The following is a 56343-nucleotide window of genomic DNA, read 5'->3' on the forward strand; positions in this document are numbered from 1 at the left end:
ACGCACCGTTTCCAAGAAGTGTATGACAGTTCATACAGTTTTTAGCTTGTGAACCTAACTTACCTAAATGAAGTAATGCTGCTGCTTCTTCTTCACTCCAGTCGTCTCTGCCGAAAAATTTCTCTTTCTCGCCGATTACCGGAATTTCATGTCCACGTTTTTTGTCCATTTCATAAGTAATCTTATAATTAATAACAGTAGGTCCCGGAACCCTTTTTGTTACGCCACTTTGTAAATCAGCATCATTTCCCATCGTTATTTGCGGTATCGTATCAAACGTTAACCAAATAAGAAGAATTGATGCGAATCCTGTAATCCACGCCGCTGAACGTTGCCAGAAGCGATTGTCACTCCATACGGATTTTTTTGCCACTGTACCCTCCTATAAATTATGGGTCAATATATATAAACTAGTGTTCATTCTCTTCATGAACACGATCTTGCATGTAATAAACTGCGTGCGGAAGCAAAAGCAATCCGATTGCAGCAACAACTAAGGCCTTTGCCGTAAAATTATTTACATGCATTAAACTTCCCATAAGGTACAGACAATAAGCCGCCAGCATCCAAAATAGATAACCAAAAGGCATAGCCCATCCTTTAAGTAGATTAACTTTTACAGCAGTATATATACCAACATAGAATCCTCCAAATACTAAAACAAGAGCAGAAGAGACAAAAATGGTCAAGAAATCACCAGCAAGAATATCTTGTGTTATTAAAACATCACCGGACATATTAATGTTCTCCTTCAATTACTAAATTTTTCAGAATCAAGAGAAGTTTAGTCCTATTTAGTTTAAAATTTGTTGACTTATATCAATTTTTTTAGTTAATTTAAAATTTAAGGTTTCTTTTATTATTAATGTAACAAATCGAAACATAAAACTATTTTATAGGGCAGTTTTTTTATTTTTTAAAGCGGATTTTTTTATAATTAAATATAGTGTAGTAAAGACGATAAAGTTATTGTAAACAGCACTGTGGTAGTAATTGCAACGATTCTCTTCTGTTTTTCTTGCATATTATATTTCTCTTCAAGAAAGTCGGCCAACTTCAAGCCTGGAAATACAGAGAACAACAGCATAGGAACACCCATAACACAAATAATTACGGCATCTTGAATCGTCATTTTTACTCTTTTTTTGAATTTAAATTTTATTTTATATCTATTATTATATCATTGATTAATTAATTTTTTTTAAATAGAATTAATTTTATGTAAAATTTAATAAAATCGAGGGGTAAAAATGAAAAAACTCTTGTCAATTGCTACTATTTCTGTAGTGACTATCATATTGGGAACAGGTTGTGGCTCATCTTTGGGTGTTCTTCCATCAAATGCGGAGGAAAATTCGTCAATTTATAAAAGTGAAGCTTCTCGCGGTGCATTACATGTAGAAAGTCATAATATTGAAAAAGTTATGCATGCTATAAGAACTGCAGGTGAAAATATCGGATGGAAAATGACACCGTTTAAAATAAATGAGTTTATAGCTGAAAAAACTTCTGACGGTAAAACGGTTTCTACTAATGTTAAGTTTCATAATGAGTATGTAACTTGTTCAAAAGATAGTGCAAGTGAATCTGATATTGAAGATCTTATGAGTGCTATTAAAAAAGAGTTGGCAAAAAAGTCTAGCTCAGGTCATTAATACTTTTTTTGGACATTTACATGTCCAAAAAAGTATTAGAGTTTATTTAGTAAATCTTTAGTTGTAAAAGAGCCAAAGAGCGGTGTTTGCAAAAATGACTCATCCTTTTTTGATACAAAAAAAAGTGCCGGAAATTGCTGTGTATAAAATAGCTCGACTGGGTAACTGTTTTGATTTTCAAAAAAGACAACTACTGCTAAATATTTTTGGTTTATTTTCTCTTGAATCTCTTCTTTATTAAAAATATCAACAAAAACCGATTTGCATTTTTCACACTCTTTTTTTATTATTAAAAGCAGTAACTCTTTGTTCTCTTTTTTTGCCTCTATTAACGTTTTATCATACTCGCTTTGCCATCTTACATGTTCGCCAAAAGCAAGAGTGCTAAAAAGTATTAGACATAAAAAGATTCTCATTTAAACTCTTTTATTACTTTTATAAGTTCTACTACCGGTGGATTTGGAAGTGTAGGAAAAACTTTTTTAACCGCATCGCTTACCCACTGAGGATAAATTCTAAAGTTTAGTTTTATCTCTACGTCAAGAGGATAAAGAGCATCTTGTTTTATTGCAAAGCTCTCAACTCTTCTCTCTCCTGAGGGTATTCTGGTATCGCTTAGTAGTGTTTTATATTTCCAAAATAATAGTCCCACAGGTTTGCCCTCTTCATCGCCGAATACTTTTTGAAAAAGTCTGCTTCCATCTTCAATATTGCCGTCATTCTTTAGTTTTCCGCTTGAAAATATTAGATTGCCGTTTTTGTCTTTTATGCTTACATCAAGCCATAATTCTCTAAAGTCGGCAACTCCGGTTGGTAGATGGTGTCCTGCGCCGACATTAGTTACTCCGATTACTAATATGCCGTTTTTAATATCAACATCAAGTTTTGCAGAAGTTTTCAGCAAATCAATTGTCTGTTCTTCGTTTGTTTTACTTTTCAAGCCGGATAAAAAGTGGTTTGAACCTGCAAAGTAGTGAACCTTTACATCATCTTTTAGAACACCGCCCTTGGTAGATGTTCCTTTGAGTGGCGAGAATTTGCCGTCTTTAAGATTTGTCATATGGCAGTCTATACATGTCTTGTGTTTGGTTTTATCTTTTTGATTATTAAACGGAGATTTTTTCCACTCATCAAATGTAGAAACAATTTTCATCCCTGTTTTTGGATGAAACTCGTCGTGGCAAGAGGCACAATATTTGCTCTGTTTGTAAAGCGGATCCATGTAACTTTTTTTGTGAGCATCAGGGTTTGAATTTATCAGTTTTTCGCTAAACCAATGACCGGTACCTGAATCGCTATCTTCAAAAGCATATTTTTTTCGCTCTAATGAGAGTTTAAATGAAGCATTACCTTTGCCTTTTGCTTCTGTTATTCTATGACATGTAACGCATGAAACGCCCTCTTCAAGTCTGAAATTTCCTTGTGATTTAAAAGATTCTACAAGTGTTTTTGCATTTTTTTCAAATAGTTCGTCACTTACGATATTGCCTTGCATCGGATGTGTTGTTTTACTAAGACCTGTTGTAAGTGCGCTTGGATTATGACACCCCATACACCATTTGCGAAACTCCTGTCCTTCTACCTCTCCTGCTAATGTCTCCATTACCATATAGTATGGGTTTGACCCTGTCATATGGTAGTGGTTCGAGTTGCTCCATTGATTAAATATCTCTTCATGGCAGGATTTACATTTTGCGGAGTTTGTAAAATCCTCATTATGGTATATTCCAGTTTTGGCATCTGTTTCTATAAGAGATAGTTTATCCGTAGCGGCATGAGAAAGAGCAGGATTTAGAATAGTAAACAACATTGCTACTACGGATAACTGCACATTTTGTTTTTGAAGTACATGGTAAATAAAAAATAGTATCAAAGCAAACGAACCGTAGAGATGTACGTTAAATGAGATGATTCCAAACGTATCTCCTCCTCTGTTTCCTGCTAAAAATAGGTATAAACCGCTAATTGTAAGGAGAAAAAATATAAGTAGCAGTAGCCATCCGTTTATACTGTTTACCTTTTTTATAAAAAAGAATTTATAAATATGTTGATATATAAAAGGAGTAACCAAAAACAGAGTAATAATCAAAGAGGCTATGATATGGAATGCTTGAATAGTTCTAAAATATTCCCAAGCAAAATCAAGTGCTTTTAATTGAACAACACCAGTAAAAAACATTACAAAAACCAAAAATTTTATATAGATAGCTCTCATTTGTAATCCTTCATGTCGTACTCAACGATATTGCCTTCAAGTGTATGTAAAAATGCTACTATCTCATCAATCTGAGTAAGAGTTAGATGGCGTCCCAATTGATGTTTTGCCATAACATCTACCGCCTCACGAATTTTAGGTACTGCGCCGTTATGAAAATATGGAGAAGTCTTTGTAACATTTCGCAAAATCGGTACTCTAAAGAGGTGCTCATTATTTTTTCCTAAAAATTTACCGCTATTTTCAAAAGGAAATTCATTATCGATTCTTTTTATCTTAGGAAGAAGTTCAAGATTTGGTCTAAAGTCGTAAACTTGAGCAAACTTTCTAAGCGGAAACCTCTCTATGGTTTGACCGCCCAAACTCATTCCGTTATGGCACCCTTTACATCCAAAGCTGATAAAGTTAGCCAGACCTCTTTTTGCATCATGGCTCATAGCCTCATTATCGCCTTCTAAAAATCTATCATAAGCACCGCGCGTAATAAGAGTTTTTGCGTAAGCCTCTATAGCCTTTGCGCTATTTTCAAAGCTTATACCATCTTTAAAAACTTCCTGAAAACTTTTTACATACGCAGGGTTTTTGCCTAATCTGTCCTCTACCTCTTTTGGGGTCATATTCATTTTATGGTGGGCTATTAGTGAATTTTCGCTCTGCTCTTTTATGCTTTTGACTTCACCGCTCCATGTCAGATATTTTGCAAGAGATGAGTTTAGTATAGTCTGAGTGTTTAGTAGATATGGATGAGGAACCGCAGAATCTCCCTCAGAAAAGGTAAATCTGTCAACACCGCTTTGGTCTTGTAAATGACACGCAGCGCAATCGGTAAGTTTTTGATTTTTCTCTTCCAGCGTACTAATCAACGCTTTTTTATTTTTTAGATTTTTATCAAAAGAGTGACATGTAGCGCAGCTTGTTTTTTGATTTTTTGAGAGATTGGTATCAAAAAAGAGTTCTGCTCCTAGTGCAATTTTTTGCGGTGTAACTGGATTTTCTTGCGAATCAACAATTTCTAAAAGTTTCTCAAATGAGGTAGGAGTCGGTTTTAAACCTTTAGAGAGAGCAAGCTCTCTTAGCTTGTCGTCGCTGTATTTGGGAATTATTTTTGAAGGAGTTAAAAGTGCTATTGTTAAGATAGTGCTTATTACTACTATTGCTATTAGAACCGTATAAAAGAATAGTTTTTTCATTTACAATCCATTAAAGTATTTTTAATTTCTTATTATAGTTTTATTTTTTGATATAGAGTATATATAAAAAATAGATATCAATCAAGTCTCTTTTAGCAATAGAAGAATTTTATTTTAGCACAAAAGGAAATTATGGACAGTATAACAAACCTTTGCGCTATTATTTATACTTATAAGAAGTACTTAAATTCCAAAAGTATCTTTTATTTTCTTTTCAAAATCTTTATCACTTAGCTCTTTTCTCAGAGGAACAAAAGCTTTCGCCTCTGCACCTACCGCAATAGCAATATCTGCATCTTCATTTTCTATAATATGTTTGATTGCGTCTGCAATCGGTTGAGGGTTTGGTCCTTCATTTATAGCCTTTGCAACGATAGGGACAAAATGAGATACAAGTTCTTTGTATGGGGAGTCTTCACTTGTAGTTTTAGCATTTGCTACTAACCCTTTTTTTACAAAATTTGTGCCAAATAGTCCTGACTCTATAGAGTGTACTCTTACATTAAAAGGTAGTGTTTCAAATCTAAGCGAGTCCGTAATACCCTCAACAGCATATTTTGAAGCGTTATAGCAAGAAAGAAGTGGAAGCCCCATTTTGCCTAAAAAAGAGCTAAGATTGATAATAACTCCGCTTTTTGCTTCTCTCATGTGTGGTAGAACTTCTCGTGTAGTTTTTATGAGTCCAAAAACATTTACATCAAACTGATTGAAAATCTCATCGTCAGTGCCATCTTCTAGAGTTGCTAAAAGCCCGTAACCTGCATTATTTACAAGTACATCAATTTTGCCCTCTTTTTTTATAATAGTATCTACCGCACTCTTTATGGTAGCCGTTTTTGTAACATCTATATATACATGTTTTAAATTACTATCACCGCTTTTTACATTTTCATCTCTTGAACCTGCATATACAATGTATCCGCTATCTGCTAAAAATTTTGCACTAAGCTCACCCATCCCTGAAGTAGCACCCGTGATTAAAACAACTTTTGACATGTAAACTCCTCTAATTTAATGATTTAAGTATATGATAAAAAGTGGTGTCAATCAAGCAGTTTTTAGCAACAAAGGAATTTTGTTTTAGCAGTAGAGGGATTTTATGGCTTTTTTTTGAGTAAATCTTTCGGATAAACATCGTAAGTTTCAAAAAAAAGCTTAGAAAAATGTCCTTGATGTTTGTAGCCGACCTCTTTTGCTATTTCACCGATGTTAAGAGACTGCTCTTTTAAAAGAAGATTTGCCTTCTCAAGACGAAGTTTTTGTATGTAGCCGTATATTGTAGTTTTATATACTTTTTTAAAAATTTTTTTCAGTTTTGATTCGTTAGTCGCGCACATATGAGCAAGAAGCTTTATGCTTGGAGGATTTACAAAATTTTTCAGCAAAATATCTTTAGCACTTTTTGAGATGCAAAACTCATCCTCTTCAATCTCATCTTCGATAATATCAAACAAAGAAAATCTCTGAATAATAAACTCTAAAATATAATGCTCACATGTAATACTTTTCATCAGTGAGTCAGGTTTTATATTGATGATTTTATCAATTATATATAAGCTTAAAGCATCTATGGAGAGTGTGTTTATAAGCTTACATGTAGTATTTTCTTGAAGAAAATTGTATAAAAAATCTATCGCTTCGTTAGGATTGCCGCTTAGATATCTTTTTAGAAAAAAGTCCGCTATAAAAAGTATAAAAACATCTTTTTGCTCATTTTCATTTGTAGTGATTTTTAAGTCCTGTTTTGATGAGAGCAATATATTTATGGAGTTTTGATTTAAGTTGAATACTCTTTTATCAATATTGTCATATAGTTTAAAATCCCCTTTTTTAACAACGCATATTGCCGCAAATCTGTCGAGATTTTTAAAGTGAGTCTCTATATTAGTTTTGTTTACATGTATATCTAAAAAGAAGACTCCGTTTGAGATATCTACTCTTTTTATATATTCGTCTCTGTTTTTTAAAAGTTCTGTAACCTTGTACTTTGTATCGGTAATATTGAAAAATAGACTATCCATTATATGTTGTAATACTCCATAACACGTCGTTCAAAATCCTCATCGCTTAACTCTTTTTTCATAGGAATAAATTTTTTCGCTTTATCGCCTACCGTAGCACGTGCGGGAAATTTAGGATTTTGGATAATTTCTAAAATCATATTTGCCACTTCATCTGCAGAGTTTCCGTTATTTATCTGCTCAACTATAATCGGAGCTAGATTAGAAACCAGATGTGAGTACAAAGAATCTTTATCAAATGTTTTTTTATTTGTAACAAGATTTTCCCTTGCAAATTTCGTGTCAAAAAAACCGGGCATTACGGAGTGGACTCTGATGTTAAAATCTTTTAGCTCGTAACGCAGAGAGTCTGTTATTCCCTCAACCGCATATTTGCTTGAGTTGTATAGAGTCAAAAGCGGGAGACCGATTTTGCCCAAAAATGAGCTTATATTTATGATGATTCCGCTTTTTTGCTCTCTCATTATCGGAATTACCTCTTTGCATAGTCGTAAAATTCCAAATACGTTAATATTAAACTGCTCATACATCTCATTTTCTTCTACATCCTCAACGGTTGAAACTAGACCGTAACCTGCGTTATTGACGAGAACGTCGATTTTATTATGCCGCTGTTTTATAAATTCTACTGCTTTTTTTATACTCTTTTGATTTCTAAGGTCTAACTCGATGGGAATTATATTTTTATTCTCTATATCTTTAAAATTTTCTACATCTCTTGTAGCTGCATATACGATAAAACCTTTAGTCGATAAATAGTTTGCGCTTGCTCTTCCCATGCCCGAACTCGCACCTGTAATTAAAACTATATTTGACATGTAAAGTACCTTTTATTATCTCATATTAAGCAAATGATTATATCATACCGAGAAATAAAAAAAATTGTAAAAGTAGAGAATCGATGGATTTTTTTAAGTATATTCACGCGGTGGGGACAGGCGTAAAGGGCAATAGAGATTTGGCTCAGGATGAGGCAAAAGATATGATGGAACAGGTTTTAAAACAGTCGGTTTACGGCGAACAGATAGCTGCTTTTTTACTTGGCTGGAGATTAAAACCTGAAACTACGGAGGAGTTTAGAGGAGTTGTTGAGGCTTGTGACATGTTTGTTAAAAAAACCGCAGTGCCAAATTCAATAGAGCTTGGATACCCGTTTGACGGCAAGGCAAACAACCCTTTTTTATTTCCTCTTGTTGCAAAAGCTCTTGAAAAATCGGAGTTGAATCTTGTTGTAGTAGGCGATGATTTGGCACCTGCAAAAGCAGGAATAACGCTAAAAGAAACGGCAACAAATATAGAGCTAAACAAAAATATTTACTATTTTGACAGAGCAGATTTTTTCAAAGAGATGCATGATTTAACGCCGCTTCGTATGAGACTTGGTCTTCGTACAGGGCTTAACACGATAGAAAAATTAACACATGTAGCTTCAAGCGAGTATGCGATAACAGGTGTTTTTCACAAACCGTTCGTAAAAAAATATATTGAAGCTTTTTCAAATAGATATAAAAGACTTGCCCTGATACAAGGAAACGAAGGAACTCCCGAGCTTTTTAGCAAAGGACGTTTATGGATTTCAGAGGGCGATAGTGTTGAAGAGTTTATAATCGACCCCGAATATTATGGAGTGAACTATACCAAATCGTGGGAGCGAATAACACTTGAGGAGTCGCTGGAACAGCTAAACAACCCATCACAAGAGTTTTTGAAACTTGCACGTCTGAATGCGGCAGTCTATCTTTTCGTGGCGCAAAAGGCCGCAACTATAGATGAAGCTTTTGAAAAACTAAATGGATAAGTTCTCAAACCATGTAAAAAATATATTGCATGGCTTTTTTCTGGCAATCGGCACCACAATCGCCGAGCCTTCAACTATTTTGCCTCTTATAGTAAACTACTTTGGCGGCGGTTCTATGCTTGTGGGATTTTTTGCCGCTCTTCTTCGCGGAGGCGCTATTATAGTTCAACTTTTTGCCGCTTTTCACGCACAGAGCTACAAACTTATGATGCCCTATCTTCGCAGAATATTTTTTATAAGATTTTTATCATGGTTTCTAATCGGTATCGCAATCGTTGTTTTTGGAGATAATTATCCAAACATTACTCTGGCTTCCATCGGTTTTGGTCTTTTTATGTTCTCCTTTAGCGCAGGTTTTGCGGCAATTTACTTTAGAGAGATAATGGCTAAAATATTTTCCCATAAATTTCGCGGCAAGACTATGGCATACCGCCAATTTTTTAGCGGTGCAGGAGGGCTTTTAAGCGGTGCATTGGCGGCTTGGATTTTAGAATCTTTTGATGCGCCTCAGAGTTACGGTTATCTTTTTATAATAAGCTCGTTTATTATGGGTTTTGGTTATCTTTCTTTTTCTTTGGTTGATGAGCCTGTTAAGGAAGAGGTATCTAAAAAAGAGAGCTCATTTAGAGAATTTTTGAAAAATTCCTACGATATTTTAAAAGCAGACAAGCATTTGCAGATTCAAGTTACAACTTTTCTTCTGGCTTACGGTTATCTAATAGCCCTGCCTTTTATAATCTTAGATGCACAGCAGAAGATAAACCTTAGCGGTGTTGCAATCGGTTCTTTGATTACTACTCAGATGGTAGGAGCGATGCTTAGCAACTTTTTATGGGGAAGATTAAGCGGAAGCGGTCGAAATACTCTTAGCGCAAAAATCTCTATAATTTTTCAAATCAGTGCTATTGCTTTAGCGGTTTACGCATCTTCGCTTTATGAGTACATGTTAATATTTTTTCTAATAGGTGCGGCGATGGACGGAAACCGTATTGCTTCAAGCAATCTTATTCTTATAGTAGCACCGCCGCAGAAGAGACCTGTATATATAGCTCTTCAGATGAATATTGTTTCGTTTGGGATGTTTTTTTCAATTATCGGCGGAGTTATTTTGAATTACTTAAATTATGCCGCCTTGTACAGTAGCTCGATAGCCGTACTTTTTGCGGCATTGTATTTATCTTTTAAATTAAGAGATTAAATTCCGTAAAATCTCTTAATAAAATCTCTCTCTTTTTGAGTTTCTATAAAAACTCTAGCCACGGTTTGGTTGTTCTCGCCTAAGATTAGTACATCGTTGTACTCAACTCTAAGATGCTCTCTTCCCCACTTCTCTTCAAGTTCGTCAAGTCTGTGAAATACGTCCGCCGCACTAGGTTTCTCTTTAGTTCCGTCACGTTTGTCGATAATAGTCAGTCCGCCTATTCTTTTTTCAAGTATATAAGGACTGTAAACTTTTATAGCTTTATATATGCGATCTTCTTTTGTTTCAGGTACCGCGCGTTGCATTGAAAGTATCCCTAAAACTAAAAACGCCGTAAAAAATCCAAATATTAGAGCTTTTTTTACACTCATTTGTTACTCCATGTATTTATATAGTCTTGAGCTTTTTTATCAAGCATTTTCATTCTCTCTTTGCCTTTTGGTAAAGTTTCTCTAAGGTTCTTCATCTCGCGCAAAAATTCGCCTATATCTGAGGGAATTAAATCTTGAAGATATTTTCTTAAATGTTTTGCCATGGCTGGAGACGTACCTGATGTTGAAACCGCAATAGTCAAATCATCTCTCTTTATATATGAAGGAAAGATAAAATCGCAATAATCTACGGAGTCAACAGAGTTGCAAAGACAGTTGTACTGTTTTGACTCTTCAAAAATTTTTGCTTGAAGAGGGATGTCGTCAACCGCAACTATAACAACCGCAAACTCTTTGATGTCGCCGGTTTCGTATCCTCTTTTTTCAAAGTTAAGATGGTTCTTTTTTATAGCACTATCCATCTCATCCGATAGTTCAAGCGCTATGACGGAGATATCTGACGAAAAGTCTAAAAGATGCTCTAGTTTTTCATAAGCTATATGACCGCCGCCGACGATTAAGATTTTTTTATTGTCAAGTTTTAAGAAGGCAGGAAAATAACTCATCTATCTCTTTTCATATATTATCGGTTGGTATAATATCATAGTTTTTTAAAAACTCTTATTGATAGATATCAAGTTAGATTAATTGAAATTAGATTACAATCGATTAAATAAAAATAAAAGCATGGGCGGAATTGTAATATATGAAAGATGAGATTTTATCACGAATTCAGCAGAAATTTCCTTTGGTTGAAAAGCCGTTTAAGGTTATTGCAGATGAGTTAAATATGAGTGAAGATGAAGTTCTTGCTATTTTGCAGGAGCAAAAAAAGAGCAATATTATACGTCAGACATCGGCAATATTTGATACTAAGAGATTGGGTTACATATCATCATTGGTAGCATTTAAAATTCCATCGGATAAGATAAGCGGTGCCGTCAAAATTATAAATTCTCATCCGGGAATATCACATAACTATGAGAGAAATCATGATTTTAACATTTGGTTTACGTTGGCAGTTGCTCCTAACTCTAAACTAGGTTTAGAAAAAACTTTAGAAGTTTTGGCGAAAGCGACAGAAGCAGACGATTATATTATGCTCCCTACTTTAAAACTCTTTAAAATAAACGTAAAACTAAACACTACGGGCAAAGATGAAAAGAAAGAGGAAGTTAAAAGAGTTAAGCATACCGAGATAGAGCTTACTTCTCTTCATCACGCGATTATCAGACGTGCTCAATATGATATAGAGATGGTATCTGAGCCGTTTAAAAAGATAATTGATGAGCTTGATATAGATTATGATACATTTTTTAGAGTTTTACAAGAGCTTCAAGAAGCAGGTGTAATGAGAAGATTCGCATCAATTCTAAATCATAGAAAAGCCGGTTTTGGTGCAAATGCAATGGTCGTTTGGGATGTTGATGAAGAAAATGGAGAAGCTATAGGGGAAAAAGCAGCAGCTTTTAGTGCGGTAAGCCACTGCTATCTTCGTCCAAAATATGCAAATTGGCCTTATAACCTTTTTACGATGGTTCATGGAAAAACTACCGATGATACGAGTGCGATTATTGAAGAGATGTCATCTGAAATAGAAGCAAAAAGCTACATGCCTCTTTACAGCTCAAGAGAGTTTAAAAAAGTAAGAATAGAATATTTTACCCCCGAGTTTGAAGCTTGGGAAGAGCAATACGCAAAATAAGGGATTGATATGGAACTTTTTTTAGAATTAGAGATAGTATATATAGTTATTGCCGCTTTTATATTAAGTGTGACTGCTTTTGTAACGACAAGAGATTTTATGCCAAAGGGTGCATTTAAAAAAGGTATGATAGGTATAGGTACTATGGTTACGTTAATGGTGGCTTTTCATTACAACTTGACCGTGTCTCGAATGAACGGAGTTGAAGAGCTTTTTAACGCAGGAGAGACTATAATTTGTGAAAATAAGATGCGCAGAACAGTTTCAAGATCTGTTCTTTTATCTCAAAAACTAGGTTGGAGACTTGAAGATCATCTTTTTAAAAATGATGATTACGAGAGAGATTTTCATACTTCAAGATGCGTTGACTGGATAGGCAGTGAACCTCAAATAGAAGAAGAGAAGAAAGCTCACGAAAAAGAGAAATAATGGCAACACTTAAACGTTATGCGTTAGCGATATTTTTTTTATTGGTTATCTCTTTTGTAATGCTTCTTGGCACTATGGTAGTAAAAAGTTTTGGCGACAAGATGTTTGAAAATACAGGAATTAAAATTGAACCTATAAGAGAGGAGAATAGATGAGTTTAACCATTATCCTTATTGTAGCCGTATTGCTTAGTATCGGTTTTCATTTTATCGGAGTCTATGCAGGTGCGAAAAAAACCGTGTGGATTATGCTTGTTTTAATGTGGGCAGGAACTATAAATATAGCAATGAGCGAAATTAAGCCAGATGGATATGAAGATATTAAAAAAATGAGAGGTCAATTTAGCGATACGGATAAATTGATAGAAGAGGCTATGCCTACGGTCTCTTTATATGAGATGCTAAGTATTAAAAAAAGCTACCAGACAAACAGCCCTAAAAAATGAAAAAAGTATCTATTATCGGATGCGGTTGGCTAGGAAAACCTCTATTTGATAAGCTCTCTAAAACTCTACATGTAGAGTGTTTTTCAAGAGATAACACCGCCGATGACTCTGCTTTTTGGCAGAGCGACATTATTATCATTGCTATAAATACCAAAGACAACTACCTTTCGACACTCCAAAAAATAGTAACACTCTCTAAGCCGGAGTCTAAAATAATATTGATGAGTTCTACATCCGTATATAAAGAGTTTGACACAGATGTGGATGAGAGTGCGGTTATTACAAAAACTTCGCTTATAAAAGAGGCGGAAGATTTGGTTACGGGTGCAAAAGAGCAGGTGGTTGTTCTTAGACTTGGCGGTCTTATGGGAGATGATAGAATTTCAGGCAGATGGAAGAGTGCAAAAGATTTCAATGATGGCTATGTAAACTATATTCATAAAGAAGATGTTATAAACATAGTAAAATCAATGATAGAAAAAGATATAACAAAAGGGGTCTATAACTTAGTTGCACCGACTCATCCGCTTCGCTCAGAAATTCATAAAAAAAACGGTAAAGATTTTGGTTTTGCGCTTGGAAATTTTGAAGGAATGAGTAAGCGCAGAGTTTTATCAGATAAGTTGATTAAAGATTTAAACTATACCTTTTTATATCCAAATCCGCTAGATTTTTGGAACTAGTTGCTTCTGGCTAATTCGGCAAAATCTATTTCAGGAGTATTTTTTTTATCTTGCGCTATTTTTTTGTCCTCTTCAAAACTTCCGCTACTAAAGACATATTCGCTGCTCTTTAGTATGCACCCCTTCATTCCCGGAACACAATCTTTTTTAACCAATTTGCAGTAACCTTTATAGTCATGTTGACAAGTCCAGCCCATATTTAGCCCTCTTTTTATAAACTAATAGTGAATTATGATACAATTTTTTAAACAAAGAGGAAAAAATGGATTATAAAAAATTAGATAAAACAACCTTGATAGAGTACCTCTCAAATATAGCAAAAATAAAGAGCTATTTTGGTTCCGATGATTTGATAGCGCAGGAGATTGGCGATGGTAATCTCAACTATGTATATAAAATAAGCTCCGTACAAAATCCGCAAAAAGCTCTTATAGTAAAACAGGCAGTACCATATCTTAGATGTGTAGGAGAGGAGTTTCCTCTAGGGCGCGAGAGAATGACATACGAGATAAGGGCTTTGCAGAAATTTTACAATATCCTTCCAAGCTTTATCCCGAATCTTTATCACACAAGCGAAGATATGAGTTTAGTAGTTATGGAGTACTTAGGCAATCATGTTATTATGAGAAAAGGGCTGATGGACGGCGTGAAATATAAAAATTTTAGCGAACATATATCTACGTACATGTCGGCTATGCTTTTTTATACATCATCTTTGTATCTTTGCAGCAGTGAAAAAAGAGTTATAATTGCTCAATTTAACTCCAATATGGAGCTTTGTAAACTAACCGAAGATTTGGTATTTAGTTTTGCTTTTATGGAGCATGAGACAAACGATAACGCAAATGTAAAAAACAACCCCGAAGCACAAAAACTTTTTGCGGATATGGAATTTAAAGAGAAAGTTTTAGAGCTAAAATACAGATTTATGACGCAAGGCGATGCTCTTTTACATGGAGATTTGCATACGGGTTCTATTATGATAAATGAGAATGAGACGTATGTTATTGACCCTGAGTTTGCATTTGTAGGACCTTTTGGTTTTGATATTGGAGCATTACTTGCAAACTTGGTAAACAATTATATCTACCATGTTGTAGTTACAAAAGATGAAGATTTTCAAAATTGGCTTTTAGTTACTATAAAAGAGGTTATGGAGAAATTTAGAGATAAGTTTTTGAATTTTTGGAGTGAACACAAAGAGTCGGCTCTTTTAGTCGAGGGATATTTGGATAATGAAACACTTGTAAGATATAAAGAGAAGTTTGTAAAAAACATCATTAAAGAGAGTATTGGTTTTGCAGGCTGTAAGATGGCAAGACGTGTTTACGGTGTTGCTGGGGTTGAGGAGATAAGAGGGATTGAAGATAAAAATCTCAGAGCTGAAGCAGAGAAGATGGCTCTAAAAATTGCAAGAGAGTTTGTAATAAATTATGAAAAAATTAATAGTGTAGATGAGATATTGGAGATAGTGAAAAATGCAGGGTAAGTATAAGGCTCTATGGCTGAGCGATGATATGTTTGATGAGTGTTTGGAGGTAATAGACCAGAGACAGTTACCGTTTGAGTACGATACAAAATATCTCAGTACGACAGATGAAGTAGTAGAGGCTATAAAAAATATGACTGTTCGCGGAGCGGGAGTTATAGGCAGCGTTGCTGCATTTGGAATATATATAGCGGCAATAGAAGTTTATGGAGATTATGAGGCTTTAAAAGAAAAAGCAGCTTTAATACGAGAGTCTCGTCCGACAGCCGTAAATCTTATGTGGGCGGTTGATAAGATGATAAGTCTGCTTAAGAGTTCCGACAACGTAGTCGAAGATGCAAGAAAATTTGCTATAGAGCTAAACGATAAAGAAGCGTTAGAGAGCCAAAAAATAGCGGAGTTTGGCTGTGATATCATAGAAGATATTTTAAAAAAGAAGAATAAAACCCGTATTAATATTCTTACTCACTGCAACGCAGGCTGGCTTGCGGTTATAGACGAAGGAACGGCATTAGCACCGATTTATGAAGCAAAAAGAAGGGGCATAGATGTACATGTATGGGTTGATGAGACGCGTCCGCGAAATCAAGGAGCATCTCTTACTGCGTGGGAACTTGCCCAAGATGGAATCGCGCATACGATTATTGCCGATAACACGGGTGGACATCTTATGCAAATAGGCGAAGTTGACATGGTAATAGTCGGAGCAGACAGAGTAAGTGCTAACGGAGATGTGGCAAACAAGATAGGAACATATTTAAAAGCACTTGCGGCACATGATAACGGTATCCCTTTTTACGTGGCTATTCCGGCTTCTACTTTTGACTTTGAGATAAATGACGGTGTAAAAGATATACCGATTGAACTTAGAAGCGAAGATGAGGTTAAGTATATACGCGGAGTTGACGCTGATGGAGTGATAAGAGAAGTGCGTATTACGCCTGAAAATTCGTCTGCTATAAACTACGGTTTTGACGTTACACCTGCAAGACTTATAACTGGGCTTATAACAAACAAAGGGGTTTGCGAGGCGGACTTTGATAAAATAAGAGAAAAGTTTAGAGGATAATATATTGAAAAGTTTATGGGATGATAAAGAAGCACTAAATTATAAGAGCGATTTGGATTTAAGGGTATATACATCAAGACTGTTAGGGCGTGACAGCTCTTTAGTTCTTCACGGCGGCGGAAATACATCCGTAAAATCTACTGCGATAAATCTTTTTGGAGAGGTTGAAGAGATACTTTATGTAAAAGGGAGCGGTTGGGATTTGGCAACCATTGAAGCAGAGGGTTTTGCTCCCGTAAAAATGGACATGCTTTTAAAAATGGCAGAGCTTCAAGAGCTTAGCGATACGGATATGGTAAAGTATCAACGTCTTGCCATGACAAATCCATCTGCTCCAAACCCTTCCGTTGAAGCAATACTACATGCGATTATCCCTTTTAAATTTGTCGATCATACACATACAGACGCTGTTGTAACAATCACAAATACGCATAACGGCGAAGATAAAATCAAAGAACTTTACGGCGATAAAGTGTTGGTTATTCCATATATCATGCCCGGTTTTGTTCTTGCTAAACTTGTTTATGACATGACGAGAGATGTGGACTGGAGTAAGCTTGAGGGTATGGTTCTTCTAAATCATGGTCTTTTTACATTTGCCGACGATGCAAAAGAATCTTATGAAAAAACCATAGAGTTGGTTGATAGGGCAGAGAGGTATCTTGAAGCAAAAGGTGCAGTGCTACATGTAGAAAAAAACAGTATTGATATCGAGCTTTTAACTCTTGCAAAAATTCGTAAAGAGGTCTCAAACTTAAAAGGCAAAGCGACTGTGTCAATCTATAACGACAGTGATTTGGCACTCTATTTTTCTAAACAAAATATCCAAAAAATAGCGACTAATGGACCTCTGACACCCGACCATGTTATACGAACAAAAAGAGTTCCAGCTATTTTAAGAGATGATTTTAAATCTGATTTGGCTGATTATGTAAAAGAGTATCAAGAGTACTTTTTGGAAAATAAAAAAGATGAGATGCTTTTAAATCCTGCACCGAATTTTGCTATTTTGAAGGGTGCAGGAGTACTATCTTTTGGAGCAAATGCAAAAGAGGCAAATATTATCAAAGATATAAATGAACATACTTACGAGGCGATTTTAAAGGCAGAAATGCTTGGCGGATATAAAGCTTTGAGTGCGGCAGATATATTTGAAGTAGAGTATTGGTCTCTTGAACAAGCAAAATTAAAGGGCGGCGGAAGTATGCCTGAGTTTGGCGGAAAAATAGCTCTTGTAACGGGAGCGGCAAGTGGAATAGGACTTGCAATTGCTAAAATGTTAAATAAAAGAGGTGCGGCAGTCGTAGCTCTTGATATAAACGCTGATGTTGAGAAGATATTTAGTAAAGCAGATGCAAAAGGTGTTAAGTGTGATTTGACATGTAGCTATGATATACAAAATGCGATAGAGATTGCAGTTAAGAGTTTCGGCGGAATTGATATAGTCGTAAGCAATGCAGGTATCTTTACACCGAGTGAAAATCTTGATGAGTTAAGTGATGAGAATTGGAAAAAAAGTATGGATATAAATCTCACTTCGCACCAAAAACTGCTCAAATATACAGCACCGTTTCTAAAGCTCGGTGTTGATGCTTCCATAATTATGATAGCTTCTAAAAACTTTCCCGCACCCGGAAAAGGAGCGGCGGCTTATTCGGTAGCAAAAGCGGGACAGACTCAGCTTGCACGTATAGCGGCACTAGAACTCGGAGAATACGGAGTCAGAGTAAATACGCTTCATCCTCATGCGGTGTTTGATACGGCTATATGGACTGATGAAGTTTTACAAAAACGTGCAAAAGCTTACGGGATGAGTGTAGAGGAGTATAAGACGAATAATGTGCTTAAAACTGAAATCTGCTCAGATGACGTAGCGGAACTTGTGTGTGCTATGGCAGGAAAACCTTTTTCAAAAACAACGGGTTCTCAAGTTGCCATAGACGGGGGGAGTGATAGGATAATTTAAATTAATTTTAGATATTTATGCGGCAATTTTGTTTTTTTTGTATTAAAAAAAATTATGTTTATTTTAATATAACTACAGATAAACTTGATGCTATGAATAAAGCAGTAACCTTCTTAGCCAAGATTGGGTTTTGGCAATTTGTTATTCTCTTTAGTGTTTTAGCTCTTGTTATGTCTGAAATTTTGATTCTTATTCATAGCTACTTGCTTACGGGTTATTTTTTTGATAAAAATCTTTTAACAGTAGGTTTTACTATTCCTCTTCTTGTCGGTATTACCATTTTTCCTTTAATAGCTTTTTTATTATCTTATCTTAGAGAGTTGCAAGATGACAAAGATAAGATAATAGCACTTCAAAAAAAAACCCAAAAAAAGCTTGAAAAAAGTGAAAGTTATCAACGTGCAATATTAGACAGTTTCCCTTTTTTTGTTTGGTTAAAAGACACAAATAGCGATTATTTAGCGATAAATATGCCTGTTGCTAAAGCAGTTGGACTTGATAATCCATCAGAATTTATCGGTAAAAATGATTTAGATTTTTTTCCAAAAGATTTAGCTGAGGCATATCGCGCCGATGATAAAGAGATTATGCAAACATTACAAAAAAAAGAGCTTGAAGAACTCATTGAATGTAATGGCGAGAGAATATGGCATCAAACTTATAAAGCTCCTATTTTGGATAAAGAGGGAAATCTTTTTGGCACCGTAGGCTTTGCAAGGGATATTACAAAAGATAAAGAAGCAGAAGAAGAGCTAAAACTTATGAAATATGCACTAGACCATGCAGAAGAGGCGGTATATTTAACTGATAAAGATGGATGTTTTAAATATGTAAGTGATGGTTCGGTTCGTCAATTGGATTATACAAAAGAGGAATTTAAGAGCATGGGAATATCTGATATAGATTCAGATTTTAATCTTTCATCTTTAGAAGCATTTTTTTTAGAACTAAAGCAAAATAGCTCATTAATTTTTAGAACAAGACATAAAAATAAAAAGGGAACTATGTTTCCTGTTGAAATAAATGCAAATTACATTGAGTATAGAGGGCGTGAATATAGTCTTGCATTTGTTAGAGATATCACTAGAAGTAAACAGATTGAGGATAATCTTAAGTTATCGGCGAGTGTATTTACTTCAGCGCGCGAAGGAATTGTTATAACGGATGCCAATAATAACATTATTGATGTAAATGATGCATTTGTTAAGATAACAGGCTATCCGCGTGGCGAAGTGCTTGGCAAAAATCCAAGAATACTACAATCAGGACATAATAATGAAGAATTTTATACGGATATGTGGGAATCCTTACATAGCAACGGTGTTTGGCGCGGCGAATTACTAAATAGAAAAAAAAGCGGAGAGGAGTATGTTGAAAATTCAACTATCAGTGCAGTTTACGATGAGAACGGTGTAGTAAAAAACTATGTTGCCATTTTTACGGATATAACATTGCAAAAACAGCAACAGCAAAAACTTGAATATATCGCTCACCATGACATGTTGACAAACCTTCCAAATCGTGTTTTATTTATCGATAGAATGCATCAAGCTATGGCGCAGGCAGTTCGCAGAAAACAGTTAATAGCCGTCATATATATTGACATTGACGGTTTTAAAGATGTTAATGACACTTATGGACATGAAGCAGGTGATAAACTGCTTGTTTTGTTAGCTGAGAAAATGCAAAGCTTATTTAGAGAAGGCGATACAATTTCTCGTATAGGCGGAGATGAGTTTATAGCGTTATTGGTTGATGTAGCAAATAAAGTATCCATAACATCATTTTTAAAAAGATTGCTTGATATCGTATCAGAGGAGATAAGTATTAATGGATTTCCTATAAATGTTTCAGCAAGTATCGGCGTCACATTCTACCCTCAACAAAATGAATTAAACGCAGAACAGATTATTAAACAAGCAGATGAAGTTATGTATCAGGCAAAATTGTCAGGTAAAAATAAGTATGTTATGTTTACTCATAAAGATAAAGTATCTAAAATATTATTTTAGATATTCCATCCTTCTAATATTTTCTGGCATTTTATCAAGTGCAAATGTTTTTTGACTCTTGATATAGCTTGGATATTTAAAATCTTTTGAGGTCATAAGGGAATAGAGTGTTTGAAGATATTCATTATCAATTTTTTTGTATTTAACTTCCATCTCTTTGGCAACACGAAGAAAAAAAGTAAGCAAAATTGCCTGTGCTTTTTCATTGACTGCATCACTGTGTATAACGCCCTCAAACTCTTTTCTCATCGTCATAATATTATATTCACACTGTTCGTCGAGGTTATTCGCATCTTCTGTGCCTAAATACTCCAAAATATCTAAAATAAGATTCAAAAACATCAAATTAGTTTTATCGATAGTAACATTATTTTTATCTAGTTTCTCTTTATAAGCAAGTATGTCGGATTGTATATTTTTAAAGTATGGTAACGGCATATAAGTATCCTTTTATCAATGATATTTTGGATATTAATTATAACATAAGTAGGTATGACGACGGCAAAAATACCGTCGTTTAATGCTTAAAGCGCATCAGGTTTTGGAGTGTTGTTTGTGCTTGAGGGAAGTATCGGGTACGTAATTTGCGGCTTTGTTCCCGTTAAACTTTTTAGAAATATCTCAATTGAAGCCGCATCTTTATCGTTTATAGTAATGCCTAGCTGTACGCTTCCCATCTCTTTAATTGCTTCTTGAAGCGACCAGATTTTACCATTATGGAAGTATGGCGCAGTCTCTTCTATATTGCGAAGTGTAGGAGCTTTCACCATGCCGTTTTTATCACCCTTAAAATCACCGGTATCTGCAAATTTATATTTGTTTGCAATCTGGAACGGCTGCATAGTTCCGCCTATACCTATATCGTTATGACATGTAGTACAGCCTTTGTCCATAAAAGTTTTCAAACCATCCTTTTCTGCTTTATTTAATGCATTGTCTTTGCCGTGCATAAATTCATCAAATCTTGAAGGAGTAATAAGAGTACGTTCAAATACCGCAATCGTGTCTGCTATCTTTTCAAAGTCAATTTTTATGTTGCTGCCGTAGGCATTTTTAAATTCATCTACGTATGCAGGAATAGAAGTAACTCTTTGAACAACGAGCTCTTTAGGTGCTGCCATCTCAGGTCCCGCTTGAATCGGTCCTTGCGCCTGATCCTCTAGGTGAGGGCTTCTACCGTCCCAAAATTGTACTGTATTGAGTACTGAGTTATATACGGTAGGAGAGTTTAGATGATGTGGATTTGCAGTCCATTTATGCCCGATTGCCGCACTTACGCCGTCAGCTCCGCCCATTCCTAAATTATGACATGTATTACAGCTAATTAGTGAGCTTTTTGAGAGCCTAGGATCAAAGTAGAGTTTTTTACCAAGTTCTACTTTTGTATCCGTTATAGGATTTTTAGGGTCATCAACAAGCTTTAATATCTCAGACTGACTTTGAGGAATAGGTCTTAAACCTGCTTTTTTGGCTTCAGTAGAAAGACTTGAAGCAAACGAAAGAGTCGATAAAGTAGCAATAGCTACTAAGCTTAGTAATTTCATTTTAACACTCCTTAGTAATTTTGGATATTTGAGAGTTTATCATATAAGAACTTAAGCATAAATAATAAAAATTCTTATTTAGGAAAAATTATTACTAAATTCTTAAATATAAATATATTAAAAAATTTTTATTTAAAATTATTAATATAAATGCTACCATCTCAATCATGAAAAATTATGAACTACTGCTCAGAGAGCACAATTTAAAAGTTACGCCTCAACGTATAGGAATACTTTCCGTATTGGGTGATATGGGACATGTAAGTATCGAAGAACTTTTTACTATCATTCGCAAAGATTTTTACTCCATATCAATCGCAACACTTTATAAAAATATAAGTTTTATGATGGAAGTCAATCTTTTAAAAGAAGTAAAAGTACCTAACGGTAAATCAAAATATGAGATTCTAAAAGATGAACACTCTCATATGATTTGCAAAAAGTGCGAAAAGCTAGAAGACGTAAAAGTTTGTTTAGACAGTATAGTTAAAAATATTTCAGAAAAAAGCGGCTACATGTTTGATGATAATTCACTTGTATTATCGGGTATTTGCCCTACATGTCAAAAAGGTACTGTTTAGTTAACTCAGCAAATTTTAGTCAGAACTAATGTGACACCGTCTTCTTTTATTTCGAATAAACCATCTTTTTTTAGCTCATTCATCGCCTCTTCCAAAGCATCATCTTGTTTTGCATTTAATTTGGTTAAAATATTTTGAACAACATCTTGTTTTGTCATAATCTGACCTATATTGTTGTTTTTTTTAAACCAATTTATAAACATCTCTTTAACTTCATTTTTCGGTGTTAAATCAATTTGCTTATCTTTTGAAAGCGGTTTTCTTGCAGTACTTTTAGCTGCAGAATTATTTCTTTTATTTTTAAGAGAAGATTTCATATTTGACCTTGATTGTTTTATGCTATTTTTATCTTGATATTGACATTTTTACATAGTTTTACTAAAAAAATAGAATAAAAACTCTATCATTGCATACTCTTGAAAATATTAGAATCAAATATAAGGAAAAAGATGGCCGCTAAAGCAACTATTTACAAGACCGCATTAAATATTGCGGATATGGATCGTAATTATTATTCTGAGCATAATTTTACTTTAGCCAAACACCCTTCGGAAAATGAGCTGCGGTTAATGGTTCGCTTAGCGGCATTTGTATTTAATGCAGATGAAGCATTGGTCTTTTGCAAAGGTATTTCTCAAGATGATGAGCCTGATTTATGGCAAAAATCATTAGACGGGGATATTAAGCTCTGGATAGATTTAGGTCAGCCTGATGAAAAACGTATAAAAAAAGCATGCGGGCGTTCCCAGAAAGTTATAATTTATACCTATCAAGAAGGAAGTGCGTCAGCTTGGTGGAAACAGATGGAAAAGTCACTTAAGCGTTTTAACAATTTATCTGTAATACATCTTAATATTAGCCAAGATATAGAGCAGCTTGTACAAAGAACTATGACTTTACAATGCAATATAAGTGACGGTGAGCTTAGTCTGATTGATGATGAACACAATGTAACTATCGTAGAAGAAAAATATAAATAGATTTAGTTTGTTTTAGAGCCTTTTTTTAAGGCTCTAAAATGTTTTTTATTTCAGTTAAGTGATTAGTCGTTAATTGTTGTATTAAAGGTGTAAGAGCTTACTTTTCCTTCGTTATTAAATTTAATAACTAAATCTTTAGTATCTGTTTCACCTATTAAACGATATGTGTAGCGACCGTAAGTCCACATTCTTACTCCATTTTCAATACCTTTACGCCAAGGCTGTCCAAACATAGCAACAACATCATTTTGCGTTGTTTCGCCAATTTTAATTCTTTGAACTTGACTAGCATTAAAATTTGTCCCGACTCTCGCACATCCTCCCAATGTTAAAAGCGCAATTGCCATCGCCATCGCCCAAAATACTCCAACTTTTTTAATACCGTTTGTCATTTTTAATCTCCTATGTTTAATAGAGAAATCATAACATAAGTTAAGAGCAAAAAAATATATAAAGGAACAAATTAAAATTTTATAGCTATAATCTCTTATATCTGTTTTTTTAATAATTAAATTAGGAAAGTTGAAATGAAAGTGATAAAAAAGTATTTTTCTGAAATTAAAGAGTGTGTTGATAGTTACAATATTAATCTTGAGACTATACAGTCCGAGTATTCAACTGAATTTTTATATACACATGCAATTATAGAGTATAAAAAACTGTTTTTAAACCTTCTTTTATCTACATGTCAAGAAGAAATTGAAGAAAATACAAAAATAGTTGTAAACTTTACGATTGAACAAGATATATCGTATCTATTTTTATATAGTGAGCTTGTTACCGTCGTACGAAAGCTTCTTGGGACTCTTATAAATAAACATGAATTTGAATATATAGATGAAGTTAATCTCTTTTTTTTAGAGCATGAACAACAAATCACGGTTTTATATTTATACAAATTTTTAAATCAGCTAAAGCTTAAAAATGAGCTTCGATTATCACATATACAATTGATGCCTGATAAAAAGTTTATGATACATTACGAAAATCATATAAAATGGATAATCAAACTTATCGCTTATGTTCAAAAAAAAGAGTATGATGAAGATTATCCTCAGCTTAATCCTACTTTATGTGACTTTGGCAAATGGATGAAAGGTTCTTCAACCTCGTATCTTCTCTCCACATCTCACTTTAAGGCAATAGATAAGCTTCATATGAATCTGCATGATTTGGCTGCAAATGTTGTCAATTACTGCAAGGGTAAGAAATCTCATCCTGCAACTCTTATTCATCTTATGCATAGAATAGACTACTACTCGCTTGAAATCGGGAATGAGATTGCTTTTTTAAATGAGATAGAAGAGAGTGCTAAAGATCCTCTGACACATCTGCTTACTAGACGCTTATTTAATAAAATAATGCTAAGTAAAATAGAGATAGCTAAAGCTACCGGCAGAGAATTTGCTCTTATGATGTGTGATTTGGATCATTTTAAATTAATTAATGATACTTACGGACATGCGGTAGGAGATTTAGTGCTTCAACACTTTTCAAAAATATTGGAGCAAACTCTAAGAAAGTCAGACTATATTTTTCGTTTTGGCGGGGAGGAGTTTATGATTCTACTTCCTATGACAGACAGAAAAGAGACTCTTTTGCTTGCACAAAAAATCTGTGATTTAACGGCTTCCAAAGAGGTAATTATTGAGAATGTGACTATTCGTTATACGGTAAGTATAGGAACAATTACTGTTCTTGTTGATAATAATGTAGCCTCAACACAAGAGAGTATTGATAAATATGTCATTAAGGTAGATGAAAAACTTTATCTTGCTAAAGAGAGGGGTAGAAATCGCGTTGAATAAAAAAAGTGGTGGACCCTCAGAGATTCGAACTCTGGGAGGTATAACCCTCGCCGGTTTTCAAGACCGGTGCAATCGACCAACTCTGCCAAAGATCCACGTTTGTAAAAAAAGTATAAATATAAATAATTGGAGGTGCCACCCAGATTTGAACTGGGGATAGCAGCTTTGCAGGCTGCGGCCTTACCACTTGGCGATGGCACCAGTTTCAACAAAAATTTATAATAATGGTGCCCGAAGCCGGACTTGAACCGGCACACCCTTACGAGCGAGGGATTTTAAATCCCTTGTGTCTACCGATTTCACCACCCGGGCATGGGTTTTTAAAGATATCGGATATCTTTTTTTTGTTTTTTATATTTAATGGAGCGGGAAACGAGGTTCGAACTCGCGACCCCAACCTTGGCAAGGTTGTGCTCTACCACTGAGCTATTCCCGCAATTTTTTGCACTTATTTTTTTAAGTGAGCGGAATTATAGCGATTTAATTTTCGTTTGTAAAGAGTTTTTAGAAAAAAATTTAAAAAAATGGTATAATTTCATTCTTAATAGGAAATAACAACAATAGAGTTAAGGATTTTAATGAGAAGCGATACCATAAAAAAGGGCTTTGATAAGGCTCCTCACCGTTCACTGCTTCGTGCAACGGGGTTAAAAGATGAAGATTTTGACAAACCTTTTATCGGAATAGCAAACAGTTATATAGATATTATCCCTGGACACTTTTTTCTACATGAGTATGGTGAAATTGTAAAAAAGGCTATTAGGGAAGCGGGCGGAGTTCCATTTGTATTTAATACTATCGGTGTTGACGATGGAATAGCTATGGGGCATGACGGTATGTTATACTCTTTACCTTCTCGTGAAATTATTGCTGATTCTATTGAAACTGTTATGAATGCTCATAAATTAGATGCTCTCATATGTATTCCTAACTGCGATAAAATTGTTCCCGGTATGATTATGGGTGCACTCCGTGTTAATGTTCCTACCGTTTTTGTCTCAGGCGGTCCAATGCCGGCAGGGCATAAAAAAGATGGCACGGCGATAGACTTAGCAACTGCATTTGAAGCAGTAGGCGAACATGCCGAAGGCAAGATAAGCGATGAAGAACTTTATGATATAGAGTGTAACGCATGTCCAAGTGGGGGAAGCTGTTCAGGAATGTTTACGGCAAACTCTATGAATACTCTTTGTGAAGCTATGGGTATAGCTCTTCCTGGAAATGGAACTGTTTTAGCTATGACTCCTGCTCGTATAGAGATGGTTGAAAAAGCCGCTAAACGAATTGTTGAGATGGCAAAAGCTGATGACAGCAAATACAACTTGCGCAATGTTTTAAACGAAAAAGCAATTCATAATGCTTTTGTAGTTGATATGGCTATGGGTGGAAGTTCAAATACCGTGCTTCACATGTTAGCAATCGCAAAAGAGGCAGAAGTTGATTTTCCTATTGAAAAAATCAATGAAATAGCTGATAATGTTGCACATATCGCTAAGATTTCTCCGTCATTAACAACTGTTCATATGGATGATATCGATAAAGCAGGCGGTGTTAACGCGGTTATGAAAGAGGTCAGTCGCAGAGGCGGACTTCTTTATCTTGATAACCCAACTGTAACAGGTGAGACATTGGGCGAGAGAATAGCCGATGCGCATATTTTAAACGAAGCAATCATTCATACAAATGAGAATGCTTACTCAAAAGTAGGCGGACTTTCAATTTTATTCGGAAATTTGGCATTAGAAGGTGCAGTTGTTAAAACCGCAGGAATTGAGCCAAACATGCGTCAGTTTAAAGGAAAAGCAATCTGCTTTAACTCTCAGCCTGAGGCAATAACTGGAATAATGTCTCGTAAAGTTAAGTCAGGCGATGTTGTGGTTATCCGTTACGAGGGTCCAAAAGGTGGACCTGGGATGCAGGAGATGTTAGCACCCACTGCACTTATTCAAGGAATGGGGCTTGGTGATAGTGTAGCTTTAATAACAGACGGTCGTTTTTCAGGAGCAACTAAGGGTGCGAGTATCGGTCACGTTTCTCCAGAAGCTGCCGAGGGCGGTTTGATAGCTTTTATTGAAGATGGCGATGAGATAGAACTAGACGTTGATAAGCATATTTTGCAACTTAATGTAAGTGAAGACGTGCTTGCAAAAAGAAGAGCAAATTACAAACCGTATAAAAATGAGGTAAAATCTAAGTGGCTTAAACGTTATCAGCTTTTAGTTTCAAACGCTTCAAACGGAGCGGTTTTAAAAACTGAAATTTAGAGTACATGTAATTAAAAATAGATAGGAATAAAAATTTGAATGTAATAGCAATAAAACATAACGGCGAAATAATTGATTTGCAAACTGCAAAAGAGAAAGGATTTGAGGGTGAGCAGATTCATCTGGATAATTCACCTGATTCTTTAGAAGTTCTTCGTCACTCTACCGCTCACCTTATGGCTCAGGCTATAAAATCACTGTATCCGGATGCAAAATTTTATGTTGGACCTACTGTAAAAGAGGGTTTTTACTATGATTTTAAGACAAGTCAAGAGATTGGAGAGGGCGACCTTAAAAATATTGAAAAAGAGATGCTATCGTTAGCTAAGAAAAAATATGAGATAGAGAAATATGATATTTCTATGACTGAAGCTAAAGAAAAATTTAAAAATGACCATCTTAAACTTTCTGTTATGGATAGAATACCAAGTGAGAGAGTTTCTATATATAAGCAGGGTGATTTTGAAGATTTATGCCGTGGGCCTCACTTACCGAATATAGGGCTTATAAGATATTTTAAACTTACTAAAATTGCAGGTGCATACTTAGGTGGGGATTCTAAAAATGAGATGCTGACTCGTATATACGGTATTGCATTTGCGGATAAAGAGGCGCTAAAAGCATATTTAGACCAAATGGCTGAGGCTGAAAAACGTGACCACAGAAAACTCGGTAACGAGATGAAGCTTTTCACGTTCCGTGAAGAGGTCGGAGCAGGTTTTCCTATCTGGCTTCCAGCTGGTGGAAGACTTCGTGCAAGACTTGAATCACTTCTTTTTAAAGCACATAGAAAACGCGGTTATGAGCCTGTTCGCGGTCCTGAAATGCTTCGTTCAGATTTGTGGAAAACTTCAGGACATTATCAAAACTACGGCGAGAACATGTACTTTACAAATATAGACGAGATAGAGTTTGGCGTAAAACCGATGAACTGTGTCGGACATATTAAGGTATATGAAGAAGATTTACACTCATATAGAGATTTGCCGCTTAAATATTTTGAGTATGGAGTTGTTCATCGTCATGAGATGACGGGAGCTCTTCACGGGTTATTCCGTGTTCGTGAATTTACACAAGATGATGCACATATCTTTTGTAGAGCTGACCAGATTGAAGAGCAAATCATAGAAGTTGTTGATTTTGTAGATAAAATTATGTCAACATTTGAGTTTGATTATAAGATGATGATTTCTACTAAACCTGAAAAAGCAGTAGGAAGCGATGAAGTGTGGGAAATTTCTACACAGGCTTTAAAAAATGCAATGGATAAAAACGGTCTTGTTTATGAGATAGATGAAGGCGGCGGAGCTTTTTACGGACCAAAGATTGATATTAAAATTACCGATGCAATCGGGCGTGAGTGGCAGTGTGGCACAATTCAGCTGGACTTTAATCTGCCTTCTAGATTTGAATTAGAGTATAACGGTGAGAATAATGACAAAATTCAGCCAGTTATGATTCATAGAGCAATTTTAGGTTCGTTTGAGCGTTTTATTGGTATATTAACGGAGCATTACGCTGGAGAGTTTCCAATGTTTATCGCTCCGACTCAAGTTGCAATCGTCCCGATAGCTTCTACGCATAACGATTATGCTAAAGAGTTGGCAGATAAATTGATAGATTTAGGAGCAGATAGTGAAATCTACTCTAAAAATGATTCTTTAAATAAAAGAATAAGAACAGCAGAAAAAACAAAAGTGCCTATGCTTGTTGTTATAGGTGATGAAGAGGCTCAGTCTCGAACTGTTGCGATTCGTGACAGAAGAACGAGAGAACAATATAACTTAAGTGAAAGTGAATTTCTTTCGCTTATACAAACTAAAATAAATGAGGTAAATTTTTGAGCAAAAAAGACCGTGTCATAATGAATGACGATATTCGTGTACCGGAGGTGCGTTGTAATGTAGATGGAGCAGAATCATTAGGAATTATTTCTATTGATGAAGCTATGGAAAAAGCAAATGAGCTAGGTTTAGATTTAGTTCTGATTGCTCCTGATGCAAAGCCTCCTGTGGCAAAAATTATGGACTACGGCAAGTATAAGTATCAAGAAGAGAAAAAACTCAAAGAACAGAGAAAAAATCAAGTTAAAATTGATGTTAAAGAGATTAAGCTCTCTGTAAAGATTGCCGAAAACGATATTGCTTATAAAGTTAAACATGCTAGAGAGTTTATTGAGCAAGGAAAGCATGTTAGATTTCGCGTATTTTTAAAGGGTCGTGAAATGGCAAATCCGGAAGCGGCAAAAGACGTTCTTCTTAAAATTTGGCCAATGCTTGAAGATATCGCAGTTATGGATAAAGAGCCTAAATTTGAAGGGCGTTATTACAACATGTACATACTGCCTCAAAAGTAACTATAGCGATAAGGTAAGATTTAAAAACTTACCTTATCTTTATCTTGATATTTTAGCTTTTAAATCCTCTTTTTCTATTGCATCGCTTACATATTTTATAATAACTAACTTTTCAGTATCATTTATATACCACTCCGCAATATGATTACTTTCAATATTTTTAAGTTTTGACATATCAACATCATTTTGTGAAATATAAAGATGAGAATGTTTAATAGGGTTTTGAAGTCTTAGTGTCCATAAAAGCCAAAAAACTGCAACTATCGCTACAGATATGCCTATAGTTTCTCTATTACTAAATCCCAAAAGCAAGCCCGCAGTCGTACCGCCTATAAATGTCGAAAAATAAGCAGCAGAGTTTGCAATTCCAAGAGCAGCACCTTTTTGATGTACTTTTGCAAATTTTGTAATCATTGATTGAACTAACGGCTCCATCATGTTAAAAGCGATAAAAAACAGCACTACACCAATTATAAAAATTGTGCTTGAAGAGGTAAGCCCCATAATTAAAAATGAGCCTATAAACAAAGCAATAGATAGTAAAAATATCTCTTTTGGTTTATTATATTTTTCTCCAAAAACAGCTGCAGGTCCCATTGCAACTAAACCAAAAATCATAGCAGGAAGATATGCCATGTACAAATCTGATTTTTGCCATGTGAAATCAGCACTAGTAAGAATTATAGGAATAAGAACAAAAGCAATAGTCATAAGCCCTTTTTGCATAGCATTAATGATAATCATATTTAAAAGGTTAGAATCTTTTAAGATATCAGATGTTTTTGCACTTTCATGATAAGTATGCTTTATTTTTGGAGGCGTAGGCACTTTGGTGAAAAGAAGAATAATCGCAAATAAGGCAAAAATAGCCGTCAATATAAAAAGAAAAGAGATACCGTATTTAGCGCCAAGAACAGGACCTAAACCCATAGCAAGAGCAAAGCTTATAGCAATAGAAGCGCCCATTATTGCCATAGCTTTTCCTCTAATCTCCTCTTCAACAAGATCGGAAATCATAGCCGTAATAACCGAACCGATAGCACCTGCACCTTGAAGAAATCTTCCAATCATAAGAGTATATATATCTGTCGAGTAAGCACATATAATTGAACCTGCTAAAAATATCAACAAACCTACAAGTAGAGTAGGTTTTCTTCCTATTTTGTCACTCATTGCTCCAAATGGAACTTGAAATATAGCTTGAGTAAGTGCGTAACCGCCTACAACTATACCCACAAGCATAGGAGTTGAGTTCTCTAGTTCAAGTGCATAAATAGAAATAACGGGTAATACCAAAAACAGACCTAAAAATCTAAGAGAAAGAATTGCGGAGAGAGGGAATACTTTTTTAAACATTATCTACCTTAAATACTATATAATGGCGTAATTATATTTAAAAGATTGTTTACACTAACTTTGTGAAATAAAAAGTAGTGAGTTTAAAGTAAATCGTAAGGATTACATGTGAAGCTAGTATTGGCTACGTCAAACAGAGGCAAAGTTAAAGAGATAAAAGCACTTTGTAAAGATTATGAAGTTATTCCGTATAGTGAACTTATTGACGAGTTTGAGATTATTGAAGACGGCAACAGTTTTAAAGAAAACGCACTTATAAAAGCCAGAGCTGTTTTTAAGGCTTTAAATGATGAAAATGTAATAGTTTTAGCGGATGATAGCGGTATAAGTGTTGATATTTTAGATGCAAAGCCAGGAATTTATAGCGCAAGATATGCAGGCAAAGATGCAACGGACAAAGATAATTTATATAAATTAATAGAAGATTTAAAAGCAAAAGGTGTTGAGACTTCACCTGCTCATTATACCGCAGCAATAGCGATAGTTACAAAAAAAGGCGAATACACCGTTCACGGATGGATGTACGGAAAAGTTATTGCTAAGGCTATAGGTAATGGCGGATTTGGATATGATCCTATGTTTATTCCAAGTGGACATAGTAAAACTTTAGGCGAGTTAGACGATGAAGTCAAAAAGAAGCTATCTCATCGCTCAAAAGCGCTGGGTTTGGCTAAGTTAATAATAGAGAATTTTTAAATTCCATCCATTGAATTTATATGGACTTAAAATCGATTTTACATCCAAGTAATCTTTATGATTTTAAAACCATCAGTTTAGCTTGCGCAACTTCTCTTTTATTATAAAACTTTACGACTAAGTTTATAAAAAGATATTTCCAGAGCCTCAAGAATCGTTAGAAGTCTTGAATTATATCTGCCAATAGTTTGCATAAATACTCCTTTAAACTATTTCAGCAGATTTAAAGCAAATACTATTCCTTAATTGAAAAATAATAGTAAAACAACCCCGAAAATTATACGGTAAACCCCGAAAAAGACAAAAGTAAATGTTTCTAAAAATTTTAAAAAGAGCTTTATAGTAAGATATGCAACTATAAAAGATGTTACAAACCCTACGGCTAAAATAATCAGATTTGCATCGCTGAATTCATGATAATGTTTTAACATGTCATAGGCAGTAACGGCGCTCATTACTGGAAAAGCAAGTAAAAAACTAAACTCTGCACTTGCCTTTCTGCTAAGTCCTACAAGGAGTGCGCCGATTATAGTCGAACCTGCTCTGCTAGTTCCCGGAATTAACGCAAATATTTGAGCAAATCCTATTATCATAGATTGTTTTAGAGTTATCTCTTCAATATTATCAACAGTATGATTTTCTTCTTGTATAAAAAACTTCTCCACAATTAAAAAAATAATACCGCCTATGATAAACATAATCGCTACGATATTGACGCTAAAAAGCTCTTTTATTTGGGAAGAGAAAAGAAAACCTACAGTACCGATAGGCAAGAAAGCAAGAAATATTTTGGTCCATAAATTAATTTTTTTAATTGTAAATTTGTCTCTGTAATTAAGTACAACTGCTAAAATAGCCGAGAATTGGATTATGACTTCGTACGCTTTATTTATTGAGTTTTGCTCTATTGCCAAAAATTGGCTAGCTACAATTAAATGACCTGTTGAGGAGATGGGCAGAAACTCTGTAAAACCTTCAATAACGCCTAAAATAATAGAATCAAATATAGTCATTGAAGCCCTTAATTTATCTCTTTTTAAATTTTTTAGTGAAATTCTAGCATAAAAATAAAGAGTCAATTTAAGTTATTTGGATATAATGCGAGGTTTTAAATCATAATTTATTAGGAACTTTTACATGTTACTTTTTACGCCTGGACCGACCCCTGTCCCTCAAAATGTTCGTAACGCCATGAGCGATGAGACTATGCACCACCGTACACCTGAATTTGAAGCTATATTTGAAAAAACAAGAAAGCATCTATTTAATCTGTTTAAAAGCGATGAAGTTTTAATGCTCGCTTCAAGCGGAACGGGCGCTATGGAAGCAGCTGTAATAAACCTTTGCCATAACACTCTTTTAAATGTAAATTCAGGAAAATTCGGCGAGAGATTTGGAAAAATTGCTATTGCTCACGGACTTAAAAATGTAGAGATTAAAAATGAGTGGGATACGCCGGTAAGCGTTGAGGCTGTTGTAGAAGCGGTTAGAAATAACTCTAGTATCGATGCTATAGCAGTTCAGATTAGCGAATCTGCAGGCGGACTTCGCCATCCTGTTGAAGCTATTGCAAAAGCCGTAAAAGAGATAAATCCAAATATTATGATTATAGCCGACGGTATTACTGCGGTCGGCGTTGAGAAGATTGATATAACAAATATTGACTGTTTAATCGCAGGAAGCCAAAAAGCTCTTATGCTTCCTCCGGGACTTGCAATTTTGGGTCTTAGCAATGCTTCAATTGAGAAAATCGGCAAAGGGAAAGGTTACTACTTTAACCTGGCAACAGAGATAAAATCTCAAAGAAAAAACACTACAGCATGGACGGCTGCTACTACTCTTACTATCGGTCTTTTAGAGATATTAGAGACTATAGAAAAAAAAGGCGGATTGGATAAGCTTTATGCGCAGACTGCTACTAGAGCAGAAGCGGTTATATCTTCACTTCAAGCTATAGGTTTACATGTATATCCAAAAACTCCCGCTCTTTCGATGACGACGATTGATGATGAGAATGCATCACAAATCAGAAAAATTTTAAAAACCGATTTTGACGTAAACGTTGCAGGCGGACAAGACCATTTAGAGGGTAAAATTTTCCGCATAAATCAAATGGGATTGATTGCTCCATACGAGATTGCTTGGGTTGTAAACTCGATAGAGCATGCACTTAGCAAACTTGGACGCAGAGCGTATGACGGAACTGCTAACAAAGTTTTCAATGAAATATATTTTAAAGCAGATAAAAAATGATTTTAGAGCATGAAATTCCTAGCGGTTCAAAACTTTATTTTGGCAATAGCGCTAAAATAAAAAGAGAGATAGAAAAGATTGCTAGCGATATTTTATATTCCAAAGGATTTGAGGAGATTGTTACTCCAATATTTTCATATCATCAGCATAAAAGTATTGCAAATGAAAAAGAGCTTATAAAATCAAATGATGAAAAAAACAACTCAATTTCGCTTAGAGCAGATTCGACTATCGACGTTGTTAGAATCATAGAAAAGAGACTCGGGCGAAATACAGAGCATAAAAAATGGTTCTATATTCAGCCTGTTTTTCGTTATCCTACAGATGAGCAGTATCAAATCGGCGTAGAGTTTATGGGTGAAAATAAATTATCGTCTGTATTAAATATCGCAATTGATATTTTTGATAAACTAGATGTAGAGCCTCTTGTTCAGATATCTAACATGATGATTCCAAAGTTATTGGTTGAGAAGTTTGACGAACTAACGCTTGATGATTTTAGACATGTAAATATAGAGAAATTTTTAAACCTAAAAGTAGAATGGCTGGAAAAACTTGTATATCTTCAACATGTAGAGCAGGTTGAAGAACTTCTTGAGATAGTTCCAAACGAGATTAAAGAAGAGCTGGTAAAGATGAAAAATCTAAGTGCGGCATTAACATGTAAGAAGAGCGTGCTCGCACCGATGTACTATGCAAAAATGCTTTATTATGATGAACTTTTTTTTAGAGTAATCGATAAAAACGAAGTATATGCCAGAGGCGGAAGATATAAAAATTCAGAGCTGAGTTCTGTCGGTTTTGCAATTTATACAGACGTATTGATAGAAACAAAAGCGAAGTAGAAGAGGAAGATAATGAAAGCGGATTTAATAGTAGGCATACAGTGGGGCGATGAGGGGAAAGGCAAAATAGTCGATAGATTAGCTTGTGAATATGATATGGTATGCAGAAGCCAAGGCGGGCATAATGCTGGTCATACAATCTGGGTTGATGGTGTTAAATATGCACTTCACTTAATCCCTTCGGGCGTACTCAATCCCAAAGCTATAAACATTGTAGGAAACGGCGTTGTTCTCTCCCCGGAATCTATTATTAAAGAGATGACTCAATTTGAAGGTTTAGAAGGACGTCTTTTTATATCAGATAAAGCTCATTTAAATCTGCCTTATCACTCTTTGATAGATCAAGCAAGAGAAAAGCTAAAAGGCGATAAAGCAATCGGTACGACAGGCAAGGGAATCGGGCCTGCATATTCAGATAAGATTAATCGCATCGGAGTAAGAGTCGGCGAACTTTTAAATCCTGCAAAACTTTGCAATTCTATTATGGATTATTTTGAACAAAATAGAGCGATTTTTGATATTTTAGAAATTAAAACTCCAAATAAAGAGGAGCTTTTAAATGAGCTTGAGGGCTATAAAGTTAAACTTGCTCCTTTTATTACGGATACAACTCAAATGCTTTGGAGAGCGCTTGATGAAGAGAACAAAAGAGTTCTGTTAGAAGGCGCGCAAGGAACTATGCTTGATATCGACCATGGAACTTATCCTTATGTTACTTCAAGCTCAACCGTAAGTGCGGGTGCGTGTACGGGTCTAGGAATAAATCCAAAAGATATAGGTAAAGTAACGGGAATAGTAAAAGCGTACTGTACCCGTGTCGGAAACGGCCCATTTCCTAGTGAAGATTTGGGAGAAGACGGTAAGAGACTCGGAAAGCAAGGACATGAGTTTGGAACTACGACCGGACGTGCAAGAAGATGCGGCTGGTTCGATGCCGTTGCATGCAGATATGCAAGCCGCCTAAACGGGTGTGATGAGTTGGCTCTTATGAAACTTGACGTACTCGATGGGTTTAGTGAAGTAAAAGTTTGTGTTGCTTATGAGCTTAACGGGCAAGAGATAGATTATTTACCTGAAAATTTAGATGATGTAAAACCGATTTACAAATCATTTAAAGGGTGGGATAAATCTGCAGGTGCAAGAAAATTTGAAGATTTACCTATTGAAGCTCAAGAGTATGTTAAAGTTATTGAAGAGATTACAAAAACAAAAGTAGGTATAATATCTACATCTCCGGAAAGAGACGATACGATTATTTTATAGAGGATATCTTTGTGAAAACACGCTTTAGCCCGCTTGTAAAACTTAAAAAGAATAGTATGCAAAAGAGTGAGCAGTTTTTACAAAAAGCAAATGCCAATTTAAATAGTGCTAAAACAGCTCTAGAGTTGTCGTATGTTTTATTAAAAGATATTGAGTCTCCAAAAAACGGTACAATTGGAGATATGTTGGCTTCAAGAACACTGTTCCATTCCCAAAGAGAAGTTATAAATCATAATAAGGGGTGGGTTGATTTCGCCGCCAATCAAGTAGAACAGGCAAGAAAACAGTTAAAACTTGATATGATAGAGCATGAAAAATTTCAATACTTAGAGCTTCAAGAGATAAAGCAGGAGCTAAAAAAGGTAAAAGCCAAAGAATCAAAAGATTTAGATGAGGTGGCATTAATGACATTTATAGGGAAAAATAGATGATAAAACTATTTTTGGCTGCTACATTTACGGTAATTTCTTTAAATGCGTTAGAAACAAGTGATAAGCTGTTTGAGTGTACGGAGATTTTTAAAGCTAGAAAAAGTGAGCTTCTTGTGGAGCTTGAGAGAATTGATGAACAAAAACAGGCATTAAGTGCACTTAAAGTTGCAACTGAAGAGTTATTAAAAAAAAGAGAGACAAAGTTATCTCAGGATGAAGAAGTAGTTAATAAAAAACTAAGCGAAATTACTTCAAAAGAGGAATCCGTAAAAAAAATGCTCCAAAAAAATGAGGAGATTTTAAAAGAGATAAAAGATGTAAAAATGAGCAAAATCGCAGAAACTTTTGCAAAGATGAAAGCGGCAAATGCAGCAACTGTACTCTCTGAAATGAACCCGCAAGAGGCCGCTGCAATACTTACCTCGCTAAAACCCAAAACAGTAGGAACAATTTTGAGCAAAATTGATGCAAAGAAAGCATCTGAACTAACATTGCTTTTATCTAAATAATTTAATATAACTACTCTTTGTAAACAACATTTTAAAAAATTCAGCTACTATGAAAAAATACTTTTTTAGGATATTTATATTATGTTGAACAATATGAGTTTTTATAAATTTATGCATAAGCAGATAATTGTTCTATTATATCTATTTGTCAGTACGGGTCTTACATATGTAGTTATCGGTCATCTTTACTCATCTTATTTGCCTGAGATAACTTGGTATATTTTTATGTTGTTATTATCACTTTGGGGATATAGGCTTTATAAAGAGTACTCTATAAATAACTATAGCATAGATGAAAAAGAGAGATGGCTTAATAGACTAAGATATTTTCTCTTTATCTATTTTTCCGCATGGACGGTAATGTTTTTTACTTATGTCTCACGTGATATTATAGAACTTCATTACATTGCTATAACCACTCAGTTAGGCGTATCCGTAGTATCCGCAACAATTCTAGTTTCTGAAAAAAAATTAGCTCTTTTTATTCTAACTACTTCTATGCTTCCGCTAACTGTATATCTGATATTAGTCGGTGAACCTTATAGCTATTTTATTGCATCATTGACATTCGTATTAGGCTGGGTTCTTCTTTATGCATCAAGAAATACATATAACTATCTTCAAAAAAGCCAATTTCAAGCATATCATGATTATTTAACAAAACTTGGAAATAGACGTTATTTTATAGAGTTGCTTGAAGATGCTATTAAAATTCAAAAAAGTGACAATAAGTACATGTATCTACTATTAGTTGATTTGGATCATTTTAAAACTATTAATGATACATTAGGACATGATATAGGCGACATGCTCCTTATCGAAGCCGCAAATAGAATGAACAAGCTGGCAAAAATACATAAAGCAACTATTTCTAGGTTGGGAGGAGATGAGTTTTGTATATTGAGTTCTACATGTAAAAGCAAAGAAGAGTCATTAGAAAAGGCAAAAAAGTTTGCACAAGAGATGCTTGATACAATTAAACAGACATACTTTATTGCTGGACACCATCTCTACATTAGTTCAAGCATAGGAGTCAGTATCATAGACAACCCAAATATGACCGCAAACACTTTTATAAAAGAGGCTGATATTGCTATGTATGAAGCAAAATCTGAGGGAAGAAACGGTATTACAGTTTTTAATAATGAACTTTCTATAAGGATTGAGCGAAAGTTAGAGATAGAACGATTGTTACATTTTGCCATAGAGAACAATGAGATATCACTTAAATATCAACCTCAATTAAACTACAAGAATGAGGTTATCGGTTGTGAGGTGCTTGCTAGATGGCATAACGAAAAGTTGGGAAATATAGGACCTGATGAGTTTATCCCTATTTCAGAGCAAACGGGCTTTATTATTGAGCTTGGATATTTCATACTTGAAGAAGCTTTTAAAGCATTTAGCGACTGGGATAAAAAAGGGGTGTCTTTAAACCAGTTGTCAATAAATGTAAGTATGAGACAAATGTTTTGTATTGATTTTGCAGATAATGTAGTAAAGCTATCAAAAAAGTATTTAAGTCAAAAATTATGTTCTAAAGTAGTATTTGAAATGACTGAAACCAGTGTCGCTCAAGATATTAATAAATTAGTAGAGATAATGCACAAAATAAAAAAATGCGGTATCCGTTTTTCAATGGATGATTTCGGCACAGGTTATTCATCACTCAGTTATCTGCGTCAAATTCCGATAGATGAACTAAAAATTGATAAATCTTTTATCGGAGAGATTGATAAAACTAATAAAAGCGTAAATATGATAAAAACAATACTAAATATTGCAAAAAATTTTGGTTTAAGCATAGTAGCGGAAGGTGTTGAAACGCAGATGCAGAAAGATTTTTTAATTAAAGAAAAATGTGACATATTGCAGGGTTACTATTTTTTAAAACCGGTTGATAAAGTTGATTTTGAAAAATATCTGACAACTATTAAAAATCAATAATTAGTATATTTATAATAACACTATTTTTAAATAAATAATTTTATTATAATCGTAAACTAACCTTACTTATTGTAAAATATACAAATTTATTTTATACAAGCAAGGTCTATCGATGAAAATATCATTAAAAACTATACCTCATATATCCAATAAAATTGCAATAGACCTAAATAAAAGTGGTGTTGTTACTATGACAAGAGGGCTTGAACCAGTTATGCAAGAAGCTCAAAAAGTATTAGCTCATAATGTAAAACAAGAGATTGCTCTTGAAGAGAAAGTAAATGAAATTTGTCAGGCAAATGAAGAGGAGATAGAGTTTAATCTAGTCGATGAAAGACAACTTTTCTTTATGATAAAGAAAAAATTGGCTCCTGAGTTTGACATTATTTTAAATTATGAAGAGCGCTATTCGGATCTTTCTCATAAAATTTTGGATGAGTTGTATGAAGAGGATTTAATTCATTTCGACGTTACGGAAAACCGTATCAAAAATATTATCTATAATGCAATAACATCTTTTATAGCTGAATCTTCGCAACTAGATAATGTAATAATGGACAAGATTAAAACATATAAGAAAAGGTACATTCCTGGTACTGACGAGTTTGATATATTGTATGAAAAATTATATAAAGAAGAGATGATAAAGAGAGGTATGGAGTAAATGAGTATGGAACTATCTAAAAATAAAGTCTGGATATATCTTGAAAATGGAACTTTTTTAGAGGCTAATAGCTTTGGTGCCAAAAATACGGTAGTCGGGGAGATTGTTTTTAATGTTTCTATGAGCGGATATCAAGAGATTATGTCTGATCCTTCTTATGCAGGACAATTTGTAACATTTACAATGCCTGAGATTGGAAATGTCGGCGTTAATAAAGAGGATATGGAAAGCAAGGCCGCTCATGCAAAGGGGATGATTGTTAGAAAATATCAAGAGAGATACTCTAATTTTAGAGCTGAGGGTTCATTAGCTAATTTTTTAAAAGAGCAAAACGTTATGGGTATATGTGATATAGATACAAGATACCTTACAAAAATGCTAAGAAACGAGGGTGCTATGATGATGATAGCATCTACCGAAATTAGCGATAAAGCCGAACTAAAAAAGATTTTGGAAAATAGTCCTAGAATAGAAGATGTAAACTATATAGAACAAGTTAGTACTAAAACTGCGTATAAACACACGCAATCAACATATAACGATAGAACTTTTGAGTATGATGCTGCTCCTGTTGCAGAGGCAAATATAGTAGTTTTAGATTTTGGCGTTAAAACAAATATACTAAATGAGTTAGTAGGTGCAAAAATCGGTGTTGAAGTTATACCGAATAATTTTAGTGCAGAAAATCTTATAAAAAGATACAACGACAAAGAGATTGACGGTGTCTTTTTGTCAAACGGACCAGGAGATCCGCTTGTACTAAAAAATGAACAGGATGAAATAAAAAAACTAATAGCTGCAAAAATTCCAATGTTTGGAATCTGTCTTGGTCATCAACTTTTATCTATAGCACACGGCTATGATACGTTTAAGCTAAAATTTGGACATCATGGCGGAAATCAACCCGTTAAAAATGTCAAAACAGGATTAGTTGAGATTACGGCTCAAAATCATAACTATAATGTTCCACAAAATATCGTAGAGATTGCAGAAGTTACTCATATCAATCTTTTTGATAACACTATCGAAGGGTTACGTTATAACGACTCTCCAATTTTCTCTGTTCAACATCATCCGGAGTCTAGTCCCGGTCCAAAAGAGAGCAGATACATCTTCAACGAGTTTTTATCTTTAATAAAAAGATAAAAACTTCCCTTATTTATAACAACTTATTGTTAATATAGTATTAAGTAAATATTAAAAAGCAGCAAATTTTTTAAATTTGTCAAAAATTTGTCAAAAATTAAGAATTCTTAAACATTTATACTGTTACTATATCAATGTTAATTAGTTTAATAAATTTAGCTAAATTTAATTAGACATAATTGCTTTGAATCTTTAAGGAGGCTATATATGGAAAATCGTCCATTAGAGTACGACTACACAGTCGCAAAGATGTTCATGTTAACAACAATCATTTTAGGGATTGTTGGTATGCTCATCGGTGTAATTTTAGCATTTCAACTTGCTTTTCCAGGGGTTAATACAATCTTGGGAGAAGGACTAGCTGAATATACTAACTTTAGTCGTCTTCGTCCACTGCACACAGATGCAGTTATATTTGGGTTTACGTTAAGTGGTATCTTTTCTACTTGGTATTATGTTGGTCAACGTGTATTGAAAGTGTCTATGGCAGAATCAAAACTGCTAATGGGTCTCGGTAAAGTACATTTTTGGCTCTATCTTGTAGTTGTAGCGGCAGTTGTTGTTTCTCTTTTTGCAGGTGTAACTACTTCAAAAGAGTATGCTGAATTTGAATGGCCTATAGATATTGCAGTTGTAGTAGTATGGGTAATTTTTGGTATGAGTATTTTTGGTCTTATCGGTATTCGCCGTGAAAAATCACTCTATATTTCTATCTGGTACTATATTGCTACTTTCTTGGGTATAGCTATGCTTTACCTTTTCAATAACATGGAGATACCTACTATATTAGGTCAAAGTGCTGCCGGTGAGAGTGGAATAGGTGCATGGTATCATTCTGTTTCTATGTATGCAGGTACAAATGATGCGCTTGTAGAGTGGTGGTACGGGCATAATGCCGTTGCATTTGGTTTTACTGTTCCTATTGTTGCTATGATTTACTACTTTTTACCAAAAGAGTCGGGACAAGCTATCTATTCGTATAAGCTTTCATTATTATCTTTTTGGGGATTAATGTTTGTTTATTTATGGGCAGGCGGACACCATCTTTTATATTCAACTGTTCCTGATTGGATGCAGACAATGGGTTCGATTTTTTCAGTTATATTGATTCTTCCGTCTTGGGGCTCAGCTATCAATATGCTTCTTACAATGAAGGGTGAATGGCAACAAGTTGCTGCTTCTCCGTTAATCAAATTTATGATACTAGGTTCGACATTTTACATGTTCTCGACATTAGAAGGTCCTATACAAGCAATTAAATCAGTTAACGCAATTGCACACTTTACTGACTGGATTGTCGGTCACGTGCATGACGGTGTCCTTGGATGGGTTGGCTTTATGATTATGGCAGCTCTATTTCATATGGCTCCGCGCGTATTTAAAAGAGAGATTTACTCTAAATCTTTAATGGCAGCGCAGTTTTGGATTCAAACTTTAGGTGTAGTTCTGTACTTTACTTCTATGTGGATTGCAGGTATAACTCAAGGTATGATGTGGCGTGCGCATGATGAGTTTGGTAATTTAGCTTACTCATTTATTGATACTGTAACAGTTTTACACCCATATTATACTATTCGCGGTGTAGGCGGTCTATTATATCTAGTTGGTTTTTTAATGTTTGCATATAATATTTATAAAACTATGTCTGCTCGTCCTGTTGAAGAACATGAGCTACAAAATGCTTCGCCTATGGGCGCTTAACAGAAAGGATAAAATATGTTTCATTGGTTAGAAAAACATCCGTTCTTTTTTGCGGTAGGTGTGTTTTTGGCAATTTCGTTTGCAGGCTTGGTTGAAATACTTCCAAACTTTGCTCAAGCAGCTCGTCCGGTTATCGGTACTGCTCCATATTCGACATTGGAGTTGGCAGGTCGTCATGTGTATATAAAAAACAGTTGTAATGCATGTCATTCACAACTTGTTCGTCCGTTTAAATCAGAAACTGACCGTTACGGTCACTATTCATTAAGCGGTGAATATGCTTATGATCGTCCATTTTTATGGGGTTCAAAAAGAACCGGTCCAGATTTAATGCGTGTTGGTAACTATAGAACTACTGATTGGCATGAAAATCATATGAAAAATCCTGCTTCTGTTGTTCCGGGTTCTATTATGCCGGCATATCGCTGGATGTTTACAAATAGTGCTGATATAGATACTGCGTATGCAGAACAGTTAACGGTAGCACAATTTTTCTCTGTTCCTTACAATGAGCCTGTTCCTATGAAAGATGGGTCTAGCAAAGTTGTAAAAATGGGTAAAAGTATAGCTGATGCAAAAGCTATCGCTTTGGAAGAGGCAAAAGTTATTGCTGAAGATATGAAAGATCAAGATGTTAAAGATGCGGTTGCTCGCGGCGAGATTCCTGAAATAGTTGCAATAATTGCATATTTGAATAGTCTTAAGTAGAGGTTTAAAGTGGATATTGCACAACTTCAAGCTTATGGATACTTTGGATTAACTATATTCCTTGTAATTGTATTGTATGGTTATATATACCATTTATATACGGCAAAGAAAGATGTTGATGGAGTTGACTATGAAAAATACAGCAATATGGCACTTAAAGATGATATAGATGATACTCCGGTATCATCAGTATCAGACGATAAAGAGAAATAGGAGAGATATATGAATAAGCTTTATCTTTGGGGAATTATCTTTACTGCTTTCATGTTATTACTAACATATTTGTCTGTTGGTGGTTCAGAGGGCGGTCTAAACGGTGATATCGTAAATATGCTTGCGGTTACGGGTGCAATAGCACTTGTTGTAATTACAGTTTTTGTTGTAATTAAATATGTTCGCCAAATGCAAGTAGATAGCGCAAGCGGTGAACTTGCACAAGATAACTGGGATGGTATAGGCGAATACTTAAATGAAGTGCCTACGGGTTGGGCAGTGATGTTTTTCCTGCTTATAGTTTGGGGAATGTGGTATTTTACTATAGGATACCCTTTAAATGCTTACTCACAAATAGGTGAGTATAACGAAGATGTTGCAGTTCACAATGCTAAATTTGAAACCCAGTATAAGGATATAAAGGGCGAGAAATTAGTAGAAATGGGCGAGTCGGTATTTTTGGCTGAGTGTAAAGTATGTCACGGTATAAATGCCGATGGTATTGATGGTAAAGCAGCTAACCTTAACAAAAGAATAGAAGCAGTTGCTATTAAGCATGCTATTGCCAATGGTGCAAACAATATGAAAACTGATTTTCCTGGAGGAATGCCTCCAATGATGTTAAGCGATCCGGCACAAATTGATGCTGTTGTCGGATATATAACATCAGGTTTTCCTGAAGGTCATAAAGGTGCGGAAGCATTTGCAATGGGTGGATGTACAGGTTGTCATGGTGAAAAAGGCGAGGGAATGCCTTTCGTAGGACCTAAACTAAACGGTTTTGATGTTGCTACGGTTGCCAGTATTTTAAAAGACGGTAAAAAAGGTGCTATCGGCACTATGCCTAAATTTGAAAAACTCAATGACAAACAAAAAGAAGCAGTTGGTGCTTATATCACTAGCTTAAGCAAATAAGGAGTCAGGTATGAATGAGAATAGAAGCGTATTTGCTCTTGATGGCATAACTGGTATGTTAGTCGCAACAGTATTACTACTTAGTATTTTAGTTGGGCTAACAGTTTGGGGTATAGGTGTTCAAAACTCAAGTGCTAAGAACTTTTATGATATTAAAGATGAAACATCAATTAAAATGATTGGCTCAAAAGAAGCAGATCATATTATTGATGTAAAGTAAGGAGTATAGAATGGAAAAATTAATTTCTTGGAGCCTTGTTATAGTGGCTATATATACTGCTTATGTGGTTTTAACGCCTAATCATCTTTTTATCGGTTAGGAAATTTCATTGAAGTTTTCAAGAGGGCTTTTGGCCCTCATCCTCACACTATTTTTAAATAGCTCTTTATCGGCACAATATTTATATAAAGATGAACTCATTTTCAACTCTGCTTTTAGTGAAGAAGTTGAAAAGATAGGCTCTGAACTACATCAAAAAACAGGTATTTCACTAAGACTCGTAATGCTTAAATCTTTACCTCAAAATATGAGCATAGTAGATTATGAGAAAGAGCTTATAAAAGATTTTAACTCCCCTACAATCCTGCTTACGTTTTCTGAAATGGATTCTAAAGTAGATATTTTGGCAAACCATGCATCTTTATATGAGTATTTTGATAAAAAACAGGTATTAAGTCCGGTTGCTTCGCCTGTTCAGGCTTTTGTAATGGCACTTTTTTACAGTGACGGGTTTGCATCGTTTAAAGAGATTGCAAGTAGCCATGGTGGTACTATAATCCCTCTTTTAGCACAAAAATCAAAAGATAATGAACTTCTTGGTAAATACTCAGGTTCAATGTTTAACGGTTATGCGGATATAGCCGAACAAATTGCAAAGAGCAAAGATATAGTTCTTGATAGCGCCGTAGGAAACACAAATCAAAGCAGTATATTCTTAGTAAAAGTGTTGTTTTACGGTTTTATTGTTTATGGTATATTTTTATATATTAAGAGAAAATTATATATAAAAAGGCAACAGCTTGAAAACAAATAGTGGTAGAATATGGCCATATGCCATCGGTGTTTCAATAATTTTGGTATTTGGTGCTTGTGTAGCTACAATTGTAGTTGCAAATAAGTTGCCTGTTGAGAAAAGTGATACTTACATGATGGGTTATCATGAGGCCGATGATAAAGCAAATGAGTTGATAGAGGCTAAAATAGCTTTTGATAAGAGCTATAAGATAGAGTATATAACAGATGCTCTACATGTAGATGCTTCAACTATAAAATACAGAGTTAGCGACTTAAACTCAAATCCTGTAAATGACGCAAAAATAAAAGTTATAGTTACAAGACCAAATAATCATAAGCATGATCAAGAGTTAAACAACCCATCGGTAGAGAACGGAGTTTACACTTTTAATACTATAACACTTGCTCAAGAGGGAAGATGGGATGTTATGGCAAAAGTTAATGTCGGTAATGTTCAAAGATTTTACAATGTTAAAGCAGATACAAGAGCTAAAGAAGCTTATGAGTATTAAACTATAAAAGACCTAGAAAAAGGACTTTATAGCTCTTTTTAAATATTTTATATTACTTGTTGGAAAATCTTTTTTGCAATTTCCCAACGATCTTCTTTAGAATTCATCATAACTATCAGACAATCTTGCCTGCCTTTCTTAGCACGGGCAATCAAACATGCACCTGCTTTTGACGTATATCCGGTTTTTACGCCGACTGCATACTCATATTTATTTAGAAGATGATTATGAGTATAAGCCTTAAAAGTTTTATATTGACCGTTTCTTAGTACACGATAGTCATGCGTACTTTGATTACTTATTTTATTAAATATAGGATTTTTGATTGCATATTCAGCCATCTTTACTAAATCATTCGGAGAAGAGTAGTGATTTTTTGCATCAAATCCGCACGGGTTACTAAAATGAGTATGCTTCATACCAAGCTGTTTAGCTTTAGCATTCATCATGTTAATGAACTTTTTTTCATCTCCACCGCCAATTGCAATAGCAATAGCTTTTGCCGCATCATTATCCGATTTAATCATGGCAGCTTTTACTAAGTCACTCATTAAAACAACATCACCAACTTTGTAACCGGCTATTGTAGGCTCTACTTTGAGCATATCTCTTGTAATCGTTACAGATTTATTCATCTTGTCGCTTTGTATAGCTAATAGCACAGTCATAACTTTTGTCAAACTCGCAGGACTAAGCCTTTTTTCGGCATATTTTGAGTACAAAACATTTTTTGTATTCAAATCCTTAACAATCATTGCTCCAATTTTGAGCTTATCCAATTTGTGTTTATCGATGGCTCCAAAAAGAGATACGCTAAGAGCCAAACTCAATACAAAAATTTTTTTTATCATTCAAAACCTTTAATTTTTAAGTAGAAATATTAAGCAAACAACATACCATAAACCAATACGGAGTGTAAGTTCAGGCTTATTTTACATTGATTTATCTTAATATATTTAGTGCAACGCTATATTAAGTTTTAAGTTATAATACTCTTATGAATAACAGTACAATAGTCCTTCCATCAGCTCGTGCTATTAGGCAGGAGCAACTAAATATAGAGAGTGAAACGCTCTTTCTTGCTAATCATATAACCATGAGTGATTTTATATCAAAACTCTGCATAGTCAAAGATTTTAAAACTCTTGATGAGGACGGCAGGGTTTTGCTCCTGCTTGAAGCATCTGACTTTAAATCATTTCAAAACCTTCGTATAGAGCGAAATTTTTTTACATTTACTAAAAACTCATCATATATATTCAAATTTTTTGAAGAGTTAAGCGCAGAGATGTACGATATAAGCGCTTTAGAGACAGCAGATATTTACGGCGAGTATGAAGAGCATATAACTATACTTAAAGAGTTATACGCTAGATATGAGGCATTGTGCAGTGAAAAAAAAGTACTTGATAGAATATTTCTGCCAAAACTCTACAGCTTTAATGAAAATTATGCTGCGAATCATAAAAAAATAGAACTACATGTAGATGGACATCTGACAAATTTTGAGCTGGAACTTTTAGAGAGATGCTGTGAGTTTAGCGACGTTGATATAATCTTTAGCACTACAAAGTTTAACACTAAAATGCAGAGCAGATTTTTGGCTTTGGGCATAGAGCTTGAAGTAGGGTATGAGTACAAAATCTCGCTAAACTCTAAAGAAATTTTAGAAAAAAATCAAATTACACGAAATCAAAATATTACATGTGAATCTTTTAGCGAACCGATACTTCAAGCGGCGTTTGTGCAAAAAAAGATATATGATTTTGTAAAGATGGGGTACAAACCTGAGCGTATTGCGGTTATTTTGCCGGATGAGAAATTTGCTCCTGTTTTAAAGAGTTTTGACGAAAAATCAAACTTCAACTTTGCAATGGGTGAGCCGTTTAATTTGAGCATGATTTATGAGAAATTAAACTCTACATGTCAATTTATCGAGCAGGATTCAAAAGAGAACGCCTCAAGACTTGAGAGAGTCGGCGATGAGTTTTACATGGAGTTACGCAAAATCTACCACAAAAAAAGCGATGAAGTAGATATCTTAGAGTTTTTGAGAAAATATAAAGAGAATTTTACAGATAAAAGAGAGCTAAAAATCTACGAAGAGGAGCTTTACGCTTTTAAAAATATCTTGCCATTTATGAGAGATATGTCCGTAAAGTCTCTTTTGTCGGTATTTTTGCAAAGACTATCAAAGCAAACGCTAGATGATGTCAGAGGCGGAAAAGTTACCGTTATGGGAGTTTTGGAGACTCGCTCGGTAGAGTTTGATGCCGTAATCATAGTTGATTTTTCTGATAGCAATGTGCCAAAAAGAAGCGATAAGGATATGTTTTTAAACACAAGCATAAGAGAGATGGCAAATCTGCCTACAATGAGTGACAGGGAAAATCTCCAAAAGCATTACTACGAGATGCTGATAAACCGAAGTAAAGAGGCGGCAATCTGCTTTGTAAAATCAAGCCAGAGCAGCCCTTCAAGGTTTTTAAAACAGCTGGGCATAAAAGAGAAAAACAGCTACGAAGAACTTGATTACGCAAATATACTTTTTGAGAGAACATCTCCACATGTAAAAAGAGATGAAGATATAGTTTTAGAGTACAGCTTCAAAGACAAAAAACTCTCCGCTACAAAACTAAAAACTTTTCTTACATGTAAAAGAAAATATTACTACAGATATGTAAAATATATAAACGGACATGAGATACCAAAAGATATGCCCCGTGAGTATGAGATAGGGCTTGATGTGCACTCTGCGCTTAAAGAGCTTTATACAAAAAAAGGTTTTTACGACAGCGTAGAGAAACTGAAAAAAGATTTACATGTAGAGCTTGACAGTGCTTGTGGGGAGAGTGAGCTTGAGAAATATCTAATAGCTATGCAAAAAAGAAGAATGGATGTTTTTTGCCAAAATGAAGTTAAAAGATTTGCCGAGGGTTGGCAAGTTTACAAGTGTGAAGAGAAGCTTACATGTAACTTTGCAGGTATGACCTTAGAGGGCGTAATAGACCGCATAGATAAACGAGCAAACGAGATAGCGGTACTTGACTATAAAACAGGCTCATATCCTCTCTATACGGAGAAAAACTTCACGGAGGCTACAGACTTCCAACTTGAGTTTTACTACCTTTTATCTAGCGGTTTTGGCAATGTAACCGAGTGCGGATACTACGACCTCAAAGAGTCTAAGATAGTGAGTGAGCCGTTTTTAAATGAAAAGCTTGAACTCTTAGGCTCACATGTAAATGATTTGCTAAACATCGAAGATGTAAATTTCAGCAAGTGTGAAGATGTGAAAAACTGCCTTTTTTGCGATTATAAAGTTATATGCGGGAGAGAGTGATTGTTTTTTCAAGTTTAAAAGATTTTAGAAAATTCTACAGTATAATGGTATAAAATATACCCTTATAAAGGTAAAAATATGAAAACAAGAACATTAGAAACTATTTTAGAAGTAGCTCTTGAGACATTTCCTATCGTACTATTAAATGGAGCAAGACAGGTAGGCAAGTCAACACTAGCACTGGAAAAATTTAAAAATTATCTCACTTTTGATGATGGAGAGTTAAGACTCTACGCAAAAGAGAATCCAAAAGCGTTTCTTAAAAATCTCGAACTTCCCATCTGTCTCGATGAGATACAAAAAGTTCCTTCTCTTCTTGAATATATGAAAATGCAAATCGACAAAGAGAGGGTAAACGGAAGTTTTTTACTGACGGGCAGTTCAAATGTACTGGATCATAAAGATGCAAAAGATACTCTTGCAGGCAGGCTATGTGAGCTAAGACTTCATCCCCTTAGTTCAAAAGAGAAAAATGATAAACCGCATGAAAACGTGATAGAAAAACTTTTAAAAAGAGATTTTAAACTTGCCAAAAAAGAGTATAGTGATGAGACTATTAAACATATCATTGACGGTGGTTATCCTGAAATTTTAACACTTGAGGGAGTGCAAAAAGATTTATGGTATAAGTCCTACATAGCAACTTATATAGAGCGAGACGCAAGAGATTTGGCGGACATACGAGATATTGACAGCTTTATAAAGTTTGTCAATGTACTGGCTTCAAGAAGTGGCACGCTGCTTAACAAATCAAGTCTAAGCAGTGACATAGGTATAAAAGATGTTACAACAGACAACTATCTCTCTATCATAAGCCGCATCTATCAAGCGACACTACTGAGACCCTATTTTGCAAATATCGGCAAACAATTTTCAAAGTCGCCTAAAGTGTTTTTTAATGACACGGGAGTACTCTGTTCTTTGCTAAGAATCGACTCAAAAGAGAAACTTCTTAGCTCATCATATAGCGGGCAGGTATTTGAGACATATATATTTTGTGAACTTCAAAAGCACCTCTCTTACATGCAAAAAAGCGCTACGCTATACCACTACAGAACAAACGACAAAAAAGAGATAGATTTTATAATCGAAGTTGATAATGAGATACTCGCCATAGAGGTAAAACAGAGCCACAGTGTTAAAAAAGATGACTTCAAACACATCATCGATTTTCAAAGCAGATGTGAGCAAAAATGCTTAGGAGTGGTGTTTTACAACGGTGAGTCGGTTATAGAGTTTGGAGAAAGTTTAGTAGCAGTTCCTTTTGGGGTGTTTTTGTGATTTTTACATTCAATACGCTCACCACGAGTCTAGATAAAAAGCAATTAGGAAGTTAAATGGAATTAGTTTATTTGTGGGTTGAGGATTATAAAAATATCCAAAAGCAAGGGTTTAATTTTTCGCCTAGGTTTGAGTGTGAGTTTTTTCCAAAATATGAAAACGGCGAAGAAAGATTAAAAGATAATTGTGAACTAGTTATCAATCCTAAAGAGCATATAGAAAACTTTTTTGGTGATAATATTAATATTACTGCTATTGTTGGCGAGAATGGAATCGGGAAGAGTAATTTATTAGAATTGATTAGTGATCTTGGCTATTATGAAAATCCACACATGAGAAAAGAGTATCCAACATCATTTTCAGAACTAATTCAAATAACTATTTACTATGATAAATTGATGAATAGACTCTGTATATACAAAAAAAATCTTACAGCGACAATAAAAAATGAATCTTCGATAATGGAAGAAGAAATAACTAATGAATCTATTCAAAAAATATTTATAAAACCAACCCCTTCTCATAGTCAGCAAGAATATTTATTATTATTAGATTTTTTAAAAAATAATAATATGGAATTTCCTTTTAATATACCAAAAATTATAAGTTTTGGCATACATGATGATTATTATGATTTGTTTGAGCTTATTAAAAATGAAAGCTTCGATTTTTATGCTTGCTACAGCCCTTTTGAAGAAAATAAAATCAAGAGATTGAAAATATTTCACATACTTTTGTTACTTGCATATCTGAAAAACTATAAAATAGATTTTAACATACAAGCATCAGAAAATTTTGATGATACCATTTTAGATTTAGAAAAGGAAATAAGCAATGATATAAAAGCAAAAATCAAAAATTTTATTCAAGTTCCTTTAGAAGACTTTTCTGTTATTACAAGTCATTATGTAAATATAAAAAAAATTCCGAATGACTTTTTTAAAACATATATAGAAATTATAAAAAGAAAAAATGAAGATAAATTACTTGACTTTAAAGGCAAAAATGTATTTAATTTTGATTTGTACCCTAAAATGAGCGACGGACAATATCAATTAACATACATATTTAATACGATATATTCACAAATCAATCAAGATACTGTAATCTTATGTATAGATGAGGGTGAAAATTATTTACACCCAAATTGGCAAAAAAAATACATAAACTATTTACATCAATTTTTGAAAGATAATTTTCATGATAAACAAATTCATCTTATTCTTACTTCTCATTCTCCATTCATTCTTTCTGACCTACCTAAAGAAAATGTAATATTTTTAGAAAATGGAAGACAAGAATATCCATTTGAAAATGGACAAACCTTCGGAGCAAATATCCACACCCTTCTTTCTCACGGTTTTTTTATGAAAGATGGATTGATGGGAGAGTTTGCGAAAAGTAAGATTGAAGAGATTAAAAAGTTTTATACATTGATACAAAAATTAAAAAGTAAAATTGAGACCAAACCAAGAACAAAAAATCTTACAAAAATTTCTTTTGAAAGAAGAAAAGAGAGATTTAAAAATATTCAAAGTATCATCGGTGAACCATTTTTAAAGACTGTTATTGGTAATTATTTAGATGAATTGGAAATTTTATTTTATGGTAAAAAAGAGTTTTTAAAAAAAGAAATAGAGAGATTACAACAATTAGAAAAGAGTTTAAATGATTAACCTTGACTACAATAACTTTCTAAAAGATAAAGATTTTGATTTTGTAAAACAATATTTAAGTGATTTAAAAACTATAACAAAATTTGAAGAACCAAATGAAAATATTGAAGAAAGATTTGATAGATATAAGCAAAATGACAATTCTTTCAAAAAAGTATTTAAAGACTATGTTTTTAAAGATATTCTTTTAGCTAATACAGAAGAAATTAAAATAATCATACACTCTGTGGATAGTAAAATTCAAACATTAACAGTTACAAATAAAAAAGAGACTATTAAAAAAATTAAAAACTTATTTAACTATTCAGATAAATATCAATCTAAAGTATTAACCCCATTTTTTACAAAAAATTTTAATTTTAGAACTTGTTTCTACTGCAACAAAGATTTTATTACAAATCTTAAAAAAGAAAAGAATGAGTTAGTTTCAACTTTTCAGTTAGACCATTTCTTTGATAAGGGAACTTATCCTTATTTAGCACTTAGTTTTTACAATCTTATTCCATCTTGTACTACTTGTAACTCTTCAAAAGTAAAGGGAACAAAGAATACATTTGCTCACGATAGTAAAGTCGGAACATTCCAAAATGAAACTTGTATTGCTCCAAATGATGAAAGATTTGATTTTCATGAAAAAGTTAAATTCAAACTCATTTTAGAACCATCTTGTAAAGATTTACATATCAAATCAGGCGATGACATTGATATACCTTTAAAAGAGCAATTTACAGATGAATATGATAAATATATAGAGATTTTTAAACTCAATGAACGATACAAAGCCCATAAAGATATAGTTTTTGAGATGATACAAAAAGCTGAACTTTACCCAGAGAGCAGACTTAAAGAGTTACAAGATTTGACAGGTGTTCCATTTCAGCAAATCAAAAAAGATATTTTTAATCTTATAGATGAAGATGACGACTTATCAAAAAAACCTTTTTCCAAACTCATAAAAGACATCTCCGAAGAACTAGGACTTGTCTAAAAGGCTCAAAATATGGCAAAAATAACAAACCAAAGTTTAAGTGAAATTTCACAAACAAGAACGCTGAGTGATGATATAAAAACCCTTATAACGACTTCTCAACAAAAAGCCATAAGAGCTATTGATTTTGAGAGAGTATTACTTTTCTCGTTCCCACGCTCTGCGTGGGAATGAATATAAGCCGATGATAGAAAAAACAGGGGCAACGAATGGGCAGAAGTAGATATAAAGTGTATGAACCAGCGCATTCTTACTTCATTACATGTACTATCTTGCATTGGATTCCAATCTTTACAAATCAAGAGAGTGTGCAAATCGTTTTGGATAGTCTAAAGTATCTGAATGATATTTTGGAATTAAGTGATGAGTAAAGTAATATACATAAAATATACTGCAAAACGAGATAACTAAGAAACATATCAGAAAACAATGTGAAATAAAATAAAGGTAACTAACAATGCAAGAGTATGATAAATGGAATGAAGTTAAAAAAGAAACCATCCAAAATAAAAGAAAATTAGGGATAAAAGTGAGGGAGATATTTTGGGTTAAGATAGGACAAAATATTGGGGATGAAGAGTATGGAAAAGGTGAGATGTTTTCAAGACCTGTTATTGTTGTTAGACAACTTACAAGTGATTTATTTTTAGGAGTTCCATTAACAAGCACATTAAAAGACGATGATTACTTTCATCAATTTGAATTTAATAATAAAAAATGTATCGTAAAAAATAGTGCCATGATATTGCAATTAAGAACTTTTAGTAAGAAAAGGATTACAGATAAAATTGGTAAAGTAAATATGGAAGATTTCAAAAAAATTCAAGATAAAATAACAAGAATGATTATTCCCACTTAAAAAAGTGGGTGTGCCGTTAGGCGAATTGTGAAAAGATTATAACAAAATATGAGATGAAAAACAAGAGTGAAATATTATTATAAAATGAGTTAAGGAATAATTTATGAAGCTAAAAAATAAAAATATAATTACACTAACTCAAGATGTAAAAAACTTAATAACGACTTCTCAACAAAAAGCCATAAGAGCTATTGATTTTGAAAGAGTGTTACTTTATTGGAATATTGGCAAAAGAATTTATAAAATGGATATAAACAATGACCTTTAAAAATCTAATCTCTAGCATAAACGACATACACACAACACTTCAGATAAAAGCGATTCAGAGCGTAAGTGTAAACTTGACTATCCGAAACTATCTCATCAGGCATCATATAGTAGAGTATGAACAAAATGGTAATGACAGGGCTGAGTATGGGGCACAAATTATTCAGAATTTGGCTGATAATTTGAAGCATATAAAATTTAAAATATAAAGCCTTGAGATATGGATAAAGCAACATGAACAATACTATAACATATAACCATGCTATCCAAAACAAAATCTTTACCGTTAGAGGTTTGCAAATCATGATAGACAGAGATTTGGCAGAGCTTTACGGTGTAGAGACAAGAGTATTAAAACAAGCCGTCAAAAGAAATATAGAGAGATTTCCATCAGATTTTATGTTTGAAGCAACAAATGAAGATATAGATTTTATGGTGTCACAATCTGTGATACCTTCAAAACAACATCTCGGTGGAGCAAAACCATTTTTATTTACAGAGCATGGTGTGGCAAATTTATCATCTGTACTTACTAGCAAAATAGCTATTGAAATAAACATTAAAATCATAAGAGCTTTTGTAGATATGCGAAAGCTTATCTCTTCTAATCAAAGTATGTTTGAAAGATTCGAGAGAATAGAAGAACGACTATCTATTCATAATGAAAATTTCAATAAAATATTTGATGCCATAGAAGACAAAACCATAAAACCAAAACAGGGCATTTTTTATGATGGGCAGATTTTTGATGCGTATGCTTTTATCAGTGACTTAATCAAAAGTGCAAAAAGCACAATAACTCTTTTTGACAACTATGTAGATGAGTCGGTTTTAACACTGCTTAGCAAAAATCAAACAGTAAAAATAACTATCTATACAAAACAGATTTCAAAACAATTGAAACTAGATGTAGAAAAATACAATAGTCAGTACAAACAAATAGAACTTGAAAGATTTGACCTCTCTCACGATAGATTTTTACTTATAGATGACGAAGTCTATCACATAGGAGCATCTCTAAAAGATTTAGGTAAAAAGTGGTTTGCATTTTCTAAAATGAATAGAGCAAGCTTTGAGATAATAGAGCGGTTGAAGTGAGAGAAGTGCCACTGCATGTGGCATAAAATAAAAATACAACTAAAGGAAAAAAATGAGCGAAGAAGAAAAAAACAAAAACAATCCGTTGCATGGCATAAAACTGCAATATATTTTAGAGACTTTGGTTGAGCGTTACGGGTTTAAAGAGTTGAGCAATCAAGTAGATATCAGATGTTTTTTGATAAACCCGACTATTAGCTCATGTCTGAAGTTTCTTAGAAAAACACCGTGGGCGAGGGCTAAAGTTGAAGAGTTTTACATAAAAAGTATGGGTAATAAAAAATAAGATGTTCATAAATAACCTAGCCTACGAGGCGAGTGCGGGAAGCGGAAAGACTTTTATGCTTGTCGTGCGTTATCTTAGTCTGCTTTTTTTGGGTGCATCGCCGTCTAAGATTTTGGCACTCACTTTTACCAACAAAGCCGCAAATGAGATGCAAGAGAGAATAGTATCGACATTAGAGGAGCTTGAACACAGAGGAGAACTTGACGAGATAGTAAAAGTTACGGGTTTCTCAAAAGAGTATCTTTTGCAAAATCGTCAAAGAATCCTAAATGAGTTTTTAAACTCGCATACTAAGATTATGACGATAGACAGTTTCTTTACTTCCATACTTAGAAAATTCTCTCTATACGCCTCTTTGATGCCGGATTTTTCGACATTTTCTTCTCAGCATGAGCTTAAACTTCTCTCACGGTTTTTAAAAGAGGTAAGCGTTGCAGGCAAAAAAGAGACGCTTGTAACGCTCTCTTTGCAGTCGAACAAAAGACTTACGGATATATTTGGACTCTTGGACGAGTTTTATATAAAGTTTTCAGAGCTAAAAGATATAGAGTTTAAAAAGCAGGATTATTTAGAGTTTGAACAACAAGCG

Annotated in this window: 65 protein-coding genes and 4 tRNA genes (2 of these 69 running past the window's edge); 46 read left to right on the forward strand and 23 right to left on the reverse strand. The window is 34.2% G+C overall.

Features of this window, described 5'->3' with window-relative positions:
- From A2530_RS05905 to A2530_RS05915, 3 genes are all read right to left on the reverse strand, one after another.
- On the reverse strand, nt 1-373 hold the 5' portion of the coding sequence (locus A2530_RS05905; protein ID WP_294885086.1) for a cytochrome c. The gene continues 281 nt to the left of window position 1, outside the view; 373 of the gene's 654 nt are visible here — the first part of the coding sequence; the start codon lies at nt 371-373; its stop codon lies off the left edge, out of view.
- Between the two features lie 37 nt (nt 374-410).
- Entirely contained in the window at nt 411-737 is a 327-nt protein-coding gene (locus A2530_RS05910) for a hypothetical protein (RefSeq protein WP_294885085.1), read from the reverse strand.
- 200 nt (nt 738-937) lie between these two features.
- Entirely contained in the window at nt 938-1132 is a 195-nt protein-coding gene (locus A2530_RS05915) for a hypothetical protein (protein WP_294885084.1), read from the reverse strand.
- A gap of 118 nt (nt 1133-1250) precedes the next feature.
- Between A2530_RS05915 and A2530_RS05920 the strand changes: the two genes are divergently transcribed.
- A complete protein-coding gene (locus A2530_RS05920) occupies nt 1251-1655 on the forward strand; it encodes a hypothetical protein (protein ID WP_294885083.1) in 405 nt (134 codons plus the stop codon).
- A gap of 35 nt (nt 1656-1690) precedes the next feature.
- On the opposite strand, the gene A2530_RS05925 is transcribed toward A2530_RS05920, so the two are convergent.
- The 6 genes from A2530_RS05925 to A2530_RS05950 all read right to left on the reverse strand — a co-directional run bounded on the left by A2530_RS05925 (nt 1691) and on the right by A2530_RS05950 (nt 7899).
- The gene (locus A2530_RS05925; protein ID WP_294885082.1) at nt 1691-2071 is read right to left on the reverse strand and encodes a thioredoxin family protein; all 381 of its coding nucleotides are present in this window, start codon (nt 2069-2071) and stop codon (nt 1691-1693) included.
- Nucleotides 2068-3870 carry a multiheme c-type cytochrome gene (locus A2530_RS05930; protein ID WP_294885081.1) on the reverse strand — a complete coding sequence of 601 codons (1803 nt, stop codon included), beginning with the start codon at nt 3868-3870 and terminating at the stop codon, nt 2068-2070. Before A2530_RS05930 ends, A2530_RS05925 begins: the two co-directional genes overlap by 4 nt.
- Nucleotides 3867-5060 carry a cytochrome c peroxidase gene (locus A2530_RS05935; RefSeq protein ID WP_294885080.1) on the reverse strand — a complete coding sequence of 398 codons (1194 nt, stop codon included), beginning with the start codon at nt 5058-5060 and terminating at the stop codon, nt 3867-3869. The genes A2530_RS05930 and A2530_RS05935 overlap by 4 nt, the downstream gene beginning before the upstream one ends.
- A gap of 183 nt (nt 5061-5243) precedes the next feature.
- Nucleotides 5244-6056 carry an SDR family oxidoreductase gene (locus A2530_RS05940; RefSeq protein ID WP_294885079.1) on the reverse strand — a complete coding sequence of 271 codons (813 nt, stop codon included), beginning with the start codon at nt 6054-6056 and terminating at the stop codon, nt 5244-5246.
- A gap of 101 nt (nt 6057-6157) precedes the next feature.
- Nucleotides 6158-7081 (reverse strand): helix-turn-helix transcriptional regulator, encoded by a 924-nt coding sequence (locus A2530_RS05945; RefSeq protein ID WP_294885078.1) that lies wholly within the window; start codon nt 7079-7081, stop codon nt 6158-6160.
- Nucleotides 7081-7899 carry an SDR family oxidoreductase gene (locus A2530_RS05950; protein ID WP_294885077.1) on the reverse strand — a complete coding sequence of 273 codons (819 nt, stop codon included), beginning with the start codon at nt 7897-7899 and terminating at the stop codon, nt 7081-7083. Before A2530_RS05950 ends, A2530_RS05945 begins: the two co-directional genes overlap by 1 nt.
- A gap of 83 nt (nt 7900-7982) precedes the next feature.
- Between A2530_RS05950 and A2530_RS05955 the strand changes: the two genes are divergently transcribed.
- Together A2530_RS05955 and A2530_RS05960 are read left to right on the forward strand one after the other, a co-directional pair.
- Nucleotides 7983-8879, forward strand: coding sequence for a glycosyl transferase (locus A2530_RS05955; protein WP_294885076.1), 897 nt, complete (start codon nt 7983-7985; stop codon nt 8877-8879).
- Complete coding sequence (locus tag A2530_RS05960) at nt 8872-10077, forward strand: MFS transporter (protein WP_294885075.1); 1206 nt, start codon at nt 8872-8874, stop codon at nt 10075-10077. The genes A2530_RS05955 and A2530_RS05960 overlap by 8 nt, the downstream gene beginning before the upstream one ends.
- On the opposite strand, the gene A2530_RS05965 is transcribed toward A2530_RS05960, so the two are convergent.
- Together A2530_RS05965 and A2530_RS05970 are read right to left on the reverse strand one after the other, a co-directional pair.
- Complete coding sequence (locus A2530_RS05965; protein ID WP_294885074.1) at nt 10074-10451, reverse strand: hypothetical protein; 378 nt, start codon at nt 10449-10451, stop codon at nt 10074-10076. The two genes, A2530_RS05960 and A2530_RS05965, sit on opposite strands and share 4 nt — an antisense overlap.
- A complete protein-coding gene (locus A2530_RS05970; RefSeq protein WP_294885073.1) occupies nt 10448-11017 on the reverse strand; it encodes a bifunctional precorrin-2 dehydrogenase/sirohydrochlorin ferrochelatase in 570 nt (189 codons plus the stop codon). Before A2530_RS05970 ends, A2530_RS05965 begins: the two co-directional genes overlap by 4 nt.
- A gap of 140 nt (nt 11018-11157) precedes the next feature.
- Here A2530_RS05970 and A2530_RS05975 point away from each other — a divergent pair, with 140 nt between their 5' ends.
- The 5 genes from A2530_RS05975 to A2530_RS05995 are packed head-to-tail and all read left to right on the forward strand — an operon-like array spanning nt 11158 to nt 13713.
- Complete coding sequence (locus tag A2530_RS05975) at nt 11158-12156, forward strand: Lrp/AsnC family transcriptional regulator (protein WP_294885072.1); 999 nt, start codon at nt 11158-11160, stop codon at nt 12154-12156.
- A gap of 9 nt (nt 12157-12165) precedes the next feature.
- Nucleotides 12166-12585: a hypothetical protein gene (locus A2530_RS05980; protein WP_294885071.1), complete on the forward strand. Its 420-nt coding sequence runs from the start codon at nt 12166-12168 to the stop codon at nt 12583-12585.
- Entirely contained in the window at nt 12585-12740 is a 156-nt protein-coding gene (locus tag A2530_RS05985) for a hypothetical protein (protein WP_294885070.1), read from the forward strand. Before A2530_RS05980 ends, A2530_RS05985 begins: the two co-directional genes overlap by 1 nt.
- The gene (locus A2530_RS05990; RefSeq protein WP_294885069.1) at nt 12737-13030 is read left to right on the forward strand and encodes a hypothetical protein; all 294 of its coding nucleotides are present in this window, start codon (nt 12737-12739) and stop codon (nt 13028-13030) included. The genes A2530_RS05985 and A2530_RS05990 overlap by 4 nt, the downstream gene beginning before the upstream one ends.
- Nucleotides 13027-13713 (forward strand): hypothetical protein, encoded by a 687-nt coding sequence (locus A2530_RS05995; RefSeq protein WP_294885068.1) that lies wholly within the window; start codon nt 13027-13029, stop codon nt 13711-13713. The genes A2530_RS05990 and A2530_RS05995 overlap by 4 nt, the downstream gene beginning before the upstream one ends.
- Here the strand turns inward: A2530_RS05995 and A2530_RS06000 are convergent.
- On the reverse strand, nt 13710-13910 hold the full coding sequence (locus A2530_RS06000; RefSeq protein ID WP_294885067.1) for a hypothetical protein: 201 nt from the start codon (nt 13908-13910) through the stop codon (nt 13710-13712). The genes A2530_RS05995 and A2530_RS06000 overlap by 4 nt on opposite strands.
- A gap of 65 nt (nt 13911-13975) precedes the next feature.
- On the opposite strand from A2530_RS06000, the gene mtnK reads away from it, so the two are divergent.
- The 4 genes from mtnK to A2530_RS06020 all read left to right on the forward strand — a co-directional run bounded on the left by mtnK (nt 13976) and on the right by A2530_RS06020 (nt 20249).
- Nucleotides 13976-15202 (forward strand): S-methyl-5-thioribose kinase, encoded by a 1227-nt coding sequence (gene mtnK, locus A2530_RS06005; protein WP_294885066.1) that lies wholly within the window; start codon nt 13976-13978, stop codon nt 15200-15202.
- Complete coding sequence (gene mtnA, locus A2530_RS06010) at nt 15192-16271, forward strand: S-methyl-5-thioribose-1-phosphate isomerase (protein WP_294885065.1); 1080 nt, start codon at nt 15192-15194, stop codon at nt 16269-16271. Before mtnK ends, mtnA begins: the two co-directional genes overlap by 11 nt.
- A 4-nt stretch (nt 16272-16275) precedes the next feature.
- On the forward strand, nt 16276-18237 hold the full coding sequence (locus tag A2530_RS06015; protein ID WP_294885064.1) for a bifunctional aldolase/short-chain dehydrogenase: 1962 nt from the start codon (nt 16276-16278) through the stop codon (nt 18235-18237).
- 92 nt (nt 18238-18329) lie between these two features.
- Nucleotides 18330-20249 carry a bifunctional diguanylate cyclase/phosphodiesterase gene (locus tag A2530_RS06020; protein WP_294885063.1) on the forward strand — a complete coding sequence of 640 codons (1920 nt, stop codon included), beginning with the start codon at nt 18330-18332 and terminating at the stop codon, nt 20247-20249.
- On the opposite strand, the gene A2530_RS06025 is transcribed toward A2530_RS06020, so the two are convergent.
- Nucleotides 20241-20687 (reverse strand): hypothetical protein, encoded by a 447-nt coding sequence (locus A2530_RS06025; RefSeq protein ID WP_294885062.1) that lies wholly within the window; start codon nt 20685-20687, stop codon nt 20241-20243. The genes A2530_RS06020 and A2530_RS06025 overlap by 9 nt on opposite strands.
- Nucleotides 20688-20773: 86 nt before the next feature.
- Nucleotides 20774-21793 carry a cytochrome-c peroxidase gene (locus tag A2530_RS06030; RefSeq protein WP_294885061.1) on the reverse strand — a complete coding sequence of 340 codons (1020 nt, stop codon included), beginning with the start codon at nt 21791-21793 and terminating at the stop codon, nt 20774-20776.
- A gap of 167 nt (nt 21794-21960) precedes the next feature.
- Between A2530_RS06030 and A2530_RS06035 the strand changes: the two genes are divergently transcribed.
- On the forward strand, nt 21961-22374 hold the full coding sequence (locus tag A2530_RS06035) for a Fur family transcriptional regulator (RefSeq protein ID WP_294885060.1): 414 nt from the start codon (nt 21961-21963) through the stop codon (nt 22372-22374).
- 5 nt (nt 22375-22379) lie between these two features.
- Here A2530_RS06035 and A2530_RS06040 read toward each other — a convergent pair whose 3' ends face one another.
- On the reverse strand, nt 22380-22691 hold the full coding sequence (locus A2530_RS06040; RefSeq protein WP_294885059.1) for a hypothetical protein: 312 nt from the start codon (nt 22689-22691) through the stop codon (nt 22380-22382).
- Between the two features lie 132 nt (nt 22692-22823).
- Here A2530_RS06040 and A2530_RS06045 point away from each other — a divergent pair, with 132 nt between their 5' ends.
- Nucleotides 22824-23354 carry a YaeQ family protein gene (locus A2530_RS06045; protein ID WP_294885058.1) on the forward strand — a complete coding sequence of 177 codons (531 nt, stop codon included), beginning with the start codon at nt 22824-22826 and terminating at the stop codon, nt 23352-23354.
- A gap of 62 nt (nt 23355-23416) precedes the next feature.
- Here the strand turns inward: A2530_RS06045 and bamE are convergent, their stop codons facing one another.
- On the reverse strand, nt 23417-23746 hold the full coding sequence (gene bamE / locus A2530_RS06050; protein WP_294885057.1) for an outer membrane protein assembly factor BamE: 330 nt from the start codon (nt 23744-23746) through the stop codon (nt 23417-23419).
- A 135-nt stretch (nt 23747-23881) separates the two neighbouring features.
- On the opposite strand from bamE, the gene A2530_RS06055 reads away from it, so the two are divergent.
- The gene (locus tag A2530_RS06055; protein WP_294885056.1) at nt 23882-25162 is read left to right on the forward strand and encodes a sensor domain-containing diguanylate cyclase; all 1281 of its coding nucleotides are present in this window, start codon (nt 23882-23884) and stop codon (nt 25160-25162) included.
- Nucleotides 25163-25168: 6 nt separating this feature from the next.
- Here A2530_RS06055 and A2530_RS06060 read toward each other — a convergent pair.
- From A2530_RS06060 to A2530_RS06075, 4 genes are all read right to left on the reverse strand, one after another.
- Nucleotides 25169-25257: transfer RNA gene (locus A2530_RS06060), tRNA-Ser, on the reverse strand.
- 32 nt (nt 25258-25289) lie between these two features.
- Nucleotides 25290-25363 (reverse strand) — tRNA-Cys (locus tag A2530_RS06065).
- Nucleotides 25364-25387: 24 nt separating this feature from the next.
- A tRNA-Leu gene (locus A2530_RS06070) sits at nt 25388-25474 on the reverse strand.
- Nucleotides 25475-25523: 49 nt separating this feature from the next.
- Nucleotides 25524-25598: transfer RNA gene (locus A2530_RS06075), tRNA-Gly, on the reverse strand.
- Between the two features lie 142 nt (nt 25599-25740).
- On the opposite strand from A2530_RS06075, the gene ilvD reads away from it, so the two are divergent.
- From ilvD to infC, 3 genes are read left to right on the forward strand one after another with little or no spacing between them, the layout of a single operon-like run.
- Nucleotides 25741-27426: a dihydroxy-acid dehydratase gene (ilvD, locus tag A2530_RS06080; RefSeq protein ID WP_294885055.1), complete on the forward strand. Its 1686-nt coding sequence runs from the start codon at nt 25741-25743 to the stop codon at nt 27424-27426.
- Nucleotides 27427-27461: 35 nt separating this feature from the next.
- Nucleotides 27462-29270: a threonine--tRNA ligase gene (gene thrS / locus A2530_RS06085; protein ID WP_294885054.1), complete on the forward strand. Its 1809-nt coding sequence runs from the start codon at nt 27462-27464 to the stop codon at nt 29268-29270.
- Nucleotides 29267-29782 carry a translation initiation factor IF-3 gene (gene infC / locus A2530_RS06090; protein WP_294885053.1) on the forward strand — a complete coding sequence of 172 codons (516 nt, stop codon included), beginning with the start codon at nt 29267-29269 and terminating at the stop codon, nt 29780-29782. The genes thrS and infC overlap by 4 nt, the downstream gene beginning before the upstream one ends.
- A gap of 39 nt (nt 29783-29821) precedes the next feature.
- Here the strand turns inward: infC and A2530_RS06095 are convergent, their stop codons facing one another.
- A complete protein-coding gene (locus A2530_RS06095; protein WP_294885052.1) occupies nt 29822-31138 on the reverse strand; it encodes an MFS transporter in 1317 nt (438 codons plus the stop codon).
- 108 nt (nt 31139-31246) lie between these two features.
- On the opposite strand from A2530_RS06095, the gene rdgB reads away from it, so the two are divergent.
- Complete coding sequence (rdgB, locus tag A2530_RS06100; protein ID WP_294885051.1) at nt 31247-31834, forward strand: RdgB/HAM1 family non-canonical purine NTP pyrophosphatase; 588 nt, start codon at nt 31247-31249, stop codon at nt 31832-31834.
- Nucleotides 31835-32076: 242 nt separating this feature from the next.
- On the opposite strand, the gene A2530_RS06105 is transcribed toward rdgB, so the two are convergent.
- On the reverse strand, nt 32077-32847 hold the full coding sequence (locus tag A2530_RS06105) for an undecaprenyl-diphosphate phosphatase (protein WP_294885050.1): 771 nt from the start codon (nt 32845-32847) through the stop codon (nt 32077-32079).
- A gap of 124 nt (nt 32848-32971) precedes the next feature.
- Here A2530_RS06105 and A2530_RS06110 point away from each other — a divergent pair, with 124 nt between their 5' ends.
- The 15 genes from A2530_RS06110 to A2530_RS06180 all read left to right on the forward strand — a co-directional run bounded on the left by A2530_RS06110 (nt 32972) and on the right by A2530_RS06180 (nt 45956).
- A complete protein-coding gene (locus tag A2530_RS06110; RefSeq protein ID WP_294885049.1) occupies nt 32972-34087 on the forward strand; it encodes an aminotransferase class V-fold PLP-dependent enzyme in 1116 nt (371 codons plus the stop codon).
- A complete protein-coding gene (locus A2530_RS06115; RefSeq protein WP_294885048.1) occupies nt 34084-34932 on the forward strand; it encodes an ATP phosphoribosyltransferase regulatory subunit in 849 nt (282 codons plus the stop codon). The genes A2530_RS06110 and A2530_RS06115 overlap by 4 nt, the downstream gene beginning before the upstream one ends.
- 9 nt (nt 34933-34941) lie before the next feature.
- A complete protein-coding gene (locus A2530_RS06120; RefSeq protein WP_294885154.1) occupies nt 34942-36195 on the forward strand; it encodes an adenylosuccinate synthase in 1254 nt (417 codons plus the stop codon).
- Between the two features lie 11 nt (nt 36196-36206).
- The gene (locus tag A2530_RS06125; RefSeq protein WP_294885047.1) at nt 36207-36626 is read left to right on the forward strand and encodes a flagellar export protein FliJ; all 420 of its coding nucleotides are present in this window, start codon (nt 36207-36209) and stop codon (nt 36624-36626) included.
- Nucleotides 36623-37135 (forward strand): PDP protein, encoded by a 513-nt coding sequence (locus A2530_RS06130; RefSeq protein WP_294885046.1) that lies wholly within the window; start codon nt 36623-36625, stop codon nt 37133-37135. The genes A2530_RS06125 and A2530_RS06130 overlap by 4 nt, the downstream gene beginning before the upstream one ends.
- Nucleotides 37136-37216: 81 nt before the next feature.
- Entirely contained in the window at nt 37217-39082 is a 1866-nt protein-coding gene (locus A2530_RS06135; protein ID WP_294885045.1) for a bifunctional diguanylate cyclase/phosphodiesterase, read from the forward strand.
- A gap of 112 nt (nt 39083-39194) precedes the next feature.
- The gene (locus A2530_RS06140) at nt 39195-39746 is read left to right on the forward strand and encodes a DUF507 family protein (RefSeq protein WP_294885044.1); all 552 of its coding nucleotides are present in this window, start codon (nt 39195-39197) and stop codon (nt 39744-39746) included.
- Nucleotides 39747-40892 (forward strand): glutamine-hydrolyzing carbamoyl-phosphate synthase small subunit, encoded by a 1146-nt coding sequence (gene carA, locus A2530_RS06145; protein WP_294885043.1) that lies wholly within the window; start codon nt 39747-39749, stop codon nt 40890-40892.
- A gap of 207 nt (nt 40893-41099) precedes the next feature.
- Nucleotides 41100-42593, forward strand: a complete 1494-nt coding sequence (gene ccoN, locus A2530_RS06150) for a cytochrome-c oxidase, cbb3-type subunit I (RefSeq protein WP_294885042.1) — start codon at nt 41100-41102, stop codon at nt 42591-42593.
- A 15-nt stretch (nt 42594-42608) separates the two neighbouring features.
- Nucleotides 42609-43301 carry a cytochrome-c oxidase, cbb3-type subunit II gene (gene ccoO, locus A2530_RS06155; protein ID WP_294885041.1) on the forward strand — a complete coding sequence of 231 codons (693 nt, stop codon included), beginning with the start codon at nt 42609-42611 and terminating at the stop codon, nt 43299-43301.
- Between the two features lie 9 nt (nt 43302-43310).
- Nucleotides 43311-43514: a cytochrome c oxidase, cbb3-type, CcoQ subunit gene (locus A2530_RS06160; RefSeq protein WP_294885040.1), complete on the forward strand. Its 204-nt coding sequence runs from the start codon at nt 43311-43313 to the stop codon at nt 43512-43514.
- Between the two features lie 9 nt (nt 43515-43523).
- Nucleotides 43524-44429: a c-type cytochrome gene (locus A2530_RS06165; protein WP_294885039.1), complete on the forward strand. Its 906-nt coding sequence runs from the start codon at nt 43524-43526 to the stop codon at nt 44427-44429.
- 10 nt (nt 44430-44439) lie between these two features.
- Nucleotides 44440-44649, forward strand: coding sequence for a DUF4006 family protein (locus tag A2530_RS06170; RefSeq protein ID WP_294885038.1), 210 nt, complete (start codon nt 44440-44442; stop codon nt 44647-44649).
- Between the two features lie 109 nt (nt 44650-44758).
- The gene (locus A2530_RS06175) at nt 44759-45463 is read left to right on the forward strand and encodes a 3-dehydroquinate dehydratase (protein WP_294885037.1); all 705 of its coding nucleotides are present in this window, start codon (nt 44759-44761) and stop codon (nt 45461-45463) included.
- The gene (locus A2530_RS06180) at nt 45450-45956 is read left to right on the forward strand and encodes a FixH family protein (RefSeq protein ID WP_294885036.1); all 507 of its coding nucleotides are present in this window, start codon (nt 45450-45452) and stop codon (nt 45954-45956) included. Before A2530_RS06175 ends, A2530_RS06180 begins: the two co-directional genes overlap by 14 nt.
- Before the next feature lie 47 nt (nt 45957-46003).
- On the opposite strand, the gene A2530_RS06185 is transcribed toward A2530_RS06180, so the two are convergent.
- Nucleotides 46004-46807, reverse strand: coding sequence for a D-alanyl-D-alanine carboxypeptidase family protein (locus A2530_RS06185; RefSeq protein WP_294885035.1), 804 nt, complete (start codon nt 46805-46807; stop codon nt 46004-46006).
- Nucleotides 46808-46953: 146 nt separating this feature from the next.
- Here A2530_RS06185 and A2530_RS06190 point away from each other — a divergent pair, with 146 nt between their 5' ends.
- The 12 genes from A2530_RS06190 to A2530_RS06245 form a co-directional block, all read left to right on the forward strand.
- The gene (locus A2530_RS06190; RefSeq protein ID WP_294885034.1) at nt 46954-49299 is read left to right on the forward strand and encodes a PD-(D/E)XK nuclease family protein; all 2346 of its coding nucleotides are present in this window, start codon (nt 46954-46956) and stop codon (nt 49297-49299) included.
- Nucleotides 49300-49377: 78 nt separating this feature from the next.
- Entirely contained in the window at nt 49378-50580 is a 1203-nt protein-coding gene (locus A2530_RS06195) for an ATP-binding protein (protein ID WP_294885033.1), read from the forward strand.
- Nucleotides 50581-50636: 56 nt separating this feature from the next.
- Nucleotides 50637-52256, forward strand: a complete 1620-nt coding sequence (locus A2530_RS06200) for an AAA family ATPase (protein ID WP_294885032.1) — start codon at nt 50637-50639, stop codon at nt 52254-52256.
- Nucleotides 52249-53244 carry a hypothetical protein gene (locus A2530_RS06205; protein WP_294885031.1) on the forward strand — a complete coding sequence of 332 codons (996 nt, stop codon included), beginning with the start codon at nt 52249-52251 and terminating at the stop codon, nt 53242-53244. The genes A2530_RS06200 and A2530_RS06205 overlap by 8 nt, the downstream gene beginning before the upstream one ends.
- Nucleotides 53245-53256: 12 nt before the next feature.
- Nucleotides 53257-53418, forward strand: a complete 162-nt coding sequence (locus tag A2530_RS06210; RefSeq protein ID WP_294885030.1) for a hypothetical protein — start codon at nt 53257-53259, stop codon at nt 53416-53418.
- A 35-nt stretch (nt 53419-53453) separates the two neighbouring features.
- Nucleotides 53454-53615: a hypothetical protein gene (locus tag A2530_RS06215; RefSeq protein WP_294885029.1), complete on the forward strand. Its 162-nt coding sequence runs from the start codon at nt 53454-53456 to the stop codon at nt 53613-53615.
- An 86-nt stretch (nt 53616-53701) separates the two neighbouring features.
- Nucleotides 53702-54103, forward strand: a complete 402-nt coding sequence (locus A2530_RS06220; RefSeq protein ID WP_294885028.1) for a type II toxin-antitoxin system PemK/MazF family toxin — start codon at nt 53702-53704, stop codon at nt 54101-54103.
- A gap of 103 nt (nt 54104-54206) precedes the next feature.
- The gene (locus A2530_RS06225) at nt 54207-54371 is read left to right on the forward strand and encodes a hypothetical protein (protein WP_294885027.1); all 165 of its coding nucleotides are present in this window, start codon (nt 54207-54209) and stop codon (nt 54369-54371) included.
- On the forward strand, nt 54361-54579 hold the full coding sequence (locus tag A2530_RS06230; RefSeq protein WP_294885026.1) for a hypothetical protein: 219 nt from the start codon (nt 54361-54363) through the stop codon (nt 54577-54579). Before A2530_RS06225 ends, A2530_RS06230 begins: the two co-directional genes overlap by 11 nt.
- 25 nt (nt 54580-54604) lie before the next feature.
- Nucleotides 54605-55468 (forward strand): ORF6N domain-containing protein, encoded by an 864-nt coding sequence (locus tag A2530_RS06235; RefSeq protein ID WP_294885025.1) that lies wholly within the window; start codon nt 54605-54607, stop codon nt 55466-55468.
- Between the two features lie 52 nt (nt 55469-55520).
- Nucleotides 55521-55754, forward strand: a complete 234-nt coding sequence (locus A2530_RS06240; protein WP_294885024.1) for a VF530 family protein — start codon at nt 55521-55523, stop codon at nt 55752-55754.
- 1 nt (nt 55755) lies between these two features.
- On the forward strand, nt 55756-56343 hold the 5' end (the start) of the coding sequence (locus A2530_RS06245) for a RecB-like helicase (RefSeq protein ID WP_294885023.1). Its footprint extends 2142 nt past the window's final position; only the first 588 of its 2730 coding nucleotides appear in the window; its start codon is at nt 55756-55758; its stop codon lies beyond the right edge, outside the window.

Origin of the sequence: Sulfurimonas sp. RIFOXYD2_FULL_34_21 (assembly GCF_001830805.1) — a bacterium.
In the GTDB taxonomy this organism is placed as follows: Bacteria; Campylobacterota; Campylobacteria; order Campylobacterales; family Sulfurimonadaceae; genus Sulfurimonas.

What these genes read in the sequence shown, in the direction of transcription:
- A2530_RS05910 (WP_294885085.1), bottom strand. Translation starts at nt 737, where the DNA reads ATGTCCGGTGATGTTTTAATAACACAAGATATTCTTGCTGGTGATTTC.
- A2530_RS05915 (WP_294885084.1), bottom strand. Translation starts at nt 1,132, where the DNA reads ATGACGATTCAAGATGCCGTAATTATTTGTGTTATGGGTGTTCCTATG.
- A2530_RS05920 (WP_294885083.1), top strand. Translation starts at nt 1,251, where the DNA reads ATGAAAAAACTCTTGTCAATTGCTACTATTTCTGTAGTGACTATCATA.
- A2530_RS05925 (WP_294885082.1), bottom strand. Translation starts at nt 2,071, where the DNA reads ATGAGAATCTTTTTATGTCTAATACTTTTTAGCACTCTTGCTTTTGGC.
- A2530_RS05930 (WP_294885081.1), bottom strand. Translation starts at nt 3,870, where the DNA reads ATGAGAGCTATCTATATAAAATTTTTGGTTTTTGTAATGTTTTTTACT.
- A2530_RS05935 (WP_294885080.1), bottom strand. Translation starts at nt 5,060, where the DNA reads ATGAAAAAACTATTCTTTTATACGGTTCTAATAGCAATAGTAGTAATA.
- A2530_RS05940 (WP_294885079.1), bottom strand. Translation starts at nt 6,056, where the DNA reads ATGTCAAAAGTTGTTTTAATCACGGGTGCTACTTCAGGGATGGGTGAG.
- A2530_RS05945 (WP_294885078.1), bottom strand. Translation starts at nt 7,081, where the DNA reads ATGGATAGTCTATTTTTCAATATTACCGATACAAAGTACAAGGTTACA.
- A2530_RS05950 (WP_294885077.1), bottom strand. Translation starts at nt 7,899, where the DNA reads ATGTCAAATATAGTTTTAATTACAGGTGCGAGTTCGGGCATGGGAAGA.
- A2530_RS05955 (WP_294885076.1), top strand. Translation starts at nt 7,983, where the DNA reads ATGGATTTTTTTAAGTATATTCACGCGGTGGGGACAGGCGTAAAGGGC.
- A2530_RS05960 (WP_294885075.1), top strand. Translation starts at nt 8,872, where the DNA reads ATGGATAAGTTCTCAAACCATGTAAAAAATATATTGCATGGCTTTTTT.
- A2530_RS05965 (WP_294885074.1), bottom strand. Translation starts at nt 10,451, where the DNA reads ATGAGTGTAAAAAAAGCTCTAATATTTGGATTTTTTACGGCGTTTTTA.
- A2530_RS05970 (WP_294885073.1), bottom strand. Translation starts at nt 11,017, where the DNA reads ATGAGTTATTTTCCTGCCTTCTTAAAACTTGACAATAAAAAAATCTTA.
- A2530_RS05975 (WP_294885072.1), top strand. Translation starts at nt 11,158, where the DNA reads ATGAAAGATGAGATTTTATCACGAATTCAGCAGAAATTTCCTTTGGTT.
- A2530_RS05980 (WP_294885071.1), top strand. Translation starts at nt 12,166, where the DNA reads ATGGAACTTTTTTTAGAATTAGAGATAGTATATATAGTTATTGCCGCT.
- A2530_RS05985 (WP_294885070.1), top strand. Translation starts at nt 12,585, where the DNA reads ATGGCAACACTTAAACGTTATGCGTTAGCGATATTTTTTTTATTGGTT.
- A2530_RS05990 (WP_294885069.1), top strand. Translation starts at nt 12,737, where the DNA reads ATGAGTTTAACCATTATCCTTATTGTAGCCGTATTGCTTAGTATCGGT.
- A2530_RS05995 (WP_294885068.1), top strand. Translation starts at nt 13,027, where the DNA reads ATGAAAAAAGTATCTATTATCGGATGCGGTTGGCTAGGAAAACCTCTA.
- A2530_RS06000 (WP_294885067.1), bottom strand. Translation starts at nt 13,910, where the DNA reads ATGGGCTGGACTTGTCAACATGACTATAAAGGTTACTGCAAATTGGTT.
- mtnK (WP_294885066.1), top strand. Translation starts at nt 13,976, where the DNA reads ATGGATTATAAAAAATTAGATAAAACAACCTTGATAGAGTACCTCTCA.
- mtnA (WP_294885065.1), top strand. Translation starts at nt 15,192, where the DNA reads ATGCAGGGTAAGTATAAGGCTCTATGGCTGAGCGATGATATGTTTGAT.
- A2530_RS06020 (WP_294885063.1), top strand. Translation starts at nt 18,330, where the DNA reads ATGAATAAAGCAGTAACCTTCTTAGCCAAGATTGGGTTTTGGCAATTT.
- A2530_RS06025 (WP_294885062.1), bottom strand. Translation starts at nt 20,687, where the DNA reads ATGCCGTTACCATACTTTAAAAATATACAATCCGACATACTTGCTTAT.
- A2530_RS06030 (WP_294885061.1), bottom strand. Translation starts at nt 21,793, where the DNA reads ATGAAATTACTAAGCTTAGTAGCTATTGCTACTTTATCGACTCTTTCG.
- A2530_RS06035 (WP_294885060.1), top strand. Translation starts at nt 21,961, where the DNA reads ATGAAAAATTATGAACTACTGCTCAGAGAGCACAATTTAAAAGTTACG.
- A2530_RS06040 (WP_294885059.1), bottom strand. Translation starts at nt 22,691, where the DNA reads ATGAAATCTTCTCTTAAAAATAAAAGAAATAATTCTGCAGCTAAAAGT.
- A2530_RS06045 (WP_294885058.1), top strand. Translation starts at nt 22,824, where the DNA reads ATGGCCGCTAAAGCAACTATTTACAAGACCGCATTAAATATTGCGGAT.
- bamE (WP_294885057.1), bottom strand. Translation starts at nt 23,746, where the DNA reads ATGACAAACGGTATTAAAAAAGTTGGAGTATTTTGGGCGATGGCGATG.
- A2530_RS06055 (WP_294885056.1), top strand. Translation starts at nt 23,882, where the DNA reads ATGAAAGTGATAAAAAAGTATTTTTCTGAAATTAAAGAGTGTGTTGAT.
- ilvD (WP_294885055.1), top strand. Translation starts at nt 25,741, where the DNA reads ATGAGAAGCGATACCATAAAAAAGGGCTTTGATAAGGCTCCTCACCGT.
- A2530_RS06095 (WP_294885052.1), bottom strand. Translation starts at nt 31,138, where the DNA reads ATGTTTAAAAAAGTATTCCCTCTCTCCGCAATTCTTTCTCTTAGATTT.
- A2530_RS06105 (WP_294885050.1), bottom strand. Translation starts at nt 32,847, where the DNA reads ATGACTATATTTGATTCTATTATTTTAGGCGTTATTGAAGGTTTTACA.
- A2530_RS06110 (WP_294885049.1), top strand. Translation starts at nt 32,972, where the DNA reads ATGTTACTTTTTACGCCTGGACCGACCCCTGTCCCTCAAAATGTTCGT.
- A2530_RS06115 (WP_294885048.1), top strand. Translation starts at nt 34,084, where the DNA reads ATGATTTTAGAGCATGAAATTCCTAGCGGTTCAAAACTTTATTTTGGC.
- A2530_RS06130 (WP_294885046.1), top strand. Translation starts at nt 36,623, where the DNA reads ATGATAAAACTATTTTTGGCTGCTACATTTACGGTAATTTCTTTAAAT.
- A2530_RS06135 (WP_294885045.1), top strand. Translation starts at nt 37,217, where the DNA reads ATGTTGAACAATATGAGTTTTTATAAATTTATGCATAAGCAGATAATT.
- A2530_RS06140 (WP_294885044.1), top strand. Translation starts at nt 39,195, where the DNA reads ATGAAAATATCATTAAAAACTATACCTCATATATCCAATAAAATTGCA.
- carA (WP_294885043.1), top strand. Translation starts at nt 39,747, where the DNA reads ATGAGTATGGAACTATCTAAAAATAAAGTCTGGATATATCTTGAAAAT.
- ccoN (WP_294885042.1), top strand. Translation starts at nt 41,100, where the DNA reads ATGGAAAATCGTCCATTAGAGTACGACTACACAGTCGCAAAGATGTTC.
- ccoO (WP_294885041.1), top strand. Translation starts at nt 42,609, where the DNA reads ATGTTTCATTGGTTAGAAAAACATCCGTTCTTTTTTGCGGTAGGTGTG.
- A2530_RS06165 (WP_294885039.1), top strand. Translation starts at nt 43,524, where the DNA reads ATGAATAAGCTTTATCTTTGGGGAATTATCTTTACTGCTTTCATGTTA.
- A2530_RS06170 (WP_294885038.1), top strand. Translation starts at nt 44,440, where the DNA reads ATGAATGAGAATAGAAGCGTATTTGCTCTTGATGGCATAACTGGTATG.
- A2530_RS06185 (WP_294885035.1), bottom strand. Translation starts at nt 46,807, where the DNA reads ATGATAAAAAAAATTTTTGTATTGAGTTTGGCTCTTAGCGTATCTCTT.
- A2530_RS06190 (WP_294885034.1), top strand. Translation starts at nt 46,954, where the DNA reads ATGAATAACAGTACAATAGTCCTTCCATCAGCTCGTGCTATTAGGCAG.
- A2530_RS06195 (WP_294885033.1), top strand. Translation starts at nt 49,378, where the DNA reads ATGAAAACAAGAACATTAGAAACTATTTTAGAAGTAGCTCTTGAGACA.
- A2530_RS06200 (WP_294885032.1), top strand. Translation starts at nt 50,637, where the DNA reads ATGGAATTAGTTTATTTGTGGGTTGAGGATTATAAAAATATCCAAAAG.
- A2530_RS06205 (WP_294885031.1), top strand. Translation starts at nt 52,249, where the DNA reads ATGATTAACCTTGACTACAATAACTTTCTAAAAGATAAAGATTTTGAT.
- A2530_RS06210 (WP_294885030.1), top strand. Translation starts at nt 53,257, where the DNA reads ATGGCAAAAATAACAAACCAAAGTTTAAGTGAAATTTCACAAACAAGA.
- A2530_RS06215 (WP_294885029.1), top strand. Translation starts at nt 53,454, where the DNA reads ATGGGCAGAAGTAGATATAAAGTGTATGAACCAGCGCATTCTTACTTC.
- A2530_RS06220 (WP_294885028.1), top strand. Translation starts at nt 53,702, where the DNA reads ATGCAAGAGTATGATAAATGGAATGAAGTTAAAAAAGAAACCATCCAA.
- A2530_RS06225 (WP_294885027.1), top strand. Translation starts at nt 54,207, where the DNA reads ATGAAGCTAAAAAATAAAAATATAATTACACTAACTCAAGATGTAAAA.
- A2530_RS06230 (WP_294885026.1), top strand. Translation starts at nt 54,361, where the DNA reads ATGACCTTTAAAAATCTAATCTCTAGCATAAACGACATACACACAACA.
- A2530_RS06235 (WP_294885025.1), top strand. Translation starts at nt 54,605, where the DNA reads ATGAACAATACTATAACATATAACCATGCTATCCAAAACAAAATCTTT.
- A2530_RS06240 (WP_294885024.1), top strand. Translation starts at nt 55,521, where the DNA reads ATGAGCGAAGAAGAAAAAAACAAAAACAATCCGTTGCATGGCATAAAA.